Genomic DNA, 57,671 nt, shown 5'->3' on the forward strand with positions numbered 1-57,671 from the left:
CAGATTCCACCTCACGGTGGACACCCTTGTCTTAAGCTAACGGTTAGCACTATCGGCCCCCGTATCGGACTTTCACCGACGAGTAAACGCCCATGCCGGGCACACTAAAAACCCCCACAAACTAATAGTTTTTGGGAGCATAAATGTATTTAAAATAAAGATAGTTGTTCAGTTTTCTCATTATCACTTATAATCGCAGAATTGTAAGACATTGATTCAATCTTATGCATATATCTTTCCATATCGAATTTTCTTTTTAATCCTTTGTCATTCATAAATCTAACTAATCCAAAGATAGCTCTCTCACCCCAAGGTCTATCATGCTTTCCAAAGCACCAAGCTATCCCCGCAAACCCATTTGCGTCCCTACCGTCTAAAAGGTATTTGTTATTTAAATAAATAGCAGTATTATAAGCTTCCTTTGGAGTTTTACTCCATTCTAATATTTTCTTTCCCCAATACATCCTCATATAGCCATGCATTTTACCAGTAATAAGCATTTCATTTTGCGCAGCATTCCAATAATCATCATGTGTTTGAGCTGTTTCTAGTTCTTGCAGTGAATAAATAAACTCTCGTTCGTCTACCAAATGTTTATCAAGAGTATTCAAGGCCCAAGATGGAAGTGATTCATAACAATCATATTTATCATTATAAAAGACAAAATTCATACTTAATTCTCTTCTAGTTATTAATTCTTCTAAAAAGGCTTTTTTATCTTCTATAGATACATCCATTAATTTAATATATATGTACAAGGGAGAAATCTGACCAAAATGCAAATATGGACTCAAATCAGAAAAATAAGTCTTTGAGGGTTCATTTTTAAGTTCACTATAATGTGATAATTTATTAGAAATAAATTCTTCTAATAATATTTTAGCATTACTAGTACCACCCTTATAATATAGTACTCTCTTAACTGTTTTATCAATTTTAAGTTGTGAAATAGCCTTATCAATATCTTCTATATCATATTCATCAAATGGAAGCTCCAAATTAGTAGAATCTTCATCACATTCTCTCTCATTAAGAGGCAATGCAAACTCCTCTAATCTTTTGCTTATCTTATTTCTAAGGGTATATGCAGAATATTCTTCTTTTATAGAAGCTACTTCTACGGGTACAATGACATTAGTTTCTACCTGTACCACAGAGCATTTCGCATTTTGGGCTAAAAGTGTTCTCCACTTTCTTTCTATCCTTAAATATCCTCTATCTACTACCATTAATGCTGCAAAAGATGATATTTCTAAAGCTCCATTTTCAGGAGATATTTTTCTAATAATCATTTTTATGTTTCTTCTAGCTAATTCTGTTTTTACTTCTTTTAATCCCTCTAGCATAAAATAATAGTGTCTTTCATTTGCCTCTGGATAATTATCAGTTAATCCAAAATATACAATTAATGGCTTCTTAAGCTCATTTGCCTGCATTATGGCATACTCTAGGGCATGATTATATTCTGTTCTTTGAGAACATTGCATCCAGTAAACCACATATGGGTTATCAATTGTTTTTTTATTGTTTAAAACTTTAATTCGATCTTGTAAAATCATTATTTCCAGCTCCATTATTATAGATTATTTTTTAACAATTAAAAAAACTACTAAAATATATTTCAGCAGTTCCTCTTTACTAATGCTTATTGTTATAATCTAATTATAGATTTTTTATATTATTTTGTAAAGCACAACAATAATTATTATAGCTCCTAGCTTTGTGAGTTGTAATTATATGAATAATGACTATACTTCTTGTCCTAAGGGTTTTATTTATAAATTAAAACAATTCATAGTTTATAATAGTATCTGTATAAAATCCTTCCTCTTTACTAAACGATTTAGCATATCTAAGCCCAATATTGATTATATCCAAAACACCACATCCTCTACATTCAAAATTCACTTCTTCCTCAATCATTCCTATTTCATAAAGTATTTTTCTGTTTTCATTATTATCATATGTAAATGCAAATGCTCTTTTGTTAAAACTATCATTACATTTTAAGACTTCTATGCTGTTTATTAATTTTAATTTTTCATTGTTTGTTAAGTCCATTGATACACCTTCTTTATATAGATAGTATGTACCATATTGTTATATTCTAAACTCATTTAAACAGAGAAATCTCTATAAATCTAAATTTAACCCTAGCCACTAATTAAAGTTAAGCAAGGGTTAAATTATAGTTTTTACTTGCCATATACTAATTTATTTTATCACTTTGAAAGTCTATGAATTAAATTTTCATTTACTATTCGTATCCACTGCTGATTTAATTGATCGCTCTTACCAAACCCCTGCATAAACTCAGATTGCAAACTTAATGCTGAATCTTCCTCTTCAATTTGTTCTTGTATTAATGATAAGCCACCAACAGACACTGGCATAGTATATAACCAACTTATTGTGCCCTGATCATTATCTACCCTCGCCTGTTCTACAATTTCATAAAGCATCTTAGTAGTTATTAACTCCGTAGCATAATATTTTTCAAGTATTTCTTTAATATCTTTGAATTGATAATCTGAATAAGGTAGAACATTTATCTCATAAGGAGCATCCTTATCATCTAGATAACTTATAATGTGTTTATAATGATCATACTCTCCCTCAGCTTGCACGCCAAAAAACGATGCCCATCCATCCAAATCTAAATTAGAAAAATACGCTTGTATATTTCTATAAATAGTGTGGTTATTAAATTCATGTGATATTTGCTCATTTAACAAATTTAATGTTGCTTTGGTTAAAAACATTTAATCGCCTTCTTTCAATTTAATATATTCAATATGATTATAATAAGAACAATTATTCTAATTATTGTTGTTATGTTAAGCTATGAAAACAAAAGTCTTTCTATCTAAAAGCTAGTTATTCCATTTACAATAGCATTTGCTATGTTTTCCGCATTATAATTTTCCATATCCTCTTTACAATCTACAAATCCAGCTTCTACTAGTATTGCAGGCATTTTTGTATTTTTTAGTAAATATAAAAAACTTCCATCCTTTACTCCTCTATTAACAAATCCTAGTTCTGCTATTTCATCTACAACTCTTTTAGCTGTTTTTTTCGCTAACTCTGATATTGCAAATACCTCTGTTCCGTGTCCACTTCCACCATTGAAATGAATAGATACATATAAATCTACATTCTCTTCATTTGCCTTGTTTACTCTTAGGTAAAGTGAATTACTCAGACTAGAGTCAGGACTAGGAGTACAGTAAACTACCTCATGCTTAAGTTCTTTAAGCTTTGCTATTACCTTAACTCCAACCTCTTTATTTAACTGATCTTCTTTTCTTATACCCACATATCCGATATCTGACGGTGGGCAATTGTGCCCAATATCAATACCATATTTCAAAATAATCCCTCCCGCCCTATTCTTAATAATCATAGTCAAATTTTATAATTATATTTTAGAATATGCTAGTAGAGCAATTTTGTGTACTAAAATATAATTATCCAACATATTTTATTTATAGGAACCATAAATAATGAGTTTTCATAATGCGTTTGATAAATGTAATTAAATAATGTACTTAAAGGTTATAATTAAAGGATGTGATTATTTGAGAATTAATATAAAGAAAGGTATTTTACTAATAATATGTGTTTCCTTTTCCTTAAGCCTCTTCGGATGTAAATACAATTTTAATAAAAATATTTTCACCAAAAACAAACCAAACAATTATTATTATACCAAGTTATTAATGAAGGATTTATCTATAGAATCACCAAAAGAACTTTATGCTTTATATATGAATTTTTATAAGAAAAAAGATTTTTCAAAAGAGGATTCAACTACCTTTGTCAATTTCTTTAATTCATTAACTAATGCTAGCTTTATAAATAAGCCGATAAACTTACCTGCTAAACCAATATATAAAATATTTTTAACCTTTAATAAAAACAAATACGTATTAAATATTTATAACGAAAAATATATTTCCATATATCCTTGGGATGGTGATTACAAGATGGATTACATTGACACAAGTAAAATGTTTAAAGCTTATAACCTTTATGGTCTATGCAAATACCTAATACCTAAATAAAATTTTTACTTTTTTAATAAAAATTGTATGTACTACTTAATAACTAACCGTTAAAAAAAAAGGAAATAAAAGCCTACTGCGCTTCTATTTCCTCTTTTATTTGAATCATAGTTTTGTTCAAAATTGGATGCAAAACATAGGGTGCTATATCACACATTGGTTCTAGAACAAACATTCTCTCATGCATTCTCGGATGAGGTAATACTATTTCTTCTATTGAACTAATTACATCATCAAACAATAATACATCTAAATCAACTGTTCTAGGACCCCATCTTATAACTCTTTCTCTTTTTAATTCCTTTTCAATAGATAACAGAAATCTTACAAGTTCTAGCGAAGTTAAGAGTGTTTTCACTTCAATAGCACAATTTAAGAAGTCCTCTTGATCTATATAGCCTACTGGGCTCGTATTATAAAATTTTGATGTTTTTGTTATTTTGGTATGATAAGAATTGTTTATAATATCTAAAGCACTTTTTACATTTTTCTCCTTATCTCCCATGTTTCCACCTGCCCCAATATATGCAGTATGCCATTTTCTATCTATTTCTACCGCTGCATAAAGAAGTGGACGTCCAATTGGAGCCCAAGGTTTCTTTATTTTAACCTTTACTCTTTGAACTAAATCATAATTTAATAGTATGAATTCCGCTACTTTCTCTGTAGCTTTCTCTATTAAATCATAGTTTTCCTTTTTAAATTCTTCTTCAACTTTGTGACAAAGCTCTCCATAATGAACAGTTTTTGTTATATCATCAGATATTCCTGCCTCTCTCAAACTTAAAAACAGCTCTATAGAAATTAAAAATCGTTGTCCGAGTACCTTTTCCTCCTGAAAAACCCCATGATGAGCGTAGACTTCTAAATCTTTTATGTACATTTTGTCCATAGTATTGTCTCCTTTATAATTACCGATACTTATTTAACCTCTAAGTATAGCATCTGTTAAAACACAAACCCTTTTGTTCTCTTTTATATCATGTACTCTTATAAATTCGCAGCCTTTCATTATCCCTATGGCAGTAGTTGCAAGTGTTCCCTCAATCCTTTCACTAGTCTCCAATCCTTGTGCAATTCCTAGCATAGATTTTCTTGATGTTCCAAGAAGAACTGGATATCCTAACCTATTTAACTTTTCTAGATTATTAATAGTTTTTAAATTATCATCGTAACTTTTTGCAAACCCAATACCTGGATCTATTATAATATTTTCTCTTCTTACTCCTGCATCTAAAGCAATAATTATACTTTCCATTAAATCCTTTAATATATCTTCCATTAAATTATCATAGATTCGATTATCTCTATTATGCATTAAACAGCAGGGTACATTATACTTAGCAGCAACTCCCGCAATAGATGGGTCCATCTTAAACCCCCATATATCATTAATCATGTCTGCTCCTGCCTTTATTGCAAGCTCCGCAACTTTTCCTTTGTATGTATCCACGGAAATAGGAATATTTAGCTCTTTCTTTAATTCCCTTATAATAGGAATTACTCTTTTAATTTCTTCATCGCAACTAACATTTTCATGACCTGGCCTTGTGGATTCTCCCCCAATATCAATAATATCTACTCCCTCTGCAACCATTAACTTGGCATGCTCTATAGCTGAGCGCATATCATTAAATTTCCCCCCATCTGAAAACGAATCAGGCGTAACATTTAAAATTCCCATTATGTAAGTCTTTTTACCTATTTTAAAGTCTTTATTTCCTATTCTCATAAACTTCCCCCTAAAAATTTGTTTTATAATTAATCTAATAATCCATCTTAATATTTCTCTTATCCAAAGGCCATTTACATCCATCGCTTGCCTCGCAATGAAAACAATCTCTTGAAAGTTTATCACATTTATATAATAGATTACTCAAACTTTCAAAATTTTCAGTGTCGTTTCTATGGTTTCCTATAGCTTCTAAAATCTCATCTATTTCCTTTTCACCATATCCACACTGGTGCAATATTTTTTCACCAATTAACCCACTCGCAATATTATGGGCAATACCATTTTCATATTGTTCTCCCCTACCTATATCATGCAAAAGTGCAGTTGTATAAATTATGTATTTTGGTATATTAAAATTATTCTCTAAAGTAATTATATACATAAGTCTTGCCACATCTAAAAAGTGTTGCATATCATGTTTGCAGTATTCTCTGTTTTCTTCTAAGTCTTTTATTCTCTTTAAGTTATACTGAAATATATTATTTTTTATAATAAGATTTACTTTGTCATCTATTAAACTGTTATTTATGATTCCCACCTCTTTAGAGTAGCCCTAGCCCCTATATTCTTGTACGTATTTATCATAATACCTTTTTATTTCAGACACAATTACGCTTTGATTAAGAACCTTGTCGTCAACTTTAACCACCTTCATTATACCCATAATACTATTAGTTATAAATACACCCTGCGCATCCAGCAATTGATCATATGTAAATTCACCCTCCTGTACAATAAATCCCATAGCCGATGAATTTTCGATGACAAACTCCCTCACAATACCTGGCAGTAAACCACATTTAATTTTGGGTGTATATAAAATTCCATTCTTAATAAAGAATATATTGCTTACGGCTCCCTCACTTAAAAATCCATCTGTATTTAAAAATAGTGCCTCATTATATCCTTTATCTATAATAATACCTCGCTGAATTATATTTTCCACATAATTCAATGATTTAACATATGTCAAATTAGAATATGCATTTCGTCTTACTTCACTTAGCCCTAAGGAATATCCATTTTCATAGTCACTCCTTGTGTATGGAATTGGCCTTGTAGTAATTATAGTATTTTTTTCGGATACCATAATTTTAAGCACACAATTTTCACAATTAAGCTTTAAGATAGCTTCATAAATTTCTTCCTGAGTAATTTTTTTATTTACTCCTAGTGTAATAAGCCCGCTGTTTAACCTTTTCATATGATTAGCAAGTAGTATTGGCTTTTCTTTGACAAGCATTGTCTCAAACACTCCTCTACCAAAGGAAAATCCACTATCTAAAAATAACTTATCCACATTTTCTTCACCATTTATCAATATCATAATACCATCCTTCCTTGGTGCCGCAAGCGTTTCGAGTGTCAAGTTCCAATATAGCTTTCTTTGCTGATTTATAGAACCCTCATTAGTGCTCTCGCCTTATCTAAAGTTTCTTCATATTCTGATTCTTCATTAGAATCCCAAGTTATACCTCCACCTACTCCAAAATATGCTTTGTTTTCTTTGACTAAAATTGTTCTAATAATTATATTCAAATCTACATTTCCGTCAAAACCCAAATATCCAAGAGCGCCGGTATATATATTCCTACGCACAGGTTCTAATTCCTCGATAATCTCCATGGAACGTATTTTAGGTGTCCCCGTTATGGAGCCTCCAGGAAAACAAGCTTTAATACATTCGATTGGGCTTACTTCCTCTTTTAATTTACCTACCACTGTAGATACCAAATGAAAGACTGTACTATACTCCTCTAATTTAAAAAGTTGTGTTACTTTAACGGAATTGGGTTTGCAAACTTTACTTAAATCATTTCTTTCTAAATCAACCACATTTAAAAGTTCAGCTTTATCCTTTTCACTATTTATTAATATATTTTTATTCTTGATGTCCGTTTCTAAATCTTTACCCCTTGGCATAGTTCCCTTTATAGGTCTAGTTTCTACAATCCTGTCCTTTATATTTAGAAATCTTTCTGGGGAAGAACATATTATATTAAAGTCCTCAAAATTCATAAAGGCAGCAAAAGGTGCCGGATTTATATGTCTTAAATCTTTATATATTTCATATGCACATGATTTTATGCTACAACTATACCTTTGTGATAAATTGGTAATATATATATCTCCACTTTTTATATAAGCTCTTACCTTTGATAAAGTATTAATGTACTTGCTTTTTTGAAAATCAGAATTAAATTTATTTGTTATGTCTCCTACTTTTTCATATATAACTTTATTACCCTTTTGTATGCGGGTTTTTATATCATAAATACTGTCTTTTTGCAATTTAAGTATTCCTAGTGCAGATATATATGTATCCTTTTTAAGATTATCTATAATAATTATGTTATCATAAAAATTATAACAGCAATAAGGTATATCTATATCCTCCTTTGCTATATTGGGTAGATCTTCAAGTTCCCTACCTAGGTCGTAAGAAAAATACCCCATACCACCTGCCACAAATGGTAATTCTGTATTATTTTCTATATAGTATTTTTTTAAGATTTTATTTAGCTCTTCAAATGTATCACCTTTATATGATTCACCGCAATTATTACATATACCATTTTTGCTCTTGAATTTTAAAAAACAATTAACACCTATAAAAGAATATCTGCCTAATGTTTCTTTATCCCTAGCACTATCTAATAATATAGTATCAATATTTTCTTTAAATAGAGAATATATATCAAAACCATCAAGTTTAGTTTGTACTTTTTCAATTTCCAGTTTCATTTTTTCTCCTTAACCTTTAACTAATTTGTTTTTGTTTCTAACTTCATCAATAAAATTTTTAAGAATTTTGTGTCCATATTGCGTAAGCTCAGCTTCTGGGTGAAATTGCAATCCTTCTACAAAATAATTTTTATGTCTTATACCCATTATAACCCCATCATCAGTTTCACTAGTAATTTCTAATACTTCGGGCAGTGTTTCTCTTTCCACTATTAATGAATGGTACCTTGTGACCTTCATTGGACTCATTATATCTTTAAAAATATATTTTCCACTATGTTTAATTAAAGATACCTTCCCATGCACTGGTTCACGCCCAGGAACAATTTTGCCACCAAACACCTTAGCAATAACCTGATGGCCTAAACATATGCCCAAAATAGGTATGTTTCCTTTAAATTTTTCTACTATTTCCATGCATTTTCCTGCATCTTCTGGAGATTTTGGACCAGGTGAAATAATTATTCCTTCTGGTTTAATTCTCTTTATATCCACAAGTGTTATCTTATCGTTTCTGTATACTAATACCTTCTCACCTAATTCTTCAAAATATCTAACTAGGTTATATACAAATGAATCATAATTATCAATCATTAAAAACATAAACAATCTCCTATTCTCTTATAATTACTTATTATAACAAATAAATAGCATAAAATCATTAGTATTAAAATATTGAAAGTGGCTTTAATATCTTATAATCATACAAATACGTATCTTATATAACTAATAATAATTATTATTTATGATAAACCCCTTTTAAAATACGTAAAGATTGGGTAAAATGGTACTATGTTAAAGAAAAAATTTGAGGTGATTATATGTACAACAGAGGTGATTTCCATCTTCATACAAATGCATCTGATGGAAAACTAAGTCCTAAGGAATTAATTCATGAAGCTTCTTTAAATGGATTAGATATTATTGCAATAACTGACCATGACACTACTTTAAATGTGGAAGAAGGAATTAAAGAAGGTTTAAATAATAATATAAGGGTAATACCTGGTATAGAATTATCTACAGTTCATAATAATGAAAGCATCCACATTTTAGGATATTTTAAAGACGATGAATATAAAAATTTAGAATTTCAAAATTTTTTAAAAGATATAGATGATTCTAGATTGTTTAGAGGCAGAAAAATAGTAGAAAATCTAGAAATATTTTTCAAAATAAAACTAGATTACCAAAAGGTCTTAGAAGCGGCAAAGGGAGTAATAGCTAGGCCGCATATAGCTAAAGCAATAATTGATGCTGGATATAAATACGATTGGAACTATATATTTGATAACTTTCTTTCAAACGATAGCCCTGCATATGTGCACATTAAAAGAATTCCAACAGCTGAGGGTATAAGCATATTAAAGAAAGTTCATGCACTAGTTGTACTAGCACATCCTGTTTTAATAAAAAAAACGCCTATAGATGAAATGTTAGAATTTGATTTTGATGGTATTGAAGCAGTCTATCCAATAAACACAAAAAAACAGAAATCGCTCCTAAAATCAAAAGCTAAAGAATACAACAAGTTTGTTACTGCAGGTTCAGATTTTCATGGAATTTCAACATCTGACACAGGACATGGCCATGTTGGCTGCGTTTCATTAAGTCATGAGGAACTAGCTATCTTTGTAAATGCACTAGAATCATAAAAGGAGATGTTTTCACATCTCCTTTTTTTTCTTTATGCTTCTGTTAAAAATGCCTCGTAAGCTCTACAAGCTTCATAGATATCTGCCTTACTTGCAATTTCCCATGGTGCATGCATATTATGAAGAGCAACTCCTGAATCTATAACCTGCATACCGTATTCAGCTAATATATAAGCTATAGTACCCCCACCGCCTTGGTCTACTTTTCCAAGTTCTGATGTCTGCCATGTTATATTATGTTTTTCCATTATACCTCTAAGTTCTGCAATAAACTCTGGATTTGCATCATTACATCCACTTTTTCCACGAGCTCCAGTATATTTGTTTAAAACTATACCTTTACCAAAATATGCAGAATTGCGTTTTTCCATAACTGATGGAAATGTTGGGTCATATGCAGCAGTTACGTCTGAAGACAACATTTTTGAATTTGCAAGTGCCCTTCTTACTTTTAACTCACTGTATTTTCCAAGTAAATTAACAACTTCAGCTACTGTATTTTCAAAGAATTTTGATTGCATTCCAGTTGCACCAATACTTCCAACTTCTTCTTTATCAACAAGTAAAACTATACATGTTTTGTCCGTTTGCTTCATGTTCATTAATGCTTCATATGAAGTATACGCACAAACTCTATCATCATGTCCATAAGCCATAACCATACTACTATCTAGGCCATAATTTCTAGCCCGCCCTGCAGGTACTACTTCTAATTCTGATGATACAAAATCTTCTTCATCTATACCATATTTATTATTTAAAAGTTTTAATATATTTAACTTTACTCTGTTTTTAGCATCTTTATCTTTTATTGGTATACTTCCCATAAATACATTTAAATCTTCGCCTTCAATAGCTTTATCTAAAGTTTTTTTCATTTGATCTGCGGATAAGTGAATTAGAAGATCTGAAATTCCAACTACTGGTTCTTTTTCATCTTCTCCTATTACTACATTTATTACTGTTCCATCTTTCTTAACTACAACACCATGTATAGCAAGGGGTAACGTAACCCATTGGTATTTCTTAACGCCACCATAGTAATGTGTTTTAACTAATGCTAAATCTGAATCCTCATATAGTGGATTTGGTTTTAAATCAAGTCTTGGCGAGTCAATGTGAGCACCTAAAATTTTAAAACCCTTTTCAATAGGCTCAGAACCGATTAAAAATAATGCTAAAGTTTTTCCCATGCTACTTGCATAAACTTTATCACCAGCTTTTAATTTAGTGCCCTCTTTTATATAAGTATCAATGTTTTTATAACCATTTTTTTTAGCAAGTGTAATAAACTCTGTTACACATTCTCTTTCAGTTTTGCATTTTGACATAAAATCTATATAATTATCAGATAATGCAAACACTTTTTCCAGATCATTTTTATTATATTTGTCCCAAGCTACTTCATATGTTTTTTCTAAACTTTTAGCATCTGTCATTTTTACAACCTCCATACAAAAATTATTTTTCGTATTTACTATATTACTAAATTTTACTTAAAATTGCAAATATTAAAATTTGTGTTATTTATTAGCTGCTATACTTTTTTCAATTATTCGTCACGTGCTTTAGTTACTTCCTCTATTCTCATATTTATACTTTCTACAGGAGTTATCTTAGAATTTAAGCTATATATATAATTAGCTGCAGCGGCTTCAATAATAACTGCTATATTTCTCCCTGGTCTAACTGGCAACGTTATTTTCCTTAAATGCACACTTAGTATGTCCATAAATTGATTATCTATACCAAGCCTATCATATTCTTCACTCTCGTTCCACTGAGTAAGGGAGATAAGTAAACTTATAGTCTTAGTGTTTAAAACTGAACTCATTCCATAAATTGCTGGGATATCTATTATTCCCATTCCTCTTACCTCAAGCATTCCTGAAGTTATGTAAGGGCATTTTCCAAGCAATACCCCGTCAATTTCTTTAATATCTACTGCGTCATCTGCAATCAGCCTATGTCCCCTCTTTATTAGTTCTAAAGCGCATTCACTCTTACCAATTCCACTTTCCCCAGTTACTAATATTCCTATACCATAAACATCGAGTAGTACACCATGAAGCCTTGTTTCTGGAGCTAACTCAGCATCTAAGTAATTAGTAAGCTTACTACTAAATCTTGTAGAAATTGATTTTGTTCGTAAAAGCCATTGGCCATTTTCCTCTGCAGCCTTAATAATTTCCTTATGTGGCTCCAAATTCCTAGTCACTATAACACAAGGGGTCTCTAGTTTAAAATATTTATTTAATCGCTTTCGTCTAAGGTCTTCCTCCATACAATCTAAAAAACTCCACTCCGCCATGCCTATTAGTTGTACCCTTTTATTACCAAAATATTCGTAAAAGCCAGCAATTTGAAGTCCTGGTCTATTAATATCACTAACATTAATTAATTTTCCCTTGCCGCCTTCTACTAAAATCTCTAAACTAAAATGTTCTATTAACTCCTCTATAGTAACTGCCAACATAATTCCCCCATTCATAATAATTTATTGTATATATTATACTTTTTTAATTGTATCTAGTTGCGAACGAAAATTTCTTTTAACATTATCAATATACTTTTGTCTTAATTCTTTTTGCTCTGATATTTCTTCCTGCGTAAGTTTTTCTTCTTTACTTTTCTTATAAAGATAATTTATCCTATTAGTTAATTCATCTGTATTAATAATATCACCTCTCTATCATTTTAGCATTTTTTTATTATGCTAAAATATTTTATTCATAACAATTAGATATCCAGCATACTCTATCTTTTATGATTATATTACAAAAACATTAAGACTTTTTTCGCCTTTTACACATTATTCCAAATAGCTTTTTTCAACATCTACATACTTTATAATGTTATTTTTTACCATGTCATTATTGTACATTTTATAAAATTATAGCATATTTTGTAACTTGTTATACTTTAATGACTAACATTAAATTTAACATAGCTTGAATAATATGGTATCATATACTTGCTTCACAAATATATGAATAAGGAGAAATGCATGAATCTTAAACTCAAACTTATAAATAAGGAATTGGAATCACTAAGAACATTATTACATTTTTTACTGAATTATAAAAAACCGACTGATAAAATGGTCGTATCTTGCAGCCAACAATTAGATCAAGTTATAGTTAAATATCAAAAGTTAAGGCTATCTCTATAAAAGTAGCTTAAAGCTCCACTTTTGGTACAAGCATAAATCTAAAAATCTAATTCAAGCAAGATATCATCAGTATCAATATTTGATTCTTTACCATAAAAAACTACAGCGAATTCATTAAATTCATGTGCATCTTCTGATATATCACACCCAATGAATTCGTACTCAATTTCCATTTTTTCAGCACATTCTTCCATAATATCTTCAACATTATCTGCTGAAATATCACTTAAATAAGGTAGAAAAAATTCTTCATACCAATCTTCTTTTTCTTCTTCAAAATTTCCTTCATCATCTGCATAAGATGTAGCTGCTTCCATTTCTACATCATCATAATAATATTTAAATTTAAGAGCTATAGTTCCTTTTTTGTATTGAATTTCAGCTATATCACTTAAATCATTTTTGCTTAAAAAATCTACTATAAATTGTTTATTCAAATATATCGCCTCCACACATCATTCTTTATAAAAAAAAAGAAAGATTTCACTATGAAAGTGAGATTTTCTTTTTTATTATATGACTTTGTAAACTAATATTTATTAGTAATTATTTATTTAAAATCTCTAAGTACTTTTCTACAAGCTTATCAGCCTCATCAAATTCTTTTTTAGCTGGTACAAATTTGAACTTAAGTCCTTCCTCTACAACTTTAAATTTAAGTGATTTCAATCTTTGTGTAAGCATAGGAACTCCCTCTCCACTCCATCCATATGAGCCGAAAGCCGCTGCAACTTTACCTCTGTTAGTTATTGGGCATACAAGTGATAAAACATCCCATACAGGCTTTACAGCATCTTGATTAATAGTTGGTGATCCAATCATAATACCAGATGCCTTTTCAATCAATGATACAATATCAGTTAACTTCATAGATGTAATTTCATGAGCCTCTGCCTTTACCCCTGAATCGTTAATTTTTTTAGCTAAATATTTTCCCATCTCTTCAGTATTATGATAAGCTGAAATATAAAATATTTGTACATTTTTTTCTTTTATTTCATAAATCTTAGCCCATTGTCTATAAAGATCTGTATACATTTTAACATCATTTACGTGTACAGGACCATGGCTTGGTGCTACAATATCTATTTTTAAACTTTCAATTTTATCAAGTCCTGAATTTACATATTTCTTAAAAGGTCCCATTATAACTTCAAAATAATATTTCATCTCATCAAAATAATCACCTGAACAAGCATCTGTTATACAATTAGTAGGTGAATAATGACAACCCATTACATCACAAGTAAACAATATCTTTTGTTCCTTAACATATGTAAACATTGTATCAGGCCAATGTAAATTTGGTGCTGATATAAATTGCACTGTATTTTTACCTAGCGATAATTCTCCTACTGCTGGCTGACTAATAAAGTCTTTGTTCATAATTTCTTTTAAATAGATTATAGCAGCTTTTGATGCAACGACAACAGCTTGTGGGTAAACTTCTAAAAGTTTACTTAAAGAACCGCTGTGGTCGAGTTCAGTATGTTGAACAATTATGTAATCAACTTTCTTATCTCCAATAACACCTTTTATTTTACTTAAAGATTCATCAAGAAAGCCATTTTTAACAGAATCTATTATAGCTACCTTTTCATCATCTATTAAATATGAGTTATATGTAGTTCCTTTCTTTGTTTCCATTATAATATCAAATACCCTAAGCTCTGGGTCATTTACACCAACCCAATAAATATTGTCTTTTAATTTTGTTGTTTCCATACTAAAAATCCTCCTTAAACTTATCTTAGTAGATAATTAATCTCTTTTTTATTTATCCACACAATTATATTCTTCTTATTATAATTTATTTTACCACAATTTCCAAATCGATTCAACTAACAATAGTTATTAGCTAGTATATATTTTGTATATATACAAAATGCTCATTTCATATAGTTTGCCACTTAAATATTAAAATATTCTTTAGAATTTTTTTGAATAGTTTTTCTACTGCACTCTTTATTAAAATAAATATAGTTAATACCCAAAATGCTTAATAATATTATTGTTGCATCATATACTTTAATAGAATGAACTTCAGGAGGGATCTATGAATATATTAATAACTGGTGCAAATGGTAATATTGGGACCTATTTATGTAACGTAATGTCAAAATCACATAATGTGTATGGATTAGATAAAACTGAGCTTAACATAGTAGACAAAATAAGTACTGAAAAAACTTTAAATTTATTAAAACCCGATGCTGTAATCCATACTGCAGCCATAACTAATAAATATATTTGTGAATATAATGAAACCTTAGCCTACGATGTAAACACTGTAGGAACATTAAACATTGCTAATTGCTGTAATGATCTTAACATACCCCTACTATATCTCTCTAGCACAGATATATACGGTGATAGTAATTCAGTACCCTACAGAGAATTTGATAAATGTGATCCAATAAATGCCTTTAGCAAGAGTAAGCTTGGTGGAGAAGAATTAATTCAAACTATTTGCCGAAAATATTTTATTATTCGTAGTTCAACTATATTTGGTGGCAATGATTGTTTTGTAAGAAAACTCATAAATGGAAAACATACAGCAATTTATCTATTTTCAAATCCTACTCTTTGTGTGACTTATATTGAAGATTTAACTACAATTATCAATAAATTATTAGGAACTGATAAATATGGAATATATAACTATACAAATGAGGGTTGTATATCAAAATCCACACTAATAAATAGTATAATAGAGTTTGGCAATTTAAATGTTCCTTTAGTTGTAAGTTCAGATAAGCTTTTATCCAATCTAATTCGTGAACCTAAATATACTTGCACAGATAATTCACTTATAAAAGAAGCTTTGGGTATTGAGATTGCTCCTTGGGATGATAGACTTCGAGAGTACATCAATAAATGCCTTAAAGTTTAAATAATCAGTTTTTCTTAGGTTATGCAAAAACAAAAGTATATATTGCTTCCACTGCGTTCACGTCGCTAAGGAATTCTAAAATTTATTTTATTTTCAGTTGCTAAAACCCGCAAACTCGCTTCGCTCAAACATGCGGTTTTCTTACGCAATTTCAAATTAAATAAATTAAGAATTACTAAGGCTTGTTCAAACGCATTTTACGCAATATATACTTTTGTTAGCATAATCCAAGAAAAATATTTTATTTCTAAAATCATCATCATAGTAGTATATTAAATCATCTCCTGAGTCGCTGCACCAGCTTCGAAGAAGATGCATTAACGACTTCAAAAGGAGACTTTACTTCTAAATTATCGTTAAAGAAAATCTACAATCATGGAACTAAAAATGTGAGAGCCTATTAGATAGTTTAATATTTATGTTTAATTTTTTTCAGAAGTGACTTGCAATAAGAAAGGTCGAAACAATTGAAATTTCATTTAGAAATTCTTCTTTTGCTAATATAAAATTCTCGTGAGCCTGCTAGGAAGGCAGGCTAGCGAACCTGAGACAGGACGTCGAATGTGAGCACATAACAATTGATAATTGTTATGCGCCCCAGAGGACTACCCAGAGGTTGAGAATTTTATATAAGCAAAAGATTAGAATTTCTTAATTAAATTTTCTGTTTCGAGTTCTTTTGAAAGACATTGATGAAAAATTTGATACTTTATTATTAACTAAGTTTTATATACTTTAATTATTGACTAAATTCTTCATACTCAAATCTAGTACCCTACATGAGTGGGTTAATGCTCCTACAGATATGTAGTCTACGCCACAATTTGAGGCTTCGAGTATATTATCTAATGTTATGTTTCCAGATGCTTCAACTAGAGCTTTATTATTTATTATTCCTACAGCTTTTTTCATGGTTTCATTGTCCATGTTATCAAGCATTATAATATCAACTTCTACTTCTAAAGCTTCACTGATTTGATTTAAAGATTCAATTTCAACTTCAATCTTTTTAACAAAAGAAACATTTTCACGTATAATATTTACCGCTTGCCTTATTCCACCAGCCGCACTTATATGATTATCTTTTATTAATACACCATCTGAGAGATTATATCTATGATTATAACCTCCACCAACTTTTACAGCATATTTTTCAAATATTCTCATTCCAGGTGTAGTTTTTCTTGTATCGAGAACTTTCACGCAAGTGCCAACTAATTTATCCACATATGTTTTTGTTAACGTAGCAATACCACTCATTCTTTGTAGATAATTTAATGCAGTTCTTTCTCCTGTCAATATATGTTTTGTTTTTCCTCTTAATGTTGCAACGCACTCCCCTTCGCATACTAAGTCTCCATCTTTTTTAAAAAACTCTATATTTACCTGTCCTAGTATTTTAAAAGCTCTCTCAAATACGCAAAGTCCAGCAATTACGCCATTCTCTTTGGCTATTAAATCAACACTACATAGGCAATCATCGCTTATAAGAAATTCTGTTGTAATATCAGTTTGAGGTACATCTTCTGTTATAGCATCCATAATTAATTTATCAATAATTAACCAATTCACTGCTTATCTCATCTCCCATTTCTTTAAATTTATTTAACACTACGGTTCTATTAATTTCTCTATAATCACTAAGAATTTTTATACTATTTATATCGTCACAATTTAATGTAGCAATCTTTTCTATAGATTTATTTATAAATCTTGAGGCCCTTCTAGAAAAGACTAAAGCTTCTAATAATGAATTACTTGCTAATCTGTTTGCTCCATGTACACCTGTGCAACTTACCTCACCACATGCAAATAAATGATTCATAGATGTTTTAGAATCTAGGTCAACAGTAATTCCTCCCATATGATAATGCTGAACCGGTGTTACTGGAATCTTATTTTTGGTTATATCTATACCACACTCTAAACATTTTTTATAAATACATGGAAATCTATTTATAATATATTCCTTTCCTTTAAACGAAATATCTAAAAAAACATAAGGTTTCTTACTTTTTCCTTCCTCATTATAAACCGCTTTAGCAACCACATCTCTTGGTAAAAGTTCATCTACGAACCTTTCCCCCTGTTCATTTAAAAGTTTGGCACCTTCCCCTCTTAGTGACTCTGATATAAGAAACTTTTCACAATTAACCTTATCATCGTATAAAGCAGTTGGATGAAATTGAACGTAGTTTAAATCAGAAGTTTCAATATTATGTCTTAATGCAATAGCTATTCCATCCCCCGTTAATCTTCTCCTACTAGTTGAATTTTTAAATAAACCGCCAATTCCACCTGTAGCTAAAATCGTTTCCCTAGAATATATGTTTATTCTTTCTTCGCCTCTAATCGCTGTGCCACCGAAACATATATTATCTTTAGTGATAAGATCAAGCAAAGTAGAATTTTCAAATATTTTTACATTTTTTTTATTTTTAAGTGCCACGAGTAAAGATAAAAAGAGTTCTTTTCCAGTCTCATCTTTGTTATGCACAATTCTACTAATGCTATGTGCGCCTTCCTTTGTATATAAAAAATTTCCGTTTACCTTATCAAAATATGCTCCAAAATCAATTACTTCATTTATATTATCTATTGATTCGTATACTAAAGTTTTTACTGCTTCCATAGAATTTTTGTATTTTCCTGCTTTTAAAGTATCTAACACAAATAAATCAAAGTCCTTTTCATCTTTAGCCACTGCTATTCCACCTTGTGCTAAAGAAGTATTGCATTTATCTACGGACTCTTTAGTTATTAAAAGTACATTTAGATCTTCGTTTAAATTTAATGCCGCATATAAACCTGCTGCCCCCGTTCCAACTATTAATACATCTACAGATATATCCATAATATCACCTCACCATTTCATGCATAGCACTCAAGCATTTGTGCGCTGCTTGTCTTATATTTTCATCTAATGTTACAATATATTGTTTATTAAGAAGACTCTCGTAAACATCCTCTAATGTAGTTGTCTTCATACTACAACATCTCATAGGAGATTTAGGAGTTATAAATTGTTTGTTCGGATTTTTATTTTTAAGGTTATAAAGAATACCCCCTTCTGTTACAACCATATACTTTTGACAGGTATCATTGCTAGCAAATTTAATTATCTCCCCAGTACTTCCTATAAAATCAGCTAACTTTCTAATTTCCCTATTACATTCAGGATGAACCAAAATCTTAATATCTTTATCTGAATTTTTAACGTCTATAATTTCCTGTGCATTAACGAATTCATGTACACGGCAAAACCCATTCCATAATATCATGTTCTTAACATGAGACTTTTCATTTATATAATCACCTAGATTTTTATCTGGTATAAATATTATCTCATCGCTATCCAATTTATTAACTATTTTTAATGCATTTGAAGAAGTACAACATATATCACTTTCTGATTTTACCTGCGCTGTTGAATTTATATAACATATAACCTTAGCACTGGGATGCTGTTTTTTAAGATCTCTAACATCTTCTCCATTAATCATATCTGCCATAGTACAACCTGCCTTACTATTAGGAAGTAGCACTGTTTTTTCCGGTGATAGTATTTTTGCACTCTCAGCCATAAACTTTACTCCACAAAATACTATGGTTTGCTCGCTACATTCTTTGGCTATTTTACTAAGATAATAAGAATCTCCCACGAAATCAGCAATCTCTTGAATATTATCATTTTGATAATAATGTGCTAGAATTATAGCGTTTCTTTCTGTTTTTAATTTCTGAATCTTTTCTTTTAACTCCTGCATTTACTTATACACCTCTCTCTTTATATGTATATACTTCTGTATATACACTTGTATTCCATATTATAGTATCATTTGTGCAATAAAATTTCAATCGTTAAAAAAATAAAAAAGCACACCTCCTGATATTAATAATCAAGAAATGTGCTTTTTTTTAATTTTTATAATAAATTTACAAAATTATTTTTCAGTTAATTCATGTGTTTCTTCAGCTCTAGACATATACATAATCCCTTCTAAGTGATCAATCTCATGACAAAATGCTCTTGCAAGTAATCCTGTAGCATTATAAGTTACTGGTTTTCCTTTAATATTAATTCCCACTACAGTAACAGCTGTTGGTCTATATACTTCGCCCTCAAAACCTACATAACTTAAGCACCCTTCATAATCCTTCTCATTTCCAGATTGAGCCGTTATTCTAGGATTTATAATAACTATTGGTTCTCCCTCTTCTTCTCCTAAATCAATTAGGACAACTCTTTTTAAAATACCTATTTGAGGTGCAGCAAGACCTATTCCATTTCCCTCATAAAGAGTATCCATCATATCATCAACTAAATTTAAAATCTTTCTATCTACTTTTCCAACCTTTTCACAAATTGAATTAAGACGTTTGTCACCATATTGTAATATTTCTCTAACCGCCATTTACCTTCTCCTCTTTTTGTATTAGTACTTCCAGACTCACAAAATTTTATTTTAATATTTTTTCTTTATTTATGAAATAAGATATATCTATTATGTTTTCAGCTTCACTCATATCAAAAATTAGATAAAATTCACCTTCACTTATTTGTCCATTGTTAAGGAATTTAATAATGTCTATCTTAAAATTCTCTAAATGATAATTCACATATGGTAGTTCTATATCACCTTTTCTTTGTGAATCCTTTAGATATCTTTCAAAATTTTTACTAGGATCTCTTAAAAGAAAATTAGGCATATACTTTTTCTTATTAAACTGCAAATAATCAAACTTGATAATTTCTTTTAAAATCCTATTATCTAAGTTGAGATGCTGCTCATTAAACTCTAAAAATACATTGTAATAATCCACAGATGATATACTTCTACTTAGATATCCTTTATCATAAAAAAACGTACCTAGGCTTAAATAAAAATCAAATACATTATCAAACTTAGGGATAAAGTATTTTAATATAGTTTTAAATTTACGAGAATTATAGTATTTATCTACTACTTCTTCAACTCGTTTTAAAAGAATAATTTCCTCATAACTTATATCGCTTGTCTTTAATATCTCATAGGGTGGATATGGAGCATATACCATTCCCCATTTTTCAACTTCATCCTTCATAGGAGCACCTTTTAATATCTTAAGAAATCCAAGCTGTATTTCATCCGGCTCTATTGTGTACAAATCATTAAAAGACTTTTTAAATGATTCAAGATTTTCTCCTGGAAGTCCAGCAATTAAATCTAGATGCTGTTTTATATTGCCATACTTATTTAAAGCAAGAACCTGCCTTTTTATATCCTCAAAAACTACAAATCTGTTTATATTTTTTAATACTTCATCATTTGTAGTCTGCACTCCAACTTCAAATTGGAACCTACCCTTAGGCGCTTTTTTTAGAAGTTTAAGTTGCTTATCATTTAGGATATCTGCTGAAATTTCAAAATGAAAAGTAGTTTCCGTATCTATACTCATTAAATATCCCCAAATACCCATAGCGAATTCATCGCTACAATTAAAAGTTCTATCAACAAATTTTATGAGTTTCACTTTCTTATCTATTAAAAATTTCAAATCCCTTTTAACCCTTTCTAAATTCATGAACCTAACTCCACGAATAGTTGAAGAAAGACAGTATTTGCAGTTGAATGGACATCCCCTTGATGATTCAAAATATATTATTTTATTATTTAAATCCTCATCCTTAGTATAGGGGAACACAATGGTATTTATGTCCATAAGTTTTCTTTTTCCCCCATAAAATATTTTTCCATTTTCTTTATAGTACAAACCCTTAACATCTTTTAGGCTGATATTTCCTATCATACATTCTATAAACTCTCTGAAGGTTTCTTCTCCTTCTCCCTCAATTAAATAATCTGATAGACTGTCTTTTAAATAATTTTCACTATCAAAGGATACTTCTGGCCCTCCATATAACAATTTTATATTATTATCTATAAGTTTTATTAAATTAGATATCTGTTTAACATAATATTTATTCCATATGTAACAAGATAAAACAACTATATCTGCTTTCTCTGATATAATTTCTTCTACAATTCTTTCTACTCTATCATTTATAGAAAATTCCCTTATGAGAGACTCATAAGGTAGATCCTCAGTAAATGCTTTTAAATATCTAATTGCAAGGTTACTATGTGTAAACCTCGAATTTATTCCAACTAACAATACCTTCATTTTTAATTCCTTCCTTAATTCATCTATTTTGTACAGTATACAATATTAGTTTGCATAAAAGCAATTATATCCTAGTTACTTTGAAACCTTAAAAATAAAAAGCCTTACTGAACAACTTAAAAATATGTCCAGAGAGGCTAGTAAATCTTTATTTGATAGTGCCTTAAAATTTATTTTTTTATTTTTCTTTCTTTTTACATATCATATAGTAGACATTATCCGAATTTTTTAATGTTAGAACTTTAAAATAAGGTTCTAATATCCTCATTGTATTATCTTTAGAACTATTTTTAAATATATTTAAATCTTTCAAATATATTTGTTTTGTACTTTTATCTGGTAACACAATTTTAATTTCCTTATTAAAAGTTTTAGCGATTCCTTTGTCAATATCCCAAATATATAACAATCCATCAACTTTTAAATATTTATATATATCTTGTACCAATTTTTTCTTGTTATATGTAAGTTTTACATCACTTAAAGTAAAAAATAACGCACAAGTGTCATATACCCCTTCCCCTATTGATTCCTTTTCCGCTTTTCCTTCTACATAGTCTACACTACTACTATCATCAACATACTCTTTGTATATATTATATATTATTCCATGATTTGAAAACCCTATATCTAAAAGATTTCCTTTGAAAATTTCTTTTTCTAAATTTAATAAAACCTCCTTCTTCAATTGTTCACCCCCCTCATTATATAATTTTATTATATATATACTTATTTTCTATTTATTCGTCAAAAACAAAATAATTCCTCTAAAATAAAGGAATTATTTGTTAATTTCATCGTAGAAATTTAACATTAAGCCCGCAGTAGTCTTTTGTGCTCTTTGTACTATTAGAGTAGATACTTTCATATATCTCTCTTCCTTATTTTTTATATGCACATGTGAAATATAAGTATCACTAGCAAATGATGCATTGTTTTTTATATAATCCTCTATATTATCCTGCTTAATTATTTCATTAAAAATAGGAAATGAATAATCACTCATTAATCTACCTATAATCCAAAGTTCAAAATTTCTATGATTTTTAAGTAATTTATTGTTCACATGTTGAGGCACAGTAGCATCCTGAATTAAATGGCACGCTGCTCCAAAATAAAATATTGCTTGCCTCATATCTCCGGCTTCTACAAACTTTAATGCATGTTTATAGTATTTGTTAAATTCTGTTAATGCATTAGAAAATCCAAATAACCCTGTACCTTTAGTATGATGATAAAAATGATTTGAGCTCTTAAAATCTTGGTCTGCCCAAGTAACCCCCTTGTTTAATTCTTTTACATACCTTTTGTAAAAAGTATGAACTTCACTGTATCCATTATTTTTTAATATATCAATAGCTTGAATATTAATAAATTTGTGAACAATACAATGAGTTTTCATAATTCTTTTTTTGATTGGATTTATTGTTACCATTAATCCTTTTAACGTTTTACCATATGTAGCTTCAAATTGTTTCTTCAACCTGTTCACCTCTCAGTTTAGTATACGCTAAATATACTTTAAAAACATGTTTAATTTTACCATAAGAATATATCCTTACTATATTTTAATACTTTTTTCTTAAACCAACAAGTATTTCTACTATTAAAGTTACAACTATTGTTAGCAAAAAGTAATAAAACTTATGCATTCCACTGTTTATGTTATTATATTGATCTTTTTCAATACTAATTAAATATCCATTTTTAGAATCCAGCACTATCAAGTTATTAAAAAATTTCATACTAGATATATATGTGTCCTTTTCAAAATTCACTTTTTCTTTAATTCCAATGTTTTTATTTAAGCTATATATACTATTATAATTCTTTTCATAGAAATATATACAGTCTTTCTCACCAAGTTTTCCTGCCCTGTCTATTGCTAAACCCATTAAACTATTCACTGATTTATGTTGGTATATCGGTGCAGGTGGGTTTATTGTAGGGTGATTATCTAGAATAGCAGGTATTACCTTATTAAACGAATCTCTGAATTTCGGTGAGCTTATTGGATCACCTCCAGAGTAATCTGGAAAACCATACCATGCATTTTTTTTAATTTGGTAAATATAATCACTATCACCCTTCACTGGTCTTAATCCTCTCTCTTCCATGCCTCCAACTATAACTAATAATTTGCCCTCACTATTAAAATCTATTCCCATCATATTTCTTATACCCCAAGCAAAGTTTCCTTGTGCTCCAGTTTTTAAATTATAAATTATTATTGATGAATTCCCAATAACATGCTGCGTTATAATTTGTCCTTTTATATTCCTAGTTTGATATGCAGCAAAGGCTCCTGTTTTTACCCCTGAGGAATCTATTCCTTTTATAGTTATACTCTTTGGAGTAATATCATGATTTTGAGGATAATTATCTAACCACTTATTGTCCAGTCCAACTACCCCCGAATTTGTAGCTGACCCTATTGTAACAAATAAATAATCTCCATTAACTCGAACCAAACTATTATTATAATCTCCATAATTGGGTATATTTTTTATTATTTCTTTATTTTGTTTCGATATTAAATTATATGAATAGACTCTTGTACCAGAAGCATAATACAACATTTTATTATTATAATCTAAGCTAGTTATACTTAACTTCTTATTTATCAATATATTGTACGCTTTACCGGCTTTATCTATGTACTGTATTCTATCTTTAAAAGCAATATAATAATTTCCCTCATTATCTTTAGTAAAATCTACTGAATTAATTAATCCTTTATACAAAATTTGTGTTTTAATACCTGCATCTTTCACTGTAACTCTATATTCTTTAAAAGAACCTCTCAATGAAAATAGTGCAAAAGCCATCAAAACTAAAATAATTACAAATCCAATGGTCTTCTTCATACTTCCCCCCTAAATTATAAATGCTCTAATATATATATATTTATATAAGTTCATGTATATGTAAAAATTATATGATATTTATATATTTAATTGTTACCCATAATAAAATGCCTTTAGAATATAATCGTAAAACTTAACATATTAATTATTAATAGCTGTAATATATTCAAGTTTAAAAGCAGGGAGGACCCTTTATGATCAAAGACGATTTCTACAGAGATTCAATAATACTTACAGTTTCAAATTTGGTTGCTGGCATATTACGATTTATGTTTTCAATACTACTTTCAAAAAAATTAGGTGCAGAAGGTATGGGCTTATATAGCCTTGTAATGCCTATATACGATTTATTTACTTGCCTTATTTGCGGTGGTATGGTGACAGCTATTTCAAAAGAATCTTCATCATATTATGGAATAAATGATTATGGTAACCTTAAGAAATCCATACATACTGCCTTAGTTTTTGATTTTGTTTTATCTATATTTATAACAATTTTAGTGTTTTTTTTCTCACCATATATCAGTACATATATAATAAAAGATCAAAGAACACTATACTCCCTTTGGGTCATTTGTCCCGCATTAATTTTTGTTGCCCTCTCCTCTATATACAAGGGCTATTTTTATGGAATTTCCAATGTTAAAGTCCCTGCAATAATAGACATTGTTGAGAAAACTGTAAGAATGGCTATAATACTTGGGCTAATTAACTTCTTTGCACTAACCAATGTAACCACTACAGTAACTGCTACATATATTTCCTTGTCAATCGGAGAACTTATAAGTTTTATTCTTCTATACATTTTTTATGAAAAGAGTAAAAACAAATTTAAGGTAATTGTAAAAAAGACCGAGGGAAGGGCTCAACTTTTATTCAATGTTCTTATTGTTTCATTTCCCTTATGCCTAAACGGGTTTTTAAACACAATAATTTCAGCACTATCAACCTTAATTGTTCCGGGCAGGCTAGTTCAAGCTGGGATAGAATATACTGAAAGCTTAGCCTTAATTGGTAAGTTTTCTGGTATGGCTATGAGTATTGTGTTCTTCCCCTTTATTATTGTAATGTCTATGGCTACCATGTTAACTCCAGACATTTCTAAAAGCATAAGTAAGAACGATTATAATGGTTTAGAACAAAGAGTCCGCGAGGTAATTAAGATTTCTTTTTTACTAGGAATTTCAACTCTGATAGTATGTTTATGTATCGGAGACTCTTTGGGAAAATTATTTTTTGATAGATATGACCTAGGTGTATATATCCGGCTAGCAGCATTAAGTGCACCTTTCATGTATATGTCTGGTTCAACCTTTGGAATCTTAAATGGACTTCGCAAACAAAAAGATCTTTTAATAAATTCTATAGTAACCTCTATTTTACAATTGGTCTTGCTTTATATACTACTTGGCATTCCAAGTATAAATATTTTAGGTTATGGCATAGCTCTCCTTATAAGTTCTATTTTAAGCGCTATAATGAATATTGTATCAATTAAAAAGAGCTGTTATATAGAGTTTTTAGGAAGTGAATTTATAATTGATATTTGTCTTAGCACCTTGTTATATTTTATATTAAAAATTTTAAGTAATACTATACCAGATTCTATTTTTATTACTAAGAACATAATAATTATTATAACTGGTTTCTCTCTATTATTATTTTCTTTAATTCTCACAAAAAAATCAGAAAAATCTAAAGCACATCATCTGAGATGATGTGCTTTAGATTTAGATGCTACCTATTTGAGTTTACCTAAAATAAACTTAGGTATAATTTTTGTAATTCTACTTGGGAATACTTCTAAATCTTCTTTAGTTAATCCGCCTAGAAGAACTAATGCGAAAAAATAAGTTACTATAGCAAACACCATAGAAATTAATAGAGCCATAGCATTAGCAACATACCCTTCCTTAACATAACTAAATATAAAATTAAAATTACTATACATTAGCTTTGCAACTATTGCCATAACTATAGAGGCCATTATAGGTTTAATCGCATGACTTAATAATTTTATTTTAACCATTAGTGTTTTATTAATTGTAATATAGTTCAATATCAAAAGTATTGCGAAACTAACTGCGTTACCCATAATTGCACCTAATATATTAATGCTTGGAATTGCTACAAAAATATAATTAGTAATTATCTTTCCTATCATACCCAAAACTGCATAAATGGTAACTAAGTAAAGTTTCCCAAGTCCTTGAAGAATTGAAGTTTGTATGCTAACCACAGCCATAAGTATTATTACAACTGACCCATATACAAGTAATCGTCCCACACTAGAACCATATTGTATTAAATTTACTACTGGGTAAGCTAAAACTGCTAGTCCAACCGCAGAAGGTACTGCAACCAAAAAACATAACCTAAAAGCGTAATTAATTTTGTTTCTTACAGCCTTTTTGTCCCTAAGTGCCATCAAACTTGAAATAGATGGGAGAATTGTTATTGCAAGTGATGTAATAATGGCTATAGGCACATTTATTAATGTTGTATATTTACTTAACACTCCCCATAAAACATTAACCTGTACACTACCAATTCCAGCAGCTAACATTCTTGATTTAACGACTCCTAAATCAATTAATAGCCCTGACTGTTGTATTCCTAAACATATTGTCATTGGTACAGCAACGCCTAATAACTTTTTAAATATTTTTTTATTAGTTAATCTTTTTATACCTAACTGATTGTATCCTTTGGGAACTCTAAACACTTTGTTTTTTTCATAATAATGGATCATATAAATTACAGCAACCAATGCTCCTACAGTAGTACCAACAGTTCCACCTGCCGCACCTGCGGCTACTCCATACTTTATAAAACACGCTGCAAAAACCAGACTAAATATAGTATTTGCAACCTGTTCAAATACTTGTGATACTGCAGTAGGTGTCATATTCCCTCTTCCTTGGAAATAACCCCTATAAGCTGATAAAACAGAAGTAAGCAAAACAGTCGGAGCGAGTGCCATAATCGCTAATTTTGCAGTACCACTTTGTGTTAAATTAGATATAGGTACTACTAAAATAAGCATTAAAAGTGACATAACTATTCCTAATACTAAAAGGGAAAATCTAGCTATTTTAAAAGTCTTTACAGCATCCCTATAGTTTCCAAGAGCTATAAGTTCTGATACGATTTTTGAAATAGCCACAGGAATACCAGCATTTGTTAATATGTAGACATATGTGAATATGTTGTATGCAGAGTAATATACCCCTAGCCCATCCTCTCCTAAAATTCTTCCAAGAAAAGGTATGTAAAGTAGAGATAAAAACTTAACTATAAAACCTGCCGCAGATAATACTGCAAACCCTTTTGTGGTAGATTGTTTATTTAACTTTGCTTTTTCACCCATTAAATTCACCCTCTAAAATTTAAATATATCTCTCTTAATCTTTTTAAGCGCTGGTGGTAAGCTCTCTGCAATAGTTTTATTCTCCATATAAGATAAATCCTCTGGACAATTCTTAAATATTAACTTATATGCGTACAAATATTGAGAATCCAAACCATATTTATTATTAAAGTAACTATTTATTTTTTTATTTCCATATTTAGGATCACCAAGAATAGGATTACCAAGCATACTCAAATGAGCTCTAAGCTGATGGCTTCTTCCAGTTAAAAGGTTAATATCCAGTAATGAAAATGTACCACAACTTTCTATAGTTTTAACGTCCATTGCTATTCGTTTAGTAGCTGGCTTTGGTTCGTTAAACACTTGAGAAATATTTGCATCTTCGTTCTTATATATATATCCTTCATAAATTCCATCCTTAATTCTTCCTGATACAAGTGCCATATAATATTTTTCTATATTACGATCTCTTATCATTTCATTCAATAGTTTAAGTGCTTTAAAGTTTTTACCAAATATAACCATACCCGAAGTGTTTCTATCCAATCTATTACAAGGTGCTGGTGTAAAGGTTATTTCATTTTCTGGTTTGTAATCCCCTTTGTCAAATAAATAAGAAAGTGCATAATCAGTTAAAGTAGGTTCACCATCTTTTTTATCAGCATGAACTAAAACTCCTGGCCATTTTTCTACCATTAATATATTAGCATCCTCAAAAGTTATCTTTAACTTATTGTCAATTCTTACAAATTCTTCTTTTTTGAATTCACTAGTAATATATTTTGTTTCAACAACATCACCTTCTACTAATGAATGTTTTTCCTTTATTTTGCTACCATTAACTCTAATATCACCTTTTCTAAAAGCTTTGTATATTTTGCTAAGTGGTACATCTCCAAGTACTTTCCTCATAAATTTATCTGTTCTTTGACCTGCTTCATTTGCTCCAATTTCTATCCTCATACATATCCTCCTACTTCTTTTATCTATTGATTAACTTTATACATAATTAATCTACGTTATTAAATCATCTCCTGCGCAGCTGCATATTAACGACTTCAGAAGGAGTTTTATACTACTCTTGAAATTTTATTTTTACTAGTTAATTAACACCCACTTATAGAAATGGGAGACCTTCCTTCTGAAATGTCGTTAACAATTTACATCAAGTATCAATTATATACTAAATAACATTATGATTTCAATAGAAATTCATAAGCTAATTTACATTGCATAGCTACACCTATTGATAAACAGCTCTCATCTATATCAAATAAACTTCCATGTGCCGGATTTACTATGCCTTTTTCTTTATTACCGCTTCCTAAAAAATAAAATAGTGATGGTCTTTCCATAGAAAAATAAGCAAAACTTTCCACTCCCATAGTTGGCTCTCCTAATTTAAAAACATTACTTTCTCCAATTAGTTCTTTTGCCTTATTCTCAAACATATCTGAAAGTTCATCATTATTATGAAGACATGGATAACTTTCCTCAATTTCAATTTCACATTTTCCTCTCATGGCTTTAACTATACCTTCCACTACTTGAACTAACCTTTTTTTTACATATTCCCTATGTTCACTCTTCATTGTCCTAATAATTCCTGATATTGTTACGTCTTCTGGTATAATATTTTGAGCTGTACCACCATGAATTGAACCTATTGTTATAACTGCAGGGTCTGTAGGTGGAATTTCTCGACTTACGATGCTTTGAAGTGCAACTATAACGTTACTCGCTATTATAATAGGATCAATAGTAGCATGTGGACTTGCACCATGCCCGCCTTTACCTATTATTTTTATAGTAAATGGATTTGATGCGGCGTACGCGATGTCTCTTTTTAAACCAACAGTTCCAGCTTCTAACCATTCTTCTACATGAAGCCCAATAACCGCATCAACGTTAGGATTCTCTAGTACTCCCTCCTTAATCATTAAAGGCGATCCACCAGTAGTTTCTTCTGCTGGTTCAAAAAACAGTTTAACATTTCCCTTGAGCTCATCTCTCATGTTATTTAATATCCTAGCTGCACCTAAAAGCATAGTGGTATGCGCATCATGTCCACAAGCATGCATTTTACCATTGATTTTTGATGAATAATCACATATTTTTTTATCTTGAAGAGGAAGTGCATCCATATCTGCTCTTAAAGCAACAGTTTTTTTACCATTGCCTCTAATAATAGCACAGATTCCAGTTTGTGCTACCTCATAAAACTCAATACCTTCCCCCTTCAAAAATTCTTTTACCTTTTGGCTAGTTCTAAATAAATCAAAACCTAATTCTGGATTTTGATGTATATCACGCCTCATCTCTATTAACTCACTCTCAATATTTTTTGCCATATTTAAGAAATTCACCATAACCACTCCTTCACTTATATAAAATTTCACATTTTTATTTTATTTCACCTGTTTCAATAATATTTTCCCAATATATTTCAATTACATCACCATTATTTAATGGCTGGTAATAATCAGCTTTACTACCATTAAGCTTTAATATTAGGTTTCCTTTTGAAATAGTCAAATCAAAATCCACATAATTAAAAATATCTACAAATATATATTTATTTTTGCCTTTAAGTATTATCATATTTTTATTTACTTTAACATTTAAATTTTGTGTTTCCTTGTGTTCATTCTTATTATCTTCTTTTTCTATCTTAATTTCTTTAACAACTTCTGGTACTTTATATATTCTATCCCCTTCTTTTATAACATACTCCTTTATCAATTTTATATTATCTATCATAAAAGTGGAGCTGCGAGTATCATCACCAAAATACTTTGCATATTCGCTAATTGTAGTAGGTATTACTATTGAAACATCATCATCTTCTTTTATTACAGCATTAATTGGAGCTTTTTCACCATTAATAAATGCTATAGGCTCAATGTTACGAATTACATCATCAAAATAAAAACTTACAGTTTGAATGTTTTTTACATAATCCATAATTTTAGGTTCTGCACTTTTTCCATCTACACTGAATATAACATCAATGATATCCCCTTCAACTACCTGCGAATCAATATTACTAAGCAAATTATTAATCTTAATTTCAGCGCTCGTAGCTAAACTTCCAAATGCCACTCTTTTTATCCCATCAACTATAAATCTTATATTACGTCCATTTTTACCAATTAATATCTTAGGATTTATACCCTCTTGCATCATAACATCCATGACAGTATGTTTATGCGCATTAAATAAGCTTATAATCTTGTCATTTATCGTGACATCAACAAAATCATTTCCCAACCTTTTAATTGATACCAATGCTATTCCTAAAACTGTAACTCCAGTGCTTCCCAGATCACTATCACATATACAATCAGCTACTGAATCTCGACCTTTAATTGCTACACGGTTTATTGGTAAATTTAAGATTTTAATAATATTTTCTTTAATAAAAGGTGTATGTGCTCCTCCTCCTACAAGAAATACAGCATTTGGAGCTTTCCCTCCATTTAATTCAATTATTCTATTTCCTATTTCCTCTGAAATTTTCATAACAATAGGACTTATTATTTTTAATACTTCATCTGGATCTAAAATATTTTCAAAACCTAAAACATCTATATATTGAATTTTCTCTTTCCCACTACATTCTTTTTTAATTTTCTCAGCAGTGTTAAAATCAACTAAATATGTTTGTGCTATTATTTCAGTTACCTCGTCCCCTGCCATTGGTACCATGCCATATGCACTTATACTATCTTTGCTACTAATAGCAATATCAGAGGTTCCTGCACCAATATCAACCAAAGCTAAATTTAGAAGTCTGAGATTTTGTGGCACGGCAGCTTCCATTGCAGCTATAGGTTCAAGTGTTAAACTTACAACTTCAAGTGATGCCTTATCCATAACTGCATAGAGGCTATCAACTACTGATCGCGGAAGAAATGTAGCAATTATCTCTACTGCAATTTTTTCTCCCTTGTGCGATTTTAAGTTTGTAATAACATAACCATTTAAATAGTAATTTTTCACACTATATCCTACACAATAAAGCTTACCCTGAGATGACTTTGCTACTTCCATCTCTGCCATCTTAACTGCAGTGAGTTCTAAACTTCTAATAGATTCCCTGTCAATTTCTTTATCAACATCAACATCTATTTCAGACTTAACTTGCGTTGTCCTTAAAAAACGACCTGCAGCTGCAATTGCTACTTTAGTTAATTTAACATGTAAATTATCTTCTAATTCTTTTTTTACCTTTAACACTCCACTCGCTACTAATTGAATATCATGAATTTGACCATCAATCATTGCTCTTTCTTCATGTTCAATATAGCTTTCTGAAAGAACTTGGAATTTTTTTTCAGATATTATTCCAACTGTTCCTATTATAGATCTTGTTCCTATATCTAAAGCAAATATCAATTCCTCTGCATTTACATTTGTGATTTTCATATTCATACCTCTTTCTCACAAAATTATTAGAATGTTACTAATCTTAATTAAGCTCATATTCATAGAATATGAGCATATCCTTAAAATATGAGCTTATTAAAATTATATAACATTATATAACAATATTCAATAAAACTACTGTATTAACTTAATTTCTCCAGAATTTTCTGACACATAAGGTAATTGTTTTATAATATTGTATATATATTTCGGTTTTAATTTATCATCCTCTATAATCTGTTCTAGAGTTAATTTATTGTAATACAGTAACTTACACCAAACATCTGAAAAATCAGCTTTTGTAATAAAAATTATATTGCCTTGTTCTTTAACTGCAAAACCGTTTTCAAATCTTTCAATAATTTCTATATCTGAGTATTCGTTATCTGATAACATTAATAGTACGTCGTCCCACATTTGTTTAAATGAAATCATTAAAATTCCTCCTTGATAAATAATTAGATATTATAATATATCATATAAAAATATTACGTCCAAATATTGATGATTATTACATTATATGTGTAGTGTTTTCGCCTTGCAACAATAAAACTTATAAAATATTAATTTCAGATTAATTATTATAGTACAGTTTATTTATAATTTTATATAATTATTCTTCATATTCCAATTTATTCCACCCCTACAGAGAGCTTGTCCTCTGCATTCGTTTAATATTAGTCTTTATATTTTACATGTTTTGTGTTATAATACAGTTGAGGTGATTATCATCGATACTAAAACAATAGAAAAAATATCAACAACAAAATCAGCTCATAAACTTAAAACTTATGAGAATAAAGATTTAATATCCCCAAACACTTTAATATATGATTCTGCTGAGGATTATCTTAACAACTATAAGGTTAATTAAAATAATTTAAATAACTATTTTCCTTGATTATATATTTATCACATTTAATAATATTAAATTAACTAGAGCTGTATTCTTTTTAGAGAATGCAGCTTTTTTATATAATGAATTGCTTATATATTTTCATTTATTTCCATGTAAACGAGCATCAAAAAATATTTATTTTAAATTTCATTTTTTTTATTGCGCAAATGTTGGACATACTGTATAGTGATAATTAAATATACTATATTGGAATTTTGGAGGCGTAAATATGAGAGTAAATGAAGTAATAATGAACGATAAATCAGCTTTTTTAATATATGTCACTCAGCAAGAACATGATGATCCGTCTTTTCAAACTACGTTGGATGGCTATAAACAAAATTGCAATGACGTATCCGTTTTTATTAATGAAACTCTACCTATAGGTGAAATGTTAAAAAAATTTAATCAACAATATCAGCATTAAATCATCTCAAGCGGAGCTGCGAAGGGACTATCCACCATATTCGGTAAATAGTCCTTTTTTGTTACATATAATCCGCTATTTATGTTTTCCTTTTTTCTTCTTTTTAAGATTTCCTTTTCTAGCAATAGATTCAGTAGGCTTATCCTTTGACGTTGCTTTTACACCTTTAGCCTTTTCTATTGCAATATTAATAGAGTTTTTCCCTTTCGGAAGTGCCACATTAATCCCTCCTTATATTAGAAACTATCAAGTGCGCCCTTTTGTTTAAATGCCTTTACTATCCATTCCATCTACTTTTGAAATCAAAGAGTTATTATAAAGTATACTAGTATCAAATTTGCGTGTAATATCCCCTTCAAATTGAATCTCTAAATTCTTATCATTAATAGAAGTTACAGTTCCACTGCCAAAACTTTTATGCACCACGCTATCCCCTTCTTTAAAAGGTAAATTTGTATTGTTACCACCTATAATATTGCATTCCTTAATAAAGCGTGACGTATCTTTAACCTTCCCTTTAACGCTTTTACTAATGCATAACCAAACATTATCTATGGCTCTTGTTATTCCTACATAAAAGAGTCTTCGCTCTTCCTCTAAGTTATTTTCTATGCTATTTACATGAGGAATATTCTCTTCATTACAATTAATTAAAAATACATTTTTAAACTCCATACCTTTTACTCCATGGATTGTACTAAGTATAACCGCATCCTCTTCTACATTTTTCTTATGCTTACCTATTTCTTCTTTAACCTGTTCTACATGGCCTAGAAAAGCTATTATATTGTTATATCCTTCTGCAGATTGCCTAAATTCGTCTATAACATCTTCCATCTCACCTAAGTCAATTTTAAATTTAGTGCAATATTCCTTTATGTAATCATGATACCCTATGCTTAACACCAAATTATCTATAGCACTTGCCAATGAAATTTTGTTTAAAAAATGTATATCTTTTTTTAACTTATCTATCATCTTCATCTGAAATATAGGTATACTATCAATTTCCTTTAACATTTCAAAACAATCTTCCCGTACAATATTTCTTTTTATATTATCTAAATTTACTCTGCTTACATATCTAAATGGCTTATTAATTATTCTAAGAAAACTTTCTTTATCACTTAGATCAATACTTAATTTTAAATATGCAATTATATCTTTACAAATAAAATGTTGAAAGAAATCATATTCCTTATCCAAAAGCATAAAAGGTATTCTTTTTTTAATAAAAATATCTATCAAACTTCTGCATTCTACGTTTGTTCTATATAATATTGCATTGTCTCTATAATTTTTATCAGGAACTAACATATGTTTTTGAATGATACTACTAATTTCCTCTGCTTGCGCATTTTCATTTACATTATTAAGTACAACAATGCCACCATCTTGCTCCTTAAATGCTATTATGTTTTTTTCATTTCTCATCTGATTATTCTTTATAGTATTCATGGATATTTCTACTATATTCTTCGGACATCTGTAGTTAGTCGATAATTGTAATTTTCCTCCGCCCTCAAAATGCTCTGAGAACTTAACCATACATTCAGGATTTGAACCTCTAAATCCATAAATACATTGATCCTCATCCCCCACTGCGAATATTGAGTTTTCCTCATTCAAAAGTTTTAATATCTCAACTTGCATAGAGTCACAATCTTGAAATTCATCAACTAGGATATGTTTAAATAGCGATCTATACCCCTGAAGTATCTTATAATTTTTTACAAATAAATCCCTACAACCTATTTGCAAATCATCAAAATCAAATAAATTTCTTTCTTTCCTGTATTGTTCATAAATATTATACGCCGCTATAAATATTCCTTTATCAATACTAGGAGAAAACTTTTCTAAGGTATCATCACTTGTTTTAAACACTGAAATATTATTAATAACTTCCTTTACTTTTTCATCCCCTACCTCATCTAAGTAGGACATTAATACATTTTTTATAAGTTTATATACCTCAAATGTATCTATTATTTTTATTTCACCATAATAATTTTTTAGTATTTTATAAAATAAACCGTGAAATGTTCCAAAAAACGGAACACTTCCCCTTCCATTAATAGCAATATACCTATTTTTCATATTAATGGCTGCAGCTCTTGTAAAAGTTATTACAATAATATTCTTTGGACTAAATTTCTGTTCATTTATTAGATGAACAATTCTATTAACAATGACAACTGTTTTACCACTACCGGGACCTGCTGTAACTAACAAATTTCTATTATTAGAAAAAACAGCCTCCCTTTGCTCTTTACTTAATTTAGTACTTATTTTACTGTCTATTATTCTTTCTCCGATTTTATTATTCATATTATATTTTGTCTCCAATTTCATCCACCTACTTTAATTTATCATGTATTGTGTTTAAACTTAAAATACTAGTATAATAAGCCTAACAAAACATTAATATATAATTATGGTATAATTCTATTATATACTTTTATTAAATTTCAAAGGGGAAAAAACTATGATATACTCAAAAGATTTTAATGTGAGAAATGAAAGAAATCTAACAATGCTTGTAGATTTTTATGAATTAACTATGGCAAACGGTTATCTTGATAATAATGTTCAAGACAAAATAGCCTACTTTGATATGTTTTTTAGGCGAATTCCAGATGGCGGCGGTTATTGTGTTATGGCAGGTGTACAGCAATTGCTTGAATACCTTTCTAATTTGTCATTTTCAAGTGATGATATAGCCTACCTAGAGGGTAAACATGCTTTTTCAAATAAATTTATTGATTATTTAAAGAGTTTTAAATTTTCTTGTGATGTATGGGCAATACCTGAAGGTTATCCTGTTTTTCCTGGTGAACCCTTAGTTACAGTTAAAGGACCTATTATACAGGCTCAATTTGTTGAGACAATGATCCTTCTTACAATAAATCATCAAACTTTAATCGCTACTAAAGCTAGTAGAATATGTAGAGCTGCAAAAGGTAGACCTGTAATGGAATTTGGTTCAAGGCGTGCTCAAGGCTATGATGGTGCTATTTATGGAGCTCGTGCTGCTGTTATTGGTGGTTGTGTTGGTACTGCTTGTACTATTGCCGAGGAAATGTTTGATATTCCAGCACTAGGAACTATGGCTCATAGTTGGGTTCAACTTTTTGATACTGAATATGATGCTTTTAAAGCTTGGACGGTAACTTACCCTGATAACTGTGTACTTCTCATAGATACTTATAATGTACTACGCTCTGGTATTTTGAATGCTATAAAGGTATTTAACGATGTGCTTAAACCTATGGGCAAAAGACCTAAGGGAATACGGATTGATAGTGGTGATATCACCTATCTAACTAAAAAAGTTAGAACAATACTAGATGAAGCTGGATATGAAGATGTAAAGATTACTGTTTCTAACTCACTGGATGAGTATATTATAAGTGGAGTACTCGAAAACGGAGCACAAATTGATAACTTTGGTGTTGGTGAAAGGCTTATTACTGCAAGATCTGAACCAGTGTTTGGTGGTGTTTATAAACTTGTTGCAGTTGAGACTGATGGAGAAATAATACCAAAGATTAAGATTAGTGAAAATGCAGAAAAAATTATTAATCCTGCTTTTAAAAAACTATATAGAATTTTTGATAAAACAACACATAAAGCTATTGCAGATTTCATTACCTTGCATGACGAAAAATTTGATGAAAGCAGACCCCTTGAAATATTTAATCCAACTTATACTTGGAAAAAGAAAAATCTTAAACATTACTATATTAAAGAGCTTATGGTTAAACTATTTGAAAATGGTAAACAAATTTATGATTCTCCCTCTGTTATGGAGATAAAAGCATTTTCCAAGCAGGAAGTCTCTAAATTATGGACAGAAGTTTTAAGATTTGATAATCCTCATGCATATTATGTGGATCTTTCTTGGAATTTATGGAACCTAAAACAAGGTCTATTAAATCATTATTCTGAAATTCTTGAGGAATAACATGAATATGCCGGTTATTTTATAGATGAATGTTAGGAGGACGTATGGAACAACCATTAAAAATCAAACTTTCAAAAGTTGCTCTAGATGAGCTAATGGAAATGATTAAACTTGACGGAACATGTGATAGCGTAAGATTCGTATTCGACAGTGCTTGTTGCAAGACTTCAAAAGTTGACATTTACCTAGATAATTTTAAAACAGGAGATATTAAAAACAATATTGATAATTTGCAAATATTATACGATAATACTCTCCTAGATAACCTTTGTGAACTCACAATAGCTTATAGTGATTCTAGATTTTGGGTTAAAACAAAATTGACAGTCGACAGTAAACCTAGTTGCCCAAAACATGGCACTGACTCTTGTGGTGGTTGCTCTGGACATTGTGGTTCACATTAATTATGAAAGAAATCGAAAAGCTAACCAAAATTAAACTGGTTAGCTTTTTAATATAGGTTTTTCTATTATACATTTACTAACGGGCCCTCATGTTTTGCAAATAAATCCTTAGATTTTCTAAAAATATCCCTGCACGTAAGTTCTGGAAACCAAATTTCAATTTCACGTTCTGCACTGTCTATACTATCAGAACCATGCACTAAATTGTTAGTTTTATCTATTGCAAATTTACCTCTTATGCTTCCAAGTTCTGCTTTAACAGGATCCTTATCTCCATTGATTTTTCTTGCTATTTCAATAGCTTTTTCACCCATTAAGACCATAGCACATATTTTGCCTTCAGTAATATAATTTATTAGCTCTTCAAAATATTCGCGTCCCTCATGTTCACTGTAATGTTCCCTTGCAATATCCTTTGTAGCCGTTATCATTTTAAGTGCTACAATTTCTAACGATTTTTCCTCATACTGGTTAATAATTCTTCCAATTAGTGCACGTTTAACTCCATCAGGTTTAATCAAAACTAAGATTCTTTCCATTTAAACTCACTTCCCTGTTTAATATTTAGGAAAACAAAATTAACTCCCATTAGTAATATTATGCACAATTACATAATTTTAATTCTATAAATATCGATCTTTATATAATGATTTCAATTGTGAATTATTCTCTTCACTAAATATATCATAATCAGCAATATTTTTTATGACAAAAGGCTTAAAATCTTTTAATTCAATAAATGGACATTTACCTCCATTGTCTGACCATTTATGTAAATCACACTCTTTAAAACATTCTACATCTTCCTCCATAGTTGTTAAAAAAGGACACTGTAACATCTCATCACTCCATTCCCATAATTTGTTACCAAAGTAACATTATAACTTTAGTAACATTATAAGACTCTTTACCAATAAATTGAAGTGTTTTTTAAAATATTATAGATAAATAATAAAATCTACCTATAATTTAAATAAAAAATTTCTAATATCCAAAGTCCTCACCAATCACAACCACTGTTATATCTGTTCTCACAGGTTTTCTTTTAATTACAGAGTATACTCTACAGATTCTACTAGCTGATTTACAATCCATGCAAACTCCCGTTTTAGTACAAGGATTTGGCGTCTTTAATCTCATATTATTCATCGGCGACGCAACTTGCTCTAGTCTTTCAAAAGCAGAGCCTTCATTTTTACAAATTTTATTAACGCCTACTACAACAATAACTTTTTTAGGCCCAAATGTCATTGCTGCAATTCTATTTCCTACACCATCGATATTAACAAGTTCACCATCCATTGTCACAGCATTAGAGCTACATATAAAAACATCACTAAGGAGCTCACCTCTCATAGTTTCCATTTTATCATCAGGTGATAAAGTTGGATCACCATGATCTAAAACAAATCCCCCAATAGATGCTACCTTCTCTTGTATGCCCATTTTTACCACAGTCATAGATCCCCCAAAACCAACCTTATCTCCTTTATGTATATTATCCATTATAAATTTTGATGCCTCTTCGCCTGTTTTAAAATAAATTGATGAAAAATCATTTTTTTTAAGATTTTCTACTACTTTTAACCCTATAGTCTCATTGTGTAAGTTATAAATTTCTTTCATTTTTTTCCTCCTTTTTCAATATGCCTTATAGGCATATTGTATATAAAATATATAAATGATATAATTGTACATACTAGATGTTTTTTAAACAAGTACTAACTTATAAGTCACTTAGTTTTTCTAAGTGGCTTAGTTTTTCTAAGTAACTTAGTATCTTAAGTTACTGTATATTACTACATTTACAATATAACATACAGGAGGTATTTATGAGCGATAAAATAATGAAAATAAATAATAAAGAATATAGTTGCGCTATAGAATTAACATTAGATATTATAGGCGGTAAATGGAAACCAATAATTCTTTGGAGATTAGCTAATAATGAAGTATTAAGGTTTAGTGAATTAAAAAGATCCATGGGTATTATCACGCAAAAAATGTTAACACAACAACTTAGAGAATTGGAAGCTTATGAAATGGTTCATAGAAAAGTATATGCCGAGGTTCCACCAAAAGTAGAATACTCATTAACAAAACAAGGCAAAAGTGTAATGCCGATACTCGACATTATGTGTAAATGGGGAACAGATTATTATGAAGAATCTATAGAGGGCAAAAAAGAATAGTGTTATCTTTTAACTTTTAGGGCATATTACTTCCTAAAAGGAGTGATTTTTTTGAATATAACTAGTACGTCTCTATCATATATGTTTTTTGTTGTTTCTATAATAGAATTCATATTCTTTTTATATTACAAATTTCTTGTGATCAATACTGGCACTAAAAGTAAACGACGAGAAAATATTATTGGAACTATGAAAGACCCCGAGCATTGGAGAAAAAGAAATAATATAATAGCATTTATTTCTCTATTTTGGGCAATTACATCAATTATTGCTTTTATTTATTTAAAATTTTTCTATACTTCGCGTTTACTTTCAATAGTATATGTTTTTATCTATATAGTTATTATTGTATTAAGTGTTTCCGTATTCATTAAGAAAAATAAACTTGTACCTGATAAATAGCCTAACCTAAAAGCGGTAATAATTTAAATATTATTACCGCTTTTTAAAACTTTATTTTTCTAAAACTTTGATAAAGCTTTTAATAATCTGAGCTGTGAAACCCCATATTACATAGTTATTATACTCGTAAAAATATTGATCTAAAAACCCTTTCCTAAACTTATAATTTTTCCCACCATTAATCAAATGAAAAGGAAAACCTTCTTGTTTTAAGGGGCCTATCTCCATACTATAATGAAGTGGTTTTTTCTCCATAAAAAACCTTAATGGCACTTTAAATATATGATCTACTTCATCTTCGCTTGGATTTATTTCGCCATATTTTAGCTTTCCTACAAAGGCATACAATATATTGCCATAAGGACTTATATAATAGTCCATATCTCCAATTGTTTCAATTTGATCTCTTTTTAAATTCAATTCTTCCATAGTTTCTCTTATAGCAGTTTCCTTTGGATCTTCATTAAATTCAACTCTCCCACCAGGAAGGCAAACATCCCCTGGCTGGCTTCTTAATTTCAAAGCACGTACTTCAAATACAATAGATACCTCCTCATCATCCTCTACGAGTAATATCATAACTGCACTTTTATCAAACTCTCCTATTACTTTAGGAATCCTATTCTTAAATATTTTTTCTACCTTATTTATCATGTTAATCACAACCTTTCTAGTGCCACCCACCTGGCAAGTGACAAGTGAAATTATTACATTAATATGTACTTTTAACTATAACATAATATAAAGGAAACCGCTTAACCATATTTAAATATTATCATTTTCTTAACTTCGCTTTATATATAATCCAATAAACAATGTATCTTGTTCTTCATAAATTAAAATGCTATACTTATTCTTGTGTTTGCTCATAGATAAACAAAAAATTTAATTAAACTGGAGAGATGAAAATTGAAAAGAAGAAACCCATTTTTATTATTTACACTAATCTTTACTTTAGTCTTTTCTACAACGGTTTTAGCCGCTACTAATCCGCCAGAATTAGATGCTAAAGCTGCAATTTCTGTAGATATGGATACTAATGAAATTATTTACGCCAAAAATATTGATAACAAAATGTACCCTGCGAGCATTACAAAGCTTATTACGGCTTTGCTACTTGCTGAAAATAAGACTACAACTGACACTTTAAAATATACAAAAAATGCGAAGGCTCAACCACCATACTCATATAACCTAAATATTCATCCTGTAGCTATTGGGGATACAATGTCTGCTGACAATGTAATGGATGGCCTTCTTCTTTATTCTGGAAATGATATTGCTTATATGATTGCTGATAACGTTGGTGGAAATCCAATTAATTTTGCAAAAATGATGAATGCCAAAGCTAAAAAGCTTGGAATGACAGGTTCTCATTTTATCACCCCAAATGGTTTAGATGATGCAAATGACAACCACTATACAACGCCTTATGACTTAACTCTAGCAGGCAGAGCTGCTTATAAAAATGATTGGGTAAAAAAGTCTATGGCTAAAAAAACAAGTGTAATTAAATCTACTAATGGCCCCGCCGCTACTGTTACTAACAGGAATAAACTGCTTGGTATAGCTGGCAACATAGGTGGTAAAACTGGATATACAATAAAGGCTGGAAGATGCCTAATTTCTATATACGAACGTAATGGTCGCCATATTATAGGTGTCGTTATGGATTCTACATATAACCTACCAAAAGATACAATAGTTTTTGATGACATGACAAAACTTATTAATTATAGTTATTCTGCTAAAAAAGAAATCACAAATAAAAAAGAAACTGCTATTAAAACAATATCTGTACCCTATAAAGTTATTCCATTTATAGGACCAACAAAAACAATTAATATACCAGTTGCATCAAAAGAAGATGTGACATTTTATAAGAATAATGTCAAACGACAAACTACTATTAAAGTTGATCCAATAAAGCCATGGAAACTTAATAAAAAAACTTCTGTTGGAACTTTAGTTGTGAAACAAAAGGATTATGTTAAAACTTATAAATTATATCCAATGGTTTCAAAAACTATTATATTCAAAAATAATATAATTATCTATGCTGCAATCGTAGTTATACTAATTGTTATTATAGTATTAATTCTCTTATTAATATCGTCTATACGTAGACGTAAAAATCGTAGTGGTAGAAGAATAAGATACTAGTCCATTCACAAAAGGGATTACATTAACTTTTTAGTTAATGTAATCCCTTTAAAAATTATACTAAATTTTGTCCTATTTTTACATGTATTTTAATATACTATGATAGTAAGCCATAATATAATAATGGATATATTTCCTAACTTAATACATTTAATATTTGCGCCATTTAATTAACCATGTAAAATAGCATTTTGCAATTTCAATATTGAACTAGCATCAGGTTTATAGTATTATAATGTAGTATTCAATTATATATTGGTGATTATGATAATCTTAATCATTATGAATTTCAATTATCAAAATAATTACGTAATTATACGTGGAGGTGTTAACTTGAAAAAAGAATTTTCCTTAAGTAATGAAAAAGTAATGATAAATTTTACTGCAAAATATTGTAATACCCCTGTTAAATTATTGGAAAGTGATGGATTCAGGAGAGTTTTCAACGCTTATCTTAAGAAAATAAAAAAGAAGAACTCAAATATATATAAATATCTAATCCAAAATGCACAAACAGAGAATGAGGATTTAGATGTTTTTATTATACATTTGTTTAAACTCTTATCAGTACTCAATGTAAATGAGATTATAAATTTAAATACTAAATATACCTCCCTTATAGATAGCAAAGGCACTTTTATCGACTTTATAGAAGATTTCTATGGCTTTTGGAGGAAACTTGAAAGATATACTATAATTCACAACAACAAAATAAATGAGGGTATAGAAAAAACAAGCTTTGTTGAAGCTAACAATAATTTTTCAATGCTTATACTTGATTTATACAGAAAAATTGAAGAGAATGCGGTTGGTTATAAACCTAAGGTTTACAGGCAATTACCCGCAGGAGGTAACGCCGGTTTAATTGTTAATAGCATAAGTTGGCCAATTCCTTTAGGATATGAAAAATTAAAAAATGTTCCATTTATTGATGCAATAATTCTAGATTTACCTTATATAAGTTACCCTAAAAAGAATACACGCGATGGAATTTTTGATGAATGTTTTGAAAACCCATTAAAAAATTGTACTATAACCACAGACCATTGGTTTTGTTACCCTGCTAAGGTAGGCACACTGCTTGCCTTCATTTATGTTCACAGAGATTTTATGGCCCATGCTATAACTCTATGCAACTTATTTGAAATGGCAAAAGAAAAAGAGTATAGAAACATTAAGCCAGATATAGTTTTTGTTTTCGGTGCTAAGGATTCTTTTTCTGCCAGAGATTCTGCCCCTATCGTCAAAACAGTATTTTATGATGATAAGCAAAATGATATTATGCTTGGCTATATAAGTTACGGCGACGAAATTGATTACTTCGGATATGTAAAAAAGATGGCCTTAACACTTCATAATCTAATAATGATTAAACGAGGTTCACTACCAATTCATGGTGCAATGGTCCACATTATTATGAATAATGGTAACAGTGCCAATGTTGTTATTATGGGTGATAGCGGTGCTGGTAAATCTGAAAGTCTAGAAGCTTTTAGAAGTTTAAGTGAGGATTATATAAGTGATATGACTATAGTATTTGATGACATGGGTTACTTAACTTTAAAAGAAGGTTCAAAACCACTAGCCTTTGGAACAGAAATTGGAGCTTTCGTAAGACTAGACGATTTAGATACAGGTTATGCTTTTAAGGAAATAGATAGAAGTATATTTATGAATCCTGATAAAATTAACGCAAGACTAGTTATGCCAGTAGCAAGCTATAAAGATATTATTAAGGGATACCCTATAGATTTATTTCTTTATGCAAATAATTATGAAGAAGTAAAAGATGGTATTGAAGAAATTAACTTCTTTACAAATGCAAAGGATGCAATTGATGTTTGCAAAAGAGGTGCTAGAATGGCAAAAGGCACTACAACCGAATTAGGCCTTGTAACATCTTATTTTGCAAATCCATTTGGTCCTGTACAAAAACAAGAACTAGTAAATGTACTTATAGACAAATATTTTGATGACCTCTTCATAACAGGAGTAAAAGTTGGACAAATTAGAACCTCACTTGGAGTTAAAGGACAAGAGAAAGATGGTCCTAAAAAGGCAGCTAAGAAATTGTTTGAATTAATTATAAAATAGGAAAAAGTGTATTACCATATTAAGGTTCTCCTATGTAGCTACAAATAAGAGTTTGAAACGTGAAATCCCATTAAGAAATTTCAATGTTTCAACTCTTCTTATTTGTAGCCACTCCCAGAGAAATTTTATACTGCTATACAGTTATCCTAATATATATCTTGGCACTATAACAGATAAATAAAATGACAAATCTCAATACTCTCCAACAAAATCTTTTAGCCGTTAGGCTGTCCATGTATATAGTACATATCCTTTTAATAAATATTTCTGCTATACAGTTATCCTAATATGTATCTCAAAGGTATATCAGATAAATAGAATAATAAATTCAATAATCTCTACAAAAATAAGTCCTTTAGCCGTTAGGCTGTCGATGGATGTGGTACATATCCTTTGAATTAAATATTTCCGCTCTTCTTATTTATAGTCATTCCCGGAGAAATTTCATACTACTATACAATTATACTAATATATATCTTGGCACTATAACAGATAAATAAAATGTTAAATCTCAATACTCTACAAAAAAATCTTTTAGCCGTTAGGCTGTCGATATGTTATATCTCTTTTGAATTCAATGTTTCTGCTCTTCTTATTTTCAATTACTATGAAGAAATTTCATAGTTTTATATATATCCGGTCATCAGAGGACATAGTATAAAAACTAACAATGATATATGGTGAAGACCAACAGCCTATCGGCTTAAATCTTCTTAAGTCAAATGATAATTATGTGACAAGACCACTGAAATTTGTGTAAATATTTCAGTGGTCTTGTTGTTATTATTTGAATTAATTATAAAAAAAGAAGTACTAAAGCCTATTAAATACATTATACGTAATATATACTTTTTTATGTATTAGAGTATTGGTTAAAAAACCTGTTAAGTTGTGATTAGCTTAGAAACTATCTATATTAGCATTCACCGCCCGAATTCGTATGAAGTTTCTCCGGATATGACTCCAAATAAGAAGAGTGAAAACATTGAAAGTTAATTTAGAAATTCTTATTTTGCCAATATTAAATTCTCGTAAGCCTGCCAGGACGGCAGGCTAGCGAACCTGAGCCAGGAAGGCGAATGTGAGTGTTAGAGAATTTTATATTTGCAAAATGTTAGAATTACTTAATCACCTTCACGTTTCAATCTCTTATTCGGAGTCACGTAGGAGAAAGTTCATACTTAACAGATGTTATTTAAATTCTTTTGTTATAACATCTGTTAGTCTTTTACATGGAATGACTCTTAGATTTTTAAATTTAACCCCCGCTTTTAAACAATTTTGAGGTATGTATGCCTTTTTAAATCCCATTCGATCTACTTCTTTTAGCCTTTGTTCTAAGGATGGGACTTTTTTTAGTTCTCCAGTTAACCCTAATTCTCCAATAAACACTGTGTCTGTAGCTATTCCGTGATTAAGTGATGATGATGCTATGCTCATAACTACAGCAAGATTGACTGATGTTTCAGTTAGTTTAAGACCTCCTGTTGCTTTTATAATAACATTCTTATCATAAAGCCCTATTCCTCCACGTTCTTCAAGGATAGATATAAGGGTTCCTAGTTGCTCTTTCCTTGCAAAACACTCACTTAGCCTGCTTGGGTAAGGGGTAAATGATTTAGATACTAGACTTTCTATTTCTATAACAATTGGTCTTGTTCCATCCTTTATAACCGCTAAAGCACTTCCTGGAACTAACTCATCTCTTTTAGTCATAAAAAACTCAGAAGGATCAGTAATTTCTTCCATTCCTATATCCGAAAGTCTAAACATACCACTTTCTTCTGTGTTTCCAAAACGATTCTTCTTACTTACCAAGTGTTTTAGTTCTTCTCCATCTTCACCTTCAAGATATAATACAGTGTCTACTAAATGCTCGAGTATTCGTGGTCCTGCCATTTCATCTGCTTTTGTCATTTGCCCAACTAGAAAAACAGCTCTTGGTCTATCTGGATTCTTAGCTATATTCTTTAAAGCTGTTGCACATTCAATTACTTGAGTAGGGGAACCCGCCCTAGAACTTGAATATTCATCCAAAGTGAATGTTTGAATACTGTCAAGTATTATTAGATCAGCATCGACAGTTTCTATATGTTGTATTATTTCGTCAAGCTTTGTATCAGAAACAACCCAAAAATTATCAGCTATTTCTTTTACTGTTCGATCAGCTCTATTTTTAATTTGGCTCTTACTTTCCTCTCCAGATGCATATAAAATCTTATAGTCTTTTAATGAAAGTGAATTTGCGAGTTGTAACAAAAGCGTAGACTTTCCTGCCCCTGGGGGCGCCGATATAATAGTCACACTATCGCGAACTATCCCTCCACCCATAACTCTGTCAAACTCTGAAACTCCAGTAATTATTCTGTCACTGTTTGATTGCAGCACTGCCCTTAGTTTTGTAGGTTTAGCTGCTGCTATCCTACTATTTACGGCATTTGATTTAGCGGAAGCCGCCTTAACAAGTTTCTCTTCATAAGAATTCCATGCACCACAATCATTACATTTTCCCATCCATTTTGCAGCATGTGATCCACACTCTTTGCAAACATAAATTATTTTATCTTTTGCCAATTAGCACCATCTCCCTTTACTTATGATATTAGTTAAATCATCTCCTGGATCGCTACAGAAAAAAGATAAACAGAAGGTGTATTATAATTTCTGCTTATCTTTTCTATTATTACACTCAAGCTTTAGAATTTTTGTAAAATTCACTTGCCCTATCAAAATTGCTTTTAAGTCTCATTCCATTATTTAGCTGAAGTACTCTATCAGTATTTTTAACTATATAATTTTCAAGTTTATCCATGTATATATCACCAGCTATTTCACTTTGAGTAACCATAGTTAATCCCTTTTCCCAACTGGCTGTTAATTCTGGATTTAAAAGCGTAGGAATAGAATTTTTCACCACATCAAAAATAATTTCTCCAAGTAGTGTAGGCATAACCACTTGAGTTTTATTATTAGCTTTAATATATTCTATCTTTTCAAGCTTTGTTAAAATTCCTGAGCGAGTAGCACTTGTTCCAATACCAGAACCTTTTATATGCTCTCTTAGCTCTTCATCTTCAATAAGTTTACCCGCATTTTCCATTGCTATAATTATAGATCCTGTAGTAAATCTTTTAGGAGGTGAAGTCTTACCTTCTTTAACTACTAAATCTTTAAGTTTTACTGTTTGTCCTTTTTTTAGGGTGCTTAAAAATTTCATATTTGTATTTTGACTATCATTACTATCACTATCTGGTTTAAGAACTTCTAGGTATCCAAGTTCAACACAAACTTTGTCTGACGTAAAAAATCTTTCCTTATTTATCTTTGTTATAACCGAAACCTTGTTATACACAGCTGGTGGATAAAATATTGCGAGAAACCGTCTTAACACTAAATTATACACTTTCTTTTCCATTTCCTTTAATGATGTATAATTTTGAAGGCCTTCACCTGTTGGAACAATAGCATAATGATCTGTTACTTTGCTATCATCAACATACTTTGTTTTAGCAATACCAATATACCATTTTTTTTCTATGATATTCTTAGCTATATTATTTATCTCAGTATTTCCATTTAATTTAATTAATTTTCTTATATTCTGATCTATTTCTTTTGATATTGCTGTAGACAATACCCTAGCATCCGTTCTTGGGTATGTAAGCATTTTTTTCTCATATAATGCCTGAATGAGACTAAGAGTTTGCTCTGGATTTATTTTGAATTTCTTAGAACATTCATTTTGCATTTCTGCTAAATTAAAAAGTAATGGTGCATTTTTATTTTCCTTTTTCTTAGAAATATTTTCAACTAAGACATTATTATCAATACTATAATCTCTTAGCTCTCCTATTAACTTTTCAGCATCTTCCTGGGTCTTAAATCCACTCTCATTATAAAGCATAGAGGATTCAAAATAGTTTGAACCCTCGACCGACTTCCACTCTCCATCATAATTGCAATCTTCGCTTACATTCAAACTTGCAATAATTCTATAAAAAGGAGTAACTATAAACTCCCGAACTTCTCTTTCCCTTTGGACAACCATCCCAAGCACACATGACATTACTCGCCCAACAGCAATAACTATATAATTTTTTCCAAGATAATTACTTACAGTTTTTCCATAGACTAAACTTAAAAGCCTTGAAAAATTAATTCCCATTAAATAATCCTCTTTGGCTCTTAAGTAAGCAGCTTCTGATAAATTATCATATTCACTTAAATCCTTTGCTTCTTTAACACCACGAATAATCTCTGCTTCTGTTTGTGAATCTATCCACACTCTTCGTTTTTGTTTATCAGGTTTGCCTGCCATATCATCAACTAATCTATATATGTACTCCCCTTCTCTTCCTGAATCTGTACAAACATAGATTCTATCAATATCTTCGCGTATTAATTGACTTTTAACTATATTAAATTGTTTTTTAACTCCTTCTATAACTTCATATTTATATGATTTAGGTAAAAATGGCAACGTATTTAAAGACCATTTTTTAAGTTTCATATCATATTTTTCAGGATAACTCATAGTAACAAGATGTCCCACGCACCATGTTACTACAGCTTTATCAGACTCTATAAATCCATCTGACTTCCTACCATTTATTTTTAATGCTTTGGCAAACTCCGCAGCAACGCTTGGTTTTTCTGTAATAAATAATGCCTTACTAATAATTACCACTTCACTTTCCGTTTAATTGCACTAATAAACTTGTCATAAATATCTTCTAATAATTGTTTTACAAAGTTTATTATACCATTATTTAAGTGTCCATTTCAAAAAAATTTAATGACATTTTAGAAGGAAAGTCTCCCCTCTCTATAAGTGTGAGTTAACTACCCTATCATAAACAAAATTTCAGTGGAATATAAATCTCCTTCTGAAGTCGTTAATCTGCAGCTCCGAAGGAGATGATTAATAGCTCCGAAGGAGATGATTAATCTACTCTTATAGTTATTTTAAGTTTTTTTTAATTTTCTCTAATGTTTTTGTGAAATTATACGAAGTATAAATAACGACATTGTTTTACTAATACAATGAAAATATTGTCAAAATATTTAGATATATTACCATGATATAATTTATATGCTGCAATAAGTAAAAAGGAGGATAATAAATGGATAAAAAGTCTTTTTATGCATTATGTTGTATATTAACTAAATTAACAGGCATAGAAGATGAGACAATACTCGAATGTGAATTAGCAATTGATAAATACAAATATATTTTCAGATGAATTGGAGCAAAAAATAATGAAGTTATCAACCTGTATTACTAAATTTCTAGAACGTAATGGAGTAGAATACGTTTTCGGGATTTCAGCAGGCACTTGTAGTTCTTTATGGGATTCATTGAATGACACAACTATTAAGCCAATAATAACAAAAAATGAGGCTGGTGCATTATACTCTGCTACGAATTATGCGGATGCCTCTGAAAAATTAGGTGTAGCAATACTTGGTGGTGCAGTTGGATTAAATAATGCTATAAATGGTATTGCTGATGCCTCAAGAAGAAAATTGCCTGTACTTATAATTAGTGGTTACGTTAATAGGCATCAAATAGGTAAAGGTGCCATTCAAGAACTTAATACTGAGTACATAGTTAAGCCAATAACAAAGTACAGCAGAACAGTTATAAACCCAGATGAAGTATTAAAGGCTATAAAAGAAGCATTGGTAATTGCTTTAACCCCACCTTATGGTCCTGTACATATTTCTATTCCTATAGATGTACAAATGAGCCTTGTATCTGATATTATGGCTAATGAATTTATCGACTCTTCATTTGTTGATAAAACACGCTTATTAGATATAGAATCTTTAAATTACACTAAACAATTATTATTAGAAGCAGTTGACCTAATAAATGCAAGTCAAACTGGTCTAATCTTAGTTGGCAGAGGTTGTAATAACTTAGGAGCTTACGTTATGGCTCTAAGTGACAAGCTAGATTGGCCAATAGTAACAACGCCTGAGGGTAAAGGCATAATACCAACTAGTTTCAAAAATAATTTAGGTAGTTATGGTTTTTCTGGTTCTGATCTAGGTGTTAATTACATTGAAAATAATAAAATAGATTGTGTGTTAATTCTTGGGACAAGTCTCGGTGAATCAGCTACAAGGAATTACAATGACGTGCTTATAAAAGGTAGCAAATCCATTCATATCGATTGGGACAAAAGTGAACTTAATAAGGTATTTAATGTAGATTTAGCAGTTATTTATAGTTTAAAAGAAGCTTTAGCTTTATTAAGAAGTAATTGCTACAAGAAGAATAATAGATCAATAGATAACTCTATTTTGAATTCACCTTATATAGACAAAAGCCATACTGGTTTATCTACTAGATTGTTTTTAGAAAAACTACCAGATCTACTACCAGAAAAATATCATTTACTTTCTGATGTAGGTGAATATATGAATTTCGTATTTAAATATTTACCTATTAAAGAAAAGAGTGAATTTAGTATAAGTCTTAATTATGGAGCAATGGGTGTAGCTATAGGTGGTGCAATTGGGACATCTTTAGCACATAAAAATATTACAACAGCTGTTGTTGTAGGTGATGGTGCCTTCTTCATGAATGGTAGCGAAATACTAGTTGCAAAAGAATATAAATTACCAATAATATACTTTGTAATAAACAACAGTATGCTTGGATACGTAGAACATGGTCACAAGTACCTATTTGGTAGACCTCTAGAGGGTTTAATTCAAGAGCGGGTATCAATAAAAGCTATTGCAGAAGCTATGGGTATTAAATCCATAGCAGTAACTAGTGTAGAGGAATTAGACACATATAAAAAGCTAATAAAAACTACAGCTGGTCCATTAGTAGTGGAATTGATTACTGATGGTTCTGAATCACCAGCTGTTGCTGATAGATTTAAATCACTTAATAATGAAAAATAATATAAATAACTAGGAGGAATTAAAATGAAAGTAACAGATATAAAAGGTAAATACACACTTGAGGTAAGCCCTAATGGTACTATAGTTCAAGAGATGCAAAAGGGATTTTGGACTACAGACGATTTTAAAAGATTTCAAGCAGACTATGTTTCAAAGATTGCACCTTTGGTTAAAGATAAAAAATGGGCAAAATGTTGCGACGTAAGAGAATATAAAACTTCTGCAATAACTTCAGAACTTCAGGCTCATACTACATGGGCAGCTACTATTGGCTTAACTACTGGGGCTATAATAGCTACTAGTGCGATAGTTAAAATGAACCTAAACCGAGGTTCTGTAAATACCGTAACTCCTACAATGTTTGATAATGAAGCAGCTGCAATTAGCTGGCTCGAATCACAAGGTTATAAAAAATATTTTTTTGTAATATATAGAGGGTACCACTCATTCTTTTGAGTGATACCCTTTTTACTTACAGCTCTTTAAGGTATTCTTTTAAATTAGCACCTGAACTTTTTGTAAATCTCCCCTTATCTAATTTAAAATATAAAGCAGTAGATGCCTTTGCCATTATTAGTTCTACTAGGGTTTCATGACAAGTAAGAACAAAGATTTGATTTGTTTTTGATAATTCTACCAATGCTTTAACTGTATTTTTTGTATGTGCTATATCGAAGTTAACAAAGGAATCATCAAAAACCACTGGTAACTTTTGCTTAATTTCTTTTATTCTACTTATACGAACCGCCAAAAATAATTGTTCTTTTGTACCACGACTTAACTCTTTTGAACTCTCTTTTATACTCTCATCACATAACTTTGTTTTAAAATCTCCCTGCATTAAATTATCTCGCGGCATAATATCTTTATATTCACCAGAGGTTATTTCGCTTAGGATGCTACTAGCCCCTTTTAACAATTTATCCTTGGTATTTTCTAAAAATCTTTCTCTGATTTTCTCTAGAAATAAGGCTGCCGTATTGTATACAGCATAATTCTCTGCAAGTGGTCTTAACTTTTCTCTTGCATCAATAATATCTTTCTCATATTGTAATAACATCTCATCTGAATTTAAGGCTCTGACCTCATCTTTTAATGTTTGTTTTTCATTTTTTAAAATATCTAGTTGCTTAATTAATTCTTTATTTTCAGCACTTGAAACTTTAAAATCATAATTAAGTTCATCAATATTTATATACTGATTATATAACTCTTCAAGGGTATTTAATAAATTATTACTTTCATTATCAGTTTGTACAAAATCGCTCTTTTCATTATATAGTATATCTTTTATGCGATGGCTCTTTACTGATTGCAACAATTTTTCTTGTATAATTTTAAATTCATCTTGCTGTTTTTTATATCTTATATACTTTTTTCCCTCATTAATATAATTTTGTATATCTGAAATTATATCCTCTACGTTTTTAACACAAAGGAAATCTACTATTTCCTTCTCTAATATTTTAAGCTTTGAAAAACTTGTATCAGCTTTTTCTAAAAGCATCAAGTGTTTATGTAAGGTTTCTATTTTTAATAATAAGTCATTGCAAATATTATTAATATTATCCAAGCTTATTTTTTCTAAATTTATTACCTCTAAACTTTTAATGCTAAATTTTATAAATTTAGTAAGTAAATTATCAATGTTATTTAACGTTTCACAAAGCTCGTCAAACTGGTCCATTAATTTTTTCTTTAATAAATAATACTCAAATATCTCATCTTTTAAATAAGCTACTGTTTTAAAATAATCTTTTATGCCATCAGCTGAAACTTGCTCGTCAAGTTTTAGAATATCCCTATACTCATCCATTATGTTATTTAGTTCTTTTAGTGTTTCATCTATTTTTTTTATTTCCTGGGAATTACTTTTAGAATTTATTATTATGTTATCAACTTGCGCTTTAATTTCTACATTTCTACCTACAATTGATTTTGCGTTAGAATGATTTATAAATAAATATAGGGATGTACCTAATGCTCCAATTATTATTATAGAGCACCCAAGCATTTTATCTATAAAAAACAATACTACCCCTATAATCATAAATAACATAGTGATATACAAATACTTTTCCATATATGTTTTTGCATCTCGAGGTACTATTTGTTTTTCTAAAATTTCTCTATGCATTTTTGAATCTTCTATTATTTTATCAAGATTTATTTTATCACCCTTTATCTTTTTAAACTTTTCAATATTTTGATTTAAAATATGTTGTTGCATATCATCACAACTAACATCTGCCACATCATCAAAACTAGTCCAGTTATCGTTAGCTCTTTTTATCTTATTCATTAACGTTCCAGTTTTTTCATAACACTCGTTTTTAAGGCAAATAATATTCTTAGTTTGCTCTTTAAAACCTGATACACCATTATAATAATTAATAATTACTGCTTTATTTTCCATTAAAATCACTTTAATAAAATCATCTGTAGATATTTCTCTTTGAAATTCATAATTATCCTTATTATACTTCTCTAATTCTTTAACATATTGAATTTTTAAGTTTTCAGCTCTTTCTATATTATATTCTTTTACATAATCAGGAGCGTAAAAATACGTTTTAAGCTCTCCCTTAAGATTCATCTTTTTTTCATTAAGCTCATAATTATGCTTTAAAATTTCTAATTTAATTATACTATTATCACTTTTTTGAATCTGCTTTTCCTTTAAAATTATATTATCCTCAAGACGTAACAGATTGTTTTTCTTTTGCAAATAAGATGTTAACTGCAGCATAGACCTTTTTCTTCCCTCTACCCCTTTTTTAATATTCTCCTCAAATGGTTTAAACATTTTGGTAGATGGATTTCCCCTTGTTCCACCAATTTCATTAGCCTTTTGTCTTAATTCTTTAGCAACTCCAGGTATCTTTACAATATGCTTAAACCCCGCACCTAGAAGCATTGACTGTAAATTACTATCTTCCTTATCTGAGTTCTTATTTAATTCATCAAGACTTATTGTAAACAGTTCTTTGTAGGTTCCTTTATCTATATCATATAACCCTTTATTAGAACCTTTGACGTCGCCATTTTTATAAACTACCTCTGGATTACTAAACCCTTTTAACATTACATTTACTTCTTTTCCATCCTCTAAGCTTAAATCGCATCTTACATCATATTGGAATTTAGGTGGTGGTAACATGCTCCCCTTCGAAAACCCAAAAGGTATATTTCTAAGTATTTGCATCAAACTAGTTTTACCAGATCTATTAGCTCCACCAACAACTATAATCCCATTTCCTAGTCCTTCCAGCTTTTCACCTTGAAATACTCCGAAATCTCTAATATCTAGCTGTGTAATTTTCAAATCTTCACCACCCTATGTTATTTCCAAAACCTCTACCAATTTCTCAATAAGCAATTCTCTAGCCTGTGATATAATATCAGAAATCATTTCCTCATCAAAATCAAATTTATCGGCCTCTATATTTTCCGTGAAAATTTGTTTTTTCCAAATCACACCCCAATTTTTTACAAGTTCATTTTTAAGTTCAGAATCCGTAGTATATAACCCGATTACTTCTTCTAGATCTTTAAAAATAGGATTTTGCGATTTAAGTTCTTCAAAATTTTGCATAGGGATTGATGTCCTAAATATTATAGAATCTACCCATATAAAATGCTTCTCTGAACTTATCTCTTCGTTTATATTTCCTAAAAACTCTTTATAATCCTCTTCAGTCATATGAGTTATTTTATTATGCATATCTGTTCTTCCTCTTATGACCAATCGAATAATATAACCTTTAAAATCATCTAATAATTCCTCATTTGATAAGCTACTTAGTTCATCATTAATAACCAGGAGCAAATCGCTATAATTTTGTACTTTTTTATCATCCGCGATTATTATCTCTACCTTCTTATACACAACTGTTGATATAGGTAAAAACTCCATATTTACAACCTCTTTTTTACATACCTCTACGTAATAAACACCGCACGCTCCCTGCTCCCCCATATCACGACCTTGTGGAATTCCAGAAAAAGCTATGATAGGTTTAGTATCATTTATAATACTTTTTTTATGAATATGTCCTAGTGCCCAGTAATCAATATTGGCCACCGCCTTAAGATCACTCACAGTGCAAGGAATATAATTTTTATTATCTCCCTCTAATGCAGTGTGTAGCATTGCAATATTAAAAACATCATTATCTAATAAATAGTTTTCGTAAGATTTTTCTTTTTCTGATCGATGTTTATAGGATTTTCCTATGATTTTTGCAATAACTTTATCTTCTTTGTATACCTCAAAAATTTCTGTTTTTTCAGAACTTATGATATGTAAGTTAGGAGGCAAATCAAACAACTCCTCGGCACCACATGCAACATCATGATTACCATAAATTACATATACGTTTATATTTTTTTCACTTAATATTATACATTGATCTATAAAAATTTTATTTCCTCTAACCGACCTTAAATGACTGTCATAAACATCTCCACAAATCAATATAAAATCCACTTTTAATGAAATAGCTCTGAGACAAATTCTTTTAAAGCCATCATATACAGCGTCTTTACACAAGTCTTGTAATTTTTCTTGTGGTTTTCCATTTATATTAAGAAAAGATCCTAAATGCAAGTCTGAAGCATGAATAAATCGAAATGTTTCACTCATTATTTCTCCACCACCTATTATATATTTTACCATAAAAATCAAAGTATAATAATTTAAAAAAAGCATACAATAATGTCAGTAGATGATTTATTATGGTTGAGCCTAGAGTGCTTGTAGGTTGAAATAGCTTTAAAGCATTCGGCCAAAGGTGTGTACGAGATCTGCTAAGGTTTTTTATATGCCAGAGGGAAGATTATTATGGGTTCTTAACAGCTGTATATGTGCCTCACTGTATATATATGGTTCTCCAGGATGTGTAATATTCGAGCTAAGATGATATGGGTCTCCGCAGGTTTTATTATTACACATAAAAATAAACTAAAACTCTTTTTTGTTATTTATATAAATGTGATATTTATAAGACTAGGGGTTTTCTTAATTGAGAGATTATTTTAGCTCCCAAGGGGTTCCATATTGTCGAGCAAAGATGTATATATGTGCTGTAATGCTTGTGCGTT

Annotated in this window: 53 protein-coding genes; 15 read left to right on the top strand and 38 right to left on the bottom strand. The window is 29.9% G+C overall.

All coding sequences use genetic code 11. The features are described from left to right. Window positions 1–149: 149 nt before the first annotated feature. From KPL37_RS08415 to KPL37_RS08430, 4 genes are all read right to left on the bottom strand, one after another. A complete protein-coding gene (locus tag KPL37_RS08415) occupies window positions 150–1,559 on the bottom strand; it encodes a deoxyribodipyrimidine photo-lyase (RefSeq protein WP_216147906.1) in 1,410 nt (469 codons plus the stop codon). 223 nt (window positions 1,560–1,782) lie between these two features. Further along, window positions 1,783–2,061: a hypothetical protein gene (locus KPL37_RS08420; RefSeq protein WP_216147909.1), complete on the bottom strand. Its 279-nt coding sequence runs from the start codon at window positions 2,059–2,061 to the stop codon at window positions 1,783–1,785. Between the two features lie 161 nt (window positions 2,062–2,222). After that, the gene (locus tag KPL37_RS08425; protein ID WP_216147912.1) at window positions 2,223–2,762 is read right to left on the bottom strand and encodes a ferritin; all 540 of its coding nucleotides are present in this window, start codon (window positions 2,760–2,762) and stop codon (window positions 2,223–2,225) included. Window positions 2,763–2,866: 104 nt separating this feature from the next. Then, entirely contained in the window at window positions 2,867–3,373 is a 507-nt protein-coding gene (locus tag KPL37_RS08430) for an N-acetylmuramoyl-L-alanine amidase (RefSeq protein ID WP_216147915.1), read from the bottom strand. Between the two features lie 208 nt (window positions 3,374–3,581). Between KPL37_RS08430 and KPL37_RS08435 the strand changes: the two genes are divergently transcribed. Beyond that, window positions 3,582–4,067 (top strand): DUF4883 family protein, encoded by a 486-nt coding sequence (locus KPL37_RS08435; RefSeq protein ID WP_216147918.1) that lies wholly within the window; start codon window positions 3,582–3,584, stop codon window positions 4,065–4,067. Window positions 4,068–4,140: 73 nt separating this feature from the next. Here KPL37_RS08435 and folK read toward each other — a convergent pair whose 3' ends face one another. From folK to KPL37_RS08465, 6 genes are all read right to left on the bottom strand, one after another. Then, a complete protein-coding gene (folK, locus tag KPL37_RS08440; protein ID WP_216147921.1) occupies window positions 4,141–4,959 on the bottom strand; it encodes a 2-amino-4-hydroxy-6-hydroxymethyldihydropteridine diphosphokinase in 819 nt (272 codons plus the stop codon). Window positions 4,960–4,992: 33 nt separating this feature from the next. Continuing rightward, window positions 4,993–5,799, bottom strand: a complete 807-nt coding sequence (gene folP / locus KPL37_RS08445) for a dihydropteroate synthase (RefSeq protein WP_216147923.1) — start codon at window positions 5,797–5,799, stop codon at window positions 4,993–4,995. Between the two features lie 34 nt (window positions 5,800–5,833). Beyond that, complete coding sequence (locus tag KPL37_RS08450; protein ID WP_343216234.1) at window positions 5,834–6,340, bottom strand: HD domain-containing protein; 507 nt, start codon at window positions 6,338–6,340, stop codon at window positions 5,834–5,836. Between the two features lie 15 nt (window positions 6,341–6,355). Further along, window positions 6,356–7,129 carry an aminotransferase class IV gene (locus tag KPL37_RS08455; protein WP_216147927.1) on the bottom strand — a complete coding sequence of 258 codons (774 nt, stop codon included), beginning with the start codon at window positions 7,127–7,129 and terminating at the stop codon, window positions 6,356–6,358. Window positions 7,130–7,197: 68 nt separating this feature from the next. Then, window positions 7,198–8,547, bottom strand: coding sequence for an aminodeoxychorismate synthase component I (gene pabB, locus KPL37_RS08460; RefSeq protein WP_216147930.1), 1,350 nt, complete (start codon window positions 8,545–8,547; stop codon window positions 7,198–7,200). Between the two features lie 9 nt (window positions 8,548–8,556). After that, window positions 8,557–9,150: an anthranilate synthase component II gene (locus KPL37_RS08465; protein ID WP_216147933.1), complete on the bottom strand. Its 594-nt coding sequence runs from the start codon at window positions 9,148–9,150 to the stop codon at window positions 8,557–8,559. A gap of 218 nt (window positions 9,151–9,368) precedes the next feature. Between KPL37_RS08465 and KPL37_RS08470 the strand changes: the two genes are divergently transcribed. Further along, on the top strand, window positions 9,369–10,202 hold the full coding sequence (locus tag KPL37_RS08470) for a PHP domain-containing protein (RefSeq protein WP_216147936.1): 834 nt from the start codon (window positions 9,369–9,371) through the stop codon (window positions 10,200–10,202). Window positions 10,203–10,234: 32 nt separating this feature from the next. On the opposite strand, the gene KPL37_RS08475 is transcribed toward KPL37_RS08470, so the two are convergent. From KPL37_RS08475 to KPL37_RS08485, 3 genes are all read right to left on the bottom strand, one after another. After that, on the bottom strand, window positions 10,235–11,641 hold the full coding sequence (locus KPL37_RS08475) for an aminopeptidase (protein WP_216147939.1): 1,407 nt from the start codon (window positions 11,639–11,641) through the stop codon (window positions 10,235–10,237). A gap of 113 nt (window positions 11,642–11,754) precedes the next feature. Beyond that, window positions 11,755–12,675: an HPr(Ser) kinase/phosphatase gene (gene hprK / locus KPL37_RS08480; protein WP_216148055.1), complete on the bottom strand. Its 921-nt coding sequence runs from the start codon at window positions 12,673–12,675 to the stop codon at window positions 11,755–11,757. A gap of 36 nt (window positions 12,676–12,711) precedes the next feature. Next, complete coding sequence (locus KPL37_RS08485; RefSeq protein WP_343216236.1) at window positions 12,712–12,882, bottom strand: DUF896 domain-containing protein; 171 nt, start codon at window positions 12,880–12,882, stop codon at window positions 12,712–12,714. 327 nt (window positions 12,883–13,209) lie between these two features. Between KPL37_RS08485 and KPL37_RS20365 the strand changes: the two genes are divergently transcribed. Then, window positions 13,210–13,374, top strand: a complete 165-nt coding sequence (locus tag KPL37_RS20365) for a Spo0E family sporulation regulatory protein-aspartic acid phosphatase (protein WP_216147942.1) — start codon at window positions 13,210–13,212, stop codon at window positions 13,372–13,374. Between the two features lie 38 nt (window positions 13,375–13,412). Here the strand turns inward: KPL37_RS20365 and KPL37_RS08495 are convergent, their stop codons facing one another. Next, window positions 13,413–13,811 carry a hypothetical protein gene (locus KPL37_RS08495; RefSeq protein WP_216147945.1) on the bottom strand — a complete coding sequence of 133 codons (399 nt, stop codon included), beginning with the start codon at window positions 13,809–13,811 and terminating at the stop codon, window positions 13,413–13,415. A 109-nt stretch (window positions 13,812–13,920) separates the two neighbouring features. Further along, window positions 13,921–15,099 carry an FprA family A-type flavoprotein gene (locus tag KPL37_RS08500; RefSeq protein WP_216147948.1) on the bottom strand — a complete coding sequence of 393 codons (1,179 nt, stop codon included), beginning with the start codon at window positions 15,097–15,099 and terminating at the stop codon, window positions 13,921–13,923. A gap of 331 nt (window positions 15,100–15,430) precedes the next feature. Between KPL37_RS08500 and KPL37_RS08505 the strand changes: the two genes are divergently transcribed. Then, complete coding sequence (locus KPL37_RS08505) at window positions 15,431–16,267, top strand: SDR family oxidoreductase (RefSeq protein ID WP_216147951.1); 837 nt, start codon at window positions 15,431–15,433, stop codon at window positions 16,265–16,267. 735 nt (window positions 16,268–17,002) lie between these two features. Here KPL37_RS08505 and nadC read toward each other — a convergent pair. From nadC to KPL37_RS08545, 8 genes are all read right to left on the bottom strand, one after another. Beyond that, a complete protein-coding gene (nadC, locus tag KPL37_RS08510; RefSeq protein WP_216147953.1) occupies window positions 17,003–17,839 on the bottom strand; it encodes a carboxylating nicotinate-nucleotide diphosphorylase in 837 nt (278 codons plus the stop codon). Then, complete coding sequence (locus tag KPL37_RS08515) at window positions 17,820–19,121, bottom strand: L-aspartate oxidase (RefSeq protein WP_216147956.1); 1,302 nt, start codon at window positions 19,119–19,121, stop codon at window positions 17,820–17,822. Before KPL37_RS08515 ends, nadC begins: the two co-directional genes overlap by 20 nt. Window positions 19,122–19,125: 4 nt before the next feature. After that, window positions 19,126–20,034 carry a quinolinate synthase NadA gene (gene nadA, locus KPL37_RS08520; protein ID WP_216147959.1) on the bottom strand — a complete coding sequence of 303 codons (909 nt, stop codon included), beginning with the start codon at window positions 20,032–20,034 and terminating at the stop codon, window positions 19,126–19,128. 177 nt (window positions 20,035–20,211) lie between these two features. Continuing rightward, a complete protein-coding gene (gene def / locus KPL37_RS08525; RefSeq protein WP_216147962.1) occupies window positions 20,212–20,682 on the bottom strand; it encodes a peptide deformylase in 471 nt (156 codons plus the stop codon). A gap of 46 nt (window positions 20,683–20,728) precedes the next feature. Then, entirely contained in the window at window positions 20,729–22,432 is a 1,704-nt protein-coding gene (locus KPL37_RS08530; protein WP_216147965.1) for a B12-binding domain-containing radical SAM protein, read from the bottom strand. A gap of 178 nt (window positions 22,433–22,610) precedes the next feature. Continuing rightward, the gene (locus tag KPL37_RS08535) at window positions 22,611–23,120 is read right to left on the bottom strand and encodes a class I SAM-dependent methyltransferase (RefSeq protein WP_216147968.1); all 510 of its coding nucleotides are present in this window, start codon (window positions 23,118–23,120) and stop codon (window positions 22,611–22,613) included. A 93-nt stretch (window positions 23,121–23,213) separates the two neighbouring features. Beyond that, on the bottom strand, window positions 23,214–23,915 hold the full coding sequence (locus tag KPL37_RS08540) for a zinc dependent phospholipase C family protein (protein ID WP_216147971.1): 702 nt from the start codon (window positions 23,913–23,915) through the stop codon (window positions 23,214–23,216). Between the two features lie 85 nt (window positions 23,916–24,000). Continuing rightward, window positions 24,001–25,299, bottom strand: coding sequence for a PQQ-dependent sugar dehydrogenase family protein (locus KPL37_RS08545; protein WP_216147974.1), 1,299 nt, complete (start codon window positions 25,297–25,299; stop codon window positions 24,001–24,003). 194 nt (window positions 25,300–25,493) lie between these two features. Between KPL37_RS08545 and spoVB the strand changes: the two genes are divergently transcribed. Next, window positions 25,494–27,017 carry a stage V sporulation protein B gene (gene spoVB, locus KPL37_RS08550; protein ID WP_216147977.1) on the top strand — a complete coding sequence of 508 codons (1,524 nt, stop codon included), beginning with the start codon at window positions 25,494–25,496 and terminating at the stop codon, window positions 27,015–27,017. A 23-nt stretch (window positions 27,018–27,040) separates the two neighbouring features. On the opposite strand, the gene KPL37_RS08555 is transcribed toward spoVB, so the two are convergent. The 5 genes from KPL37_RS08555 to KPL37_RS08575 all read right to left on the bottom strand — a co-directional run bounded on the left by KPL37_RS08555 (window position 27,041) and on the right by KPL37_RS08575 (window position 33,535). Then, window positions 27,041–28,669 carry a putative polysaccharide biosynthesis protein gene (locus KPL37_RS08555; protein WP_216147980.1) on the bottom strand — a complete coding sequence of 543 codons (1,629 nt, stop codon included), beginning with the start codon at window positions 28,667–28,669 and terminating at the stop codon, window positions 27,041–27,043. Between the two features lie 12 nt (window positions 28,670–28,681). Beyond that, window positions 28,682–29,635 carry an RluA family pseudouridine synthase gene (locus KPL37_RS08560; RefSeq protein WP_216147983.1) on the bottom strand — a complete coding sequence of 318 codons (954 nt, stop codon included), beginning with the start codon at window positions 29,633–29,635 and terminating at the stop codon, window positions 28,682–28,684. A 230-nt stretch (window positions 29,636–29,865) separates the two neighbouring features. Further along, complete coding sequence (locus KPL37_RS08565) at window positions 29,866–31,023, bottom strand: M20 metallopeptidase family protein (protein WP_246578192.1); 1,158 nt, start codon at window positions 31,021–31,023, stop codon at window positions 29,866–29,868. Window positions 31,024–31,075: 52 nt separating this feature from the next. Then, window positions 31,076–33,100, bottom strand: a complete 2,025-nt coding sequence (locus tag KPL37_RS08570) for a cell division protein FtsA (RefSeq protein WP_216147986.1) — start codon at window positions 33,098–33,100, stop codon at window positions 31,076–31,078. A 135-nt stretch (window positions 33,101–33,235) separates the two neighbouring features. After that, window positions 33,236–33,535, bottom strand: a complete 300-nt coding sequence (locus KPL37_RS08575; RefSeq protein ID WP_216147989.1) for a hypothetical protein — start codon at window positions 33,533–33,535, stop codon at window positions 33,236–33,238. Window positions 33,536–33,821: 286 nt separating this feature from the next. On the opposite strand from KPL37_RS08575, the gene KPL37_RS08580 reads away from it, so the two are divergent. Continuing rightward, window positions 33,822–33,974 (top strand): hypothetical protein, encoded by a 153-nt coding sequence (locus KPL37_RS08580; RefSeq protein ID WP_216147992.1) that lies wholly within the window; start codon window positions 33,822–33,824, stop codon window positions 33,972–33,974. 253 nt (window positions 33,975–34,227) lie between these two features. Beyond that, window positions 34,228–34,425: a hypothetical protein gene (locus KPL37_RS08585; RefSeq protein ID WP_216147994.1), complete on the top strand. Its 198-nt coding sequence runs from the start codon at window positions 34,228–34,230 to the stop codon at window positions 34,423–34,425. 75 nt (window positions 34,426–34,500) lie between these two features. Here KPL37_RS08585 and KPL37_RS08590 read toward each other — a convergent pair whose 3' ends face one another. After that, the gene (locus tag KPL37_RS08590; protein ID WP_216147997.1) at window positions 34,501–34,644 is read right to left on the bottom strand and encodes a hypothetical protein; all 144 of its coding nucleotides are present in this window, start codon (window positions 34,642–34,644) and stop codon (window positions 34,501–34,503) included. A 45-nt stretch (window positions 34,645–34,689) separates the two neighbouring features. Beyond that, entirely contained in the window at window positions 34,690–36,774 is a 2,085-nt protein-coding gene (locus KPL37_RS08595) for an ATP-dependent helicase (protein ID WP_343216235.1), read from the bottom strand. A gap of 139 nt (window positions 36,775–36,913) precedes the next feature. On the opposite strand from KPL37_RS08595, the gene KPL37_RS08600 reads away from it, so the two are divergent. Next, a complete protein-coding gene (locus tag KPL37_RS08600; protein ID WP_216148000.1) occupies window positions 36,914–38,392 on the top strand; it encodes a nicotinate phosphoribosyltransferase in 1,479 nt (492 codons plus the stop codon). A gap of 44 nt (window positions 38,393–38,436) precedes the next feature. Continuing rightward, on the top strand, window positions 38,437–38,796 hold the full coding sequence (locus KPL37_RS08605) for a hypothetical protein (protein ID WP_216148003.1): 360 nt from the start codon (window positions 38,437–38,439) through the stop codon (window positions 38,794–38,796). A 65-nt stretch (window positions 38,797–38,861) separates the two neighbouring features. Here the strand turns inward: KPL37_RS08605 and ndk are convergent, their stop codons facing one another. The 3 genes from ndk to KPL37_RS08620 all read right to left on the bottom strand — a co-directional run bounded on the left by ndk (window position 38,862) and on the right by KPL37_RS08620 (window position 40,422). Then, window positions 38,862–39,335 carry a nucleoside-diphosphate kinase gene (ndk, locus tag KPL37_RS08610; protein WP_216148006.1) on the bottom strand — a complete coding sequence of 158 codons (474 nt, stop codon included), beginning with the start codon at window positions 39,333–39,335 and terminating at the stop codon, window positions 38,862–38,864. An 84-nt stretch (window positions 39,336–39,419) separates the two neighbouring features. Next, a complete protein-coding gene (locus tag KPL37_RS08615; protein WP_216148009.1) occupies window positions 39,420–39,635 on the bottom strand; it encodes a hypothetical protein in 216 nt (71 codons plus the stop codon). Window positions 39,636–39,780: 145 nt separating this feature from the next. Next, a complete protein-coding gene (locus tag KPL37_RS08620; RefSeq protein ID WP_216148011.1) occupies window positions 39,781–40,422 on the bottom strand; it encodes a lactate utilization protein in 642 nt (213 codons plus the stop codon). A gap of 206 nt (window positions 40,423–40,628) precedes the next feature. On the opposite strand from KPL37_RS08620, the gene KPL37_RS08625 reads away from it, so the two are divergent. Both KPL37_RS08625 and KPL37_RS08630 read left to right on the top strand, forming a co-directional pair. Further along, complete coding sequence (locus KPL37_RS08625) at window positions 40,629–40,988, top strand: winged helix-turn-helix transcriptional regulator (protein WP_246578193.1); 360 nt, start codon at window positions 40,629–40,631, stop codon at window positions 40,986–40,988. Between the two features lie 51 nt (window positions 40,989–41,039). Next, window positions 41,040–41,390 carry a hypothetical protein gene (locus KPL37_RS08630; protein ID WP_216148013.1) on the top strand — a complete coding sequence of 117 codons (351 nt, stop codon included), beginning with the start codon at window positions 41,040–41,042 and terminating at the stop codon, window positions 41,388–41,390. A gap of 51 nt (window positions 41,391–41,441) precedes the next feature. On the opposite strand, the gene KPL37_RS08635 is transcribed toward KPL37_RS08630, so the two are convergent. Then, the gene (locus KPL37_RS08635) at window positions 41,442–42,044 is read right to left on the bottom strand and encodes an NUDIX hydrolase (RefSeq protein WP_216148016.1); all 603 of its coding nucleotides are present in this window, start codon (window positions 42,042–42,044) and stop codon (window positions 41,442–41,444) included. A 255-nt stretch (window positions 42,045–42,299) separates the two neighbouring features. On the opposite strand from KPL37_RS08635, the gene KPL37_RS08640 reads away from it, so the two are divergent. After that, window positions 42,300–43,553, top strand: a complete 1,254-nt coding sequence (locus KPL37_RS08640; RefSeq protein WP_216148019.1) for a D-alanyl-D-alanine carboxypeptidase family protein — start codon at window positions 42,300–42,302, stop codon at window positions 43,551–43,553. A gap of 333 nt (window positions 43,554–43,886) precedes the next feature. Then, window positions 43,887–45,647 carry a phosphoenolpyruvate carboxykinase gene (locus KPL37_RS08645; RefSeq protein ID WP_216148022.1) on the top strand — a complete coding sequence of 587 codons (1,761 nt, stop codon included), beginning with the start codon at window positions 43,887–43,889 and terminating at the stop codon, window positions 45,645–45,647. Between the two features lie 1,191 nt (window positions 45,648–46,838). Here KPL37_RS08645 and radA read toward each other — a convergent pair. Then, complete coding sequence (gene radA, locus KPL37_RS08650) at window positions 46,839–48,221, bottom strand: DNA repair protein RadA (RefSeq protein WP_216148025.1); 1,383 nt, start codon at window positions 48,219–48,221, stop codon at window positions 46,839–46,841. Window positions 48,222–48,336: 115 nt separating this feature from the next. After that, complete coding sequence (locus KPL37_RS08655) at window positions 48,337–50,325, bottom strand: DNA topoisomerase (RefSeq protein WP_216148071.1); 1,989 nt, start codon at window positions 50,323–50,325, stop codon at window positions 48,337–48,339. Between the two features lie 581 nt (window positions 50,326–50,906). Between KPL37_RS08655 and KPL37_RS08660 the strand changes: the two genes are divergently transcribed. Together KPL37_RS08660 and KPL37_RS08665 are read left to right on the top strand one after the other, a co-directional pair. Beyond that, window positions 50,907–52,568: a thiamine pyrophosphate-binding protein gene (locus KPL37_RS08660; RefSeq protein ID WP_216148028.1), complete on the top strand. Its 1,662-nt coding sequence runs from the start codon at window positions 50,907–50,909 to the stop codon at window positions 52,566–52,568. Window positions 52,569–52,592: 24 nt separating this feature from the next. Next, window positions 52,593–53,024 carry a hypothetical protein gene (locus tag KPL37_RS08665; RefSeq protein WP_216148031.1) on the top strand — a complete coding sequence of 144 codons (432 nt, stop codon included), beginning with the start codon at window positions 52,593–52,595 and terminating at the stop codon, window positions 53,022–53,024. A 16-nt stretch (window positions 53,025–53,040) separates the two neighbouring features. Here the strand turns inward: KPL37_RS08665 and KPL37_RS08670 are convergent, their stop codons facing one another. Together KPL37_RS08670 and KPL37_RS08675 are read right to left on the bottom strand one after the other, a co-directional pair. Then, the gene (locus KPL37_RS08670; RefSeq protein WP_216148034.1) at window positions 53,041–55,893 is read right to left on the bottom strand and encodes an ATP-binding protein; all 2,853 of its coding nucleotides are present in this window, start codon (window positions 55,891–55,893) and stop codon (window positions 53,041–53,043) included. A gap of 12 nt (window positions 55,894–55,905) precedes the next feature. Next, window positions 55,906–57,213 carry a metallophosphoesterase family protein gene (locus tag KPL37_RS08675; protein ID WP_216148037.1) on the bottom strand — a complete coding sequence of 436 codons (1,308 nt, stop codon included), beginning with the start codon at window positions 57,211–57,213 and terminating at the stop codon, window positions 55,906–55,908. Window positions 57,214–57,671: the final 458 nt, after the last annotated feature.

The organism is Clostridium frigoris (assembly GCF_018861865.1).
GTDB lineage: Bacteria > Bacillota > Clostridia > Clostridiales > Clostridiaceae > Clostridium_AD > Clostridium_AD frigoris.

Coding starts and splice junctions, on each gene's coding strand:
- KPL37_RS08415 (WP_216147906.1), bottom strand. CDS start 1,559: ATGATTTTACAAGATCGAATTAAAGTTTTAAACAATAAAAAAACAATT.
- KPL37_RS08420 (WP_216147909.1), bottom strand. CDS start 2,061: ATGGACTTAACAAACAATGAAAAATTAAAATTAATAAACAGCATAGAA.
- KPL37_RS08425 (WP_216147912.1), bottom strand. CDS start 2,762: ATGTTTTTAACCAAAGCAACATTAAATTTGTTAAATGAGCAAATATCA.
- folK (WP_216147921.1), bottom strand. CDS start 4,959: ATGGACAAAATGTACATAAAAGATTTAGAAGTCTACGCTCATCATGGG.
- folP (WP_216147923.1), bottom strand. CDS start 5,799: ATGAGAATAGGAAATAAAGACTTTAAAATAGGTAAAAAGACTTACATA.
- KPL37_RS08455 (WP_216147927.1), bottom strand. CDS start 7,129: ATGATATTGATAAATGGTGAAGAAAATGTGGATAAGTTATTTTTAGAT.
- pabB (WP_216147930.1), bottom strand. CDS start 8,547: ATGAAACTGGAAATTGAAAAAGTACAAACTAAACTTGATGGTTTTGAT.
- KPL37_RS08465 (WP_216147933.1), bottom strand. CDS start 9,150: ATGTTTTTAATGATTGATAATTATGATTCATTTGTATATAACCTAGTT.
- KPL37_RS08470 (WP_216147936.1), top strand. CDS start 9,369: ATGTACAACAGAGGTGATTTCCATCTTCATACAAATGCATCTGATGGA.
- KPL37_RS08475 (WP_216147939.1), bottom strand. CDS start 11,641: ATGACAGATGCTAAAAGTTTAGAAAAAACATATGAAGTAGCTTGGGAC.
- KPL37_RS20365 (WP_216147942.1), top strand. CDS start 13,210: ATGAATCTTAAACTCAAACTTATAAATAAGGAATTGGAATCACTAAGA.
- KPL37_RS08500 (WP_216147948.1), bottom strand. CDS start 15,099: ATGGAAACAACAAAATTAAAAGACAATATTTATTGGGTTGGTGTAAAT.
- KPL37_RS08505 (WP_216147951.1), top strand. CDS start 15,431: ATGAATATATTAATAACTGGTGCAAATGGTAATATTGGGACCTATTTA.
- KPL37_RS08515 (WP_216147956.1), bottom strand. CDS start 19,121: ATGGATATATCTGTAGATGTATTAATAGTTGGAACGGGGGCAGCAGGT.
- nadA (WP_216147959.1), bottom strand. CDS start 20,034: ATGCAGGAGTTAAAAGAAAAGATTCAGAAATTAAAAACAGAAAGAAAC.
- def (WP_216147962.1), bottom strand. CDS start 20,682: ATGGCGGTTAGAGAAATATTACAATATGGTGACAAACGTCTTAATTCA.
- KPL37_RS08530 (WP_216147965.1), bottom strand. CDS start 22,432: ATGAAGGTATTGTTAGTTGGAATAAATTCGAGGTTTACACATAGTAAC.
- KPL37_RS08545 (WP_216147974.1), bottom strand. CDS start 25,299: ATGAAGAAGACCATTGGATTTGTAATTATTTTAGTTTTGATGGCTTTT.
- spoVB (WP_216147977.1), top strand. CDS start 25,494: ATGATCAAAGACGATTTCTACAGAGATTCAATAATACTTACAGTTTCA.
- KPL37_RS08555 (WP_216147980.1), bottom strand. CDS start 28,669: ATGGGTGAAAAAGCAAAGTTAAATAAACAATCTACCACAAAAGGGTTT.
- KPL37_RS08560 (WP_216147983.1), bottom strand. CDS start 29,635: ATGAGGATAGAAATTGGAGCAAATGAAGCAGGTCAAAGAACAGATAAA.
- KPL37_RS08565 (WP_246578192.1), bottom strand. CDS start 31,023: ATGGCAAAAAATATTGAGAGTGAGTTAATAGAGATGAGGCGTGATATA.
- KPL37_RS08570 (WP_216147986.1), bottom strand. CDS start 33,100: ATGAAAATCACAAATGTAAATGCAGAGGAATTGATATTTGCTTTAGAT.
- KPL37_RS08575 (WP_216147989.1), bottom strand. CDS start 33,535: ATGATTTCATTTAAACAAATGTGGGACGACGTACTATTAATGTTATCA.
- KPL37_RS08585 (WP_216147994.1), top strand. CDS start 34,228: ATGAGAGTAAATGAAGTAATAATGAACGATAAATCAGCTTTTTTAATA.
- KPL37_RS08600 (WP_216148000.1), top strand. CDS start 36,914: ATGATATACTCAAAAGATTTTAATGTGAGAAATGAAAGAAATCTAACA.
- KPL37_RS08605 (WP_216148003.1), top strand. CDS start 38,437: ATGGAACAACCATTAAAAATCAAACTTTCAAAAGTTGCTCTAGATGAG.
- ndk (WP_216148006.1), bottom strand. CDS start 39,335: ATGGAAAGAATCTTAGTTTTGATTAAACCTGATGGAGTTAAACGTGCA.
- KPL37_RS08615 (WP_216148009.1), bottom strand. CDS start 39,635: ATGTTACAGTGTCCTTTTTTAACAACTATGGAGGAAGATGTAGAATGT.
- KPL37_RS08620 (WP_216148011.1), bottom strand. CDS start 40,422: ATGAAAGAAATTTATAACTTACACAATGAGACTATAGGGTTAAAAGTA.
- KPL37_RS08625 (WP_246578193.1), top strand. CDS start 40,629: ATGAGCGATAAAATAATGAAAATAAATAATAAAGAATATAGTTGCGCT.
- KPL37_RS08635 (WP_216148016.1), bottom strand. CDS start 42,044: ATGATAAATAAGGTAGAAAAAATATTTAAGAATAGGATTCCTAAAGTA.
- KPL37_RS08660 (WP_216148028.1), top strand. CDS start 50,907: ATGAAGTTATCAACCTGTATTACTAAATTTCTAGAACGTAATGGAGTA.
- KPL37_RS08665 (WP_216148031.1), top strand. CDS start 52,593: ATGAAAGTAACAGATATAAAAGGTAAATACACACTTGAGGTAAGCCCT.
- KPL37_RS08675 (WP_216148037.1), bottom strand. CDS start 57,213: ATGAGTGAAACATTTCGATTTATTCATGCTTCAGACTTGCATTTAGGA.